Annotated in this window: 45 protein-coding genes and 1 riboswitch (1 of these 46 only partly in view); of the genes, 16 read left to right on the top strand and 29 right to left on the bottom strand. The window is 68.8% G+C overall.

Features of this window, described 5'->3' with window-relative positions; all coding sequences use genetic code 11:
• The 3 genes from fliS to ABQJ56_RS14620 all read right to left on the bottom strand — a co-directional run.
• A protein-coding gene (fliS, locus tag ABQJ56_RS14630) for a flagellar export chaperone FliS (protein WP_367845756.1) crosses the window boundary here: on the bottom strand, positions 1-244 show its 5' portion. It extends 179 nt beyond the left edge of the window; only the first 244 of its 423 coding nucleotides appear in the window; it begins with the start codon at positions 242-244; its stop codon lies off the left edge, out of view.
• 13 nt (positions 245-257) lie between these two features.
• On the bottom strand, positions 258-1,715 hold the full coding sequence (gene fliD / locus ABQJ56_RS14625) for a flagellar filament capping protein FliD (RefSeq protein WP_367845755.1): 1,458 nt from the start codon (positions 1,713-1,715) through the stop codon (positions 258-260).
• A gap of 172 nt (positions 1,716-1,887) precedes the next feature.
• Positions 1,888-3,078 carry a flagellin N-terminal helical domain-containing protein gene (locus ABQJ56_RS14620; protein ID WP_367845754.1) on the bottom strand — a complete coding sequence of 397 codons (1,191 nt, stop codon included), beginning with the start codon at positions 3,076-3,078 and terminating at the stop codon, positions 1,888-1,890.
• Between the two features lie 374 nt (positions 3,079-3,452).
• Between ABQJ56_RS14620 and ABQJ56_RS14615 the strand changes: the two genes are divergently transcribed.
• The 3 genes from ABQJ56_RS14615 to ABQJ56_RS14605 all read left to right on the top strand — a co-directional run bounded on the left by ABQJ56_RS14615 (position 3,453) and on the right by ABQJ56_RS14605 (position 9,610).
• Positions 3,453-7,592 (top strand): glycosyltransferase, encoded by a 4,140-nt coding sequence (locus ABQJ56_RS14615; protein WP_367845753.1) that lies wholly within the window; start codon positions 3,453-3,455, stop codon positions 7,590-7,592.
• 67 nt (positions 7,593-7,659) lie between these two features.
• Positions 7,660-8,883 (top strand): dTDP-4-amino-4,6-dideoxygalactose transaminase, encoded by a 1,224-nt coding sequence (rffA, locus tag ABQJ56_RS14610; RefSeq protein WP_367845752.1) that lies wholly within the window; start codon positions 7,660-7,662, stop codon positions 8,881-8,883.
• Positions 8,873-9,610: a GNAT family N-acetyltransferase gene (locus tag ABQJ56_RS14605; RefSeq protein ID WP_367845751.1), complete on the top strand. Its 738-nt coding sequence runs from the start codon at positions 8,873-8,875 to the stop codon at positions 9,608-9,610. The genes rffA and ABQJ56_RS14605 overlap by 11 nt, the downstream gene beginning before the upstream one ends.
• Positions 9,611-9,671: 61 nt before the next feature.
• Here ABQJ56_RS14605 and flgL read toward each other — a convergent pair whose 3' ends face one another.
• The 12 genes from flgL to ABQJ56_RS14545 all read right to left on the bottom strand — a co-directional run bounded on the left by flgL (position 9,672) and on the right by ABQJ56_RS14545 (position 21,363).
• Complete coding sequence (gene flgL, locus ABQJ56_RS14600) at positions 9,672-10,889, bottom strand: flagellar hook-associated protein FlgL (protein WP_367845750.1); 1,218 nt, start codon at positions 10,887-10,889, stop codon at positions 9,672-9,674.
• A gap of 13 nt (positions 10,890-10,902) precedes the next feature.
• A complete protein-coding gene (gene flgK, locus ABQJ56_RS14595; protein WP_367845749.1) occupies positions 10,903-12,795 on the bottom strand; it encodes a flagellar hook-associated protein FlgK in 1,893 nt (630 codons plus the stop codon).
• Between the two features lie 22 nt (positions 12,796-12,817).
• Positions 12,818-13,858 carry a flagellar assembly peptidoglycan hydrolase FlgJ gene (gene flgJ, locus ABQJ56_RS14590; RefSeq protein WP_367845748.1) on the bottom strand — a complete coding sequence of 347 codons (1,041 nt, stop codon included), beginning with the start codon at positions 13,856-13,858 and terminating at the stop codon, positions 12,818-12,820.
• 12 nt (positions 13,859-13,870) lie between these two features.
• Positions 13,871-15,001, bottom strand: coding sequence for a flagellar basal body P-ring protein FlgI (locus tag ABQJ56_RS14585; protein WP_367845747.1), 1,131 nt, complete (start codon positions 14,999-15,001; stop codon positions 13,871-13,873).
• 227 nt (positions 15,002-15,228) lie between these two features.
• The gene (gene flgH / locus ABQJ56_RS14580; protein WP_367845746.1) at positions 15,229-15,894 is read right to left on the bottom strand and encodes a flagellar basal body L-ring protein FlgH; all 666 of its coding nucleotides are present in this window, start codon (positions 15,892-15,894) and stop codon (positions 15,229-15,231) included.
• An 11-nt stretch (positions 15,895-15,905) separates the two neighbouring features.
• Positions 15,906-16,691 carry a flagellar basal-body rod protein FlgG gene (flgG, locus tag ABQJ56_RS14575; protein WP_367845745.1) on the bottom strand — a complete coding sequence of 262 codons (786 nt, stop codon included), beginning with the start codon at positions 16,689-16,691 and terminating at the stop codon, positions 15,906-15,908.
• Between the two features lie 27 nt (positions 16,692-16,718).
• Complete coding sequence (gene flgF / locus ABQJ56_RS14570) at positions 16,719-17,459, bottom strand: flagellar basal-body rod protein FlgF (RefSeq protein WP_367845744.1); 741 nt, start codon at positions 17,457-17,459, stop codon at positions 16,719-16,721.
• 13 nt (positions 17,460-17,472) lie between these two features.
• The gene (gene flgE / locus ABQJ56_RS14565; RefSeq protein ID WP_367845743.1) at positions 17,473-18,693 is read right to left on the bottom strand and encodes a flagellar hook protein FlgE; all 1,221 of its coding nucleotides are present in this window, start codon (positions 18,691-18,693) and stop codon (positions 17,473-17,475) included.
• Positions 18,694-18,729: 36 nt separating this feature from the next.
• On the bottom strand, positions 18,730-19,416 hold the full coding sequence (locus tag ABQJ56_RS14560; RefSeq protein WP_367845742.1) for a flagellar hook assembly protein FlgD: 687 nt from the start codon (positions 19,414-19,416) through the stop codon (positions 18,730-18,732).
• Positions 19,417-19,426: 10 nt separating this feature from the next.
• Positions 19,427-19,849 (bottom strand): flagellar basal body rod protein FlgC, encoded by a 423-nt coding sequence (gene flgC, locus ABQJ56_RS14555; protein WP_367845741.1) that lies wholly within the window; start codon positions 19,847-19,849, stop codon positions 19,427-19,429.
• Complete coding sequence (flgB, locus tag ABQJ56_RS14550) at positions 19,849-20,262, bottom strand: flagellar basal body rod protein FlgB (protein WP_367845740.1); 414 nt, start codon at positions 20,260-20,262, stop codon at positions 19,849-19,851. The genes flgC and flgB overlap by 1 nt, the downstream gene beginning before the upstream one ends.
• 168 nt (positions 20,263-20,430) lie before the next feature.
• Positions 20,431-21,363: a chemotaxis protein gene (locus tag ABQJ56_RS14545; protein ID WP_367845739.1), complete on the bottom strand. Its 933-nt coding sequence runs from the start codon at positions 21,361-21,363 to the stop codon at positions 20,431-20,433.
• Between the two features lie 194 nt (positions 21,364-21,557).
• Between ABQJ56_RS14545 and ABQJ56_RS14540 the strand changes: the two genes are divergently transcribed.
• From ABQJ56_RS14540 to ABQJ56_RS14510, 7 genes are all read left to right on the top strand, one after another.
• Complete coding sequence (locus tag ABQJ56_RS14540; protein ID WP_367845738.1) at positions 21,558-22,862, top strand: methyl-accepting chemotaxis protein; 1,305 nt, start codon at positions 21,558-21,560, stop codon at positions 22,860-22,862.
• Positions 22,859-23,566, top strand: coding sequence for a flagellar basal body P-ring formation chaperone FlgA (flgA, locus tag ABQJ56_RS14535; RefSeq protein ID WP_367845737.1), 708 nt, complete (start codon positions 22,859-22,861; stop codon positions 23,564-23,566). The genes ABQJ56_RS14540 and flgA overlap by 4 nt, the downstream gene beginning before the upstream one ends.
• A 101-nt stretch (positions 23,567-23,667) precedes the next feature.
• Positions 23,668-23,994: a flagellar biosynthesis anti-sigma factor FlgM gene (flgM, locus tag ABQJ56_RS14530; protein WP_367845736.1), complete on the top strand. Its 327-nt coding sequence runs from the start codon at positions 23,668-23,670 to the stop codon at positions 23,992-23,994.
• Positions 23,991-24,437, top strand: a complete 447-nt coding sequence (locus ABQJ56_RS14525; protein WP_367845735.1) for a flagella synthesis protein FlgN — start codon at positions 23,991-23,993, stop codon at positions 24,435-24,437. The genes flgM and ABQJ56_RS14525 overlap by 4 nt, the downstream gene beginning before the upstream one ends.
• A 99-nt stretch (positions 24,438-24,536) precedes the next feature.
• A complete protein-coding gene (locus tag ABQJ56_RS14520) occupies positions 24,537-25,808 on the top strand; it encodes an EAL and HDOD domain-containing protein (RefSeq protein WP_367845734.1) in 1,272 nt (423 codons plus the stop codon).
• 308 nt (positions 25,809-26,116) lie between these two features.
• A complete protein-coding gene (locus ABQJ56_RS14515) occupies positions 26,117-27,493 on the top strand; it encodes an FAD-binding oxidoreductase (protein ID WP_437343435.1) in 1,377 nt (458 codons plus the stop codon).
• Positions 27,490-28,083: a uracil-DNA glycosylase family protein gene (locus ABQJ56_RS14510; RefSeq protein WP_367845732.1), complete on the top strand. Its 594-nt coding sequence runs from the start codon at positions 27,490-27,492 to the stop codon at positions 28,081-28,083. Before ABQJ56_RS14515 ends, ABQJ56_RS14510 begins: the two co-directional genes overlap by 4 nt.
• On the opposite strand, the gene ABQJ56_RS14505 is transcribed toward ABQJ56_RS14510, so the two are convergent.
• Positions 28,080-28,709 carry a homoserine/threonine efflux transporter gene (locus tag ABQJ56_RS14505; protein ID WP_367845731.1) on the bottom strand — a complete coding sequence of 210 codons (630 nt, stop codon included), beginning with the start codon at positions 28,707-28,709 and terminating at the stop codon, positions 28,080-28,082. The two genes, ABQJ56_RS14510 and ABQJ56_RS14505, sit on opposite strands and share 4 nt — an antisense overlap.
• Positions 28,710-28,865: 156 nt before the next feature.
• Here ABQJ56_RS14505 and ABQJ56_RS14500 point away from each other — a divergent pair, with 156 nt between their 5' ends.
• Positions 28,866-30,146 carry a nucleoside permease gene (locus ABQJ56_RS14500; protein ID WP_367845730.1) on the top strand — a complete coding sequence of 427 codons (1,281 nt, stop codon included), beginning with the start codon at positions 28,866-28,868 and terminating at the stop codon, positions 30,144-30,146.
• Position 30,147: 1 nt separating this feature from the next.
• Here the strand turns inward: ABQJ56_RS14500 and ABQJ56_RS14495 are convergent, their stop codons facing one another.
• Positions 30,148-31,896, bottom strand: coding sequence for a diguanylate cyclase (locus tag ABQJ56_RS14495; protein ID WP_367845729.1), 1,749 nt, complete (start codon positions 31,894-31,896; stop codon positions 30,148-30,150).
• Positions 31,897-32,113: 217 nt separating this feature from the next.
• On the opposite strand from ABQJ56_RS14495, the gene dusB reads away from it, so the two are divergent.
• Positions 32,114-33,100 (top strand): tRNA dihydrouridine synthase DusB, encoded by a 987-nt coding sequence (dusB, locus tag ABQJ56_RS14490; protein WP_367845728.1) that lies wholly within the window; start codon positions 32,114-32,116, stop codon positions 33,098-33,100.
• A 7-nt stretch (positions 33,101-33,107) separates the two neighbouring features.
• Here the strand turns inward: dusB and ABQJ56_RS14485 are convergent, their stop codons facing one another.
• The 3 genes from ABQJ56_RS14485 to ABQJ56_RS14475 form a co-directional block, all read right to left on the bottom strand.
• Positions 33,108-33,935 (bottom strand): UDP-2,3-diacylglucosamine diphosphatase, encoded by an 828-nt coding sequence (locus ABQJ56_RS14485; protein WP_367845727.1) that lies wholly within the window; start codon positions 33,933-33,935, stop codon positions 33,108-33,110.
• The gene (olsF, locus tag ABQJ56_RS14480; protein ID WP_367845726.1) at positions 33,932-35,638 is read right to left on the bottom strand and encodes a bifunctional ornithine lipid synthase OlsF; all 1,707 of its coding nucleotides are present in this window, start codon (positions 35,636-35,638) and stop codon (positions 33,932-33,934) included. Before olsF ends, ABQJ56_RS14485 begins: the two co-directional genes overlap by 4 nt.
• 118 nt (positions 35,639-35,756) lie before the next feature.
• A complete protein-coding gene (locus ABQJ56_RS14475; RefSeq protein WP_367845725.1) occupies positions 35,757-36,491 on the bottom strand; it encodes an SGNH/GDSL hydrolase family protein in 735 nt (244 codons plus the stop codon).
• A gap of 79 nt (positions 36,492-36,570) precedes the next feature.
• Positions 36,571-36,782, top strand: a riboswitch (cobalamin riboswitch).
• A gap of 185 nt (positions 36,783-36,967) precedes the next feature.
• Between ABQJ56_RS14475 and metE the strand changes: the two genes are divergently transcribed.
• Positions 36,968-39,268, top strand: coding sequence for a 5-methyltetrahydropteroyltriglutamate--homocysteine S-methyltransferase (gene metE, locus ABQJ56_RS14470; protein WP_367845724.1), 2,301 nt, complete (start codon positions 36,968-36,970; stop codon positions 39,266-39,268).
• Between the two features lie 202 nt (positions 39,269-39,470).
• Positions 39,471-40,670: a methionine adenosyltransferase gene (metK, locus tag ABQJ56_RS14465; protein ID WP_367845723.1), complete on the top strand. Its 1,200-nt coding sequence runs from the start codon at positions 39,471-39,473 to the stop codon at positions 40,668-40,670.
• A 272-nt stretch (positions 40,671-40,942) separates the two neighbouring features.
• Here the strand turns inward: metK and ABQJ56_RS14460 are convergent, their stop codons facing one another.
• The 5 genes from ABQJ56_RS14460 to ABQJ56_RS14440 all read right to left on the bottom strand — a co-directional run bounded on the left by ABQJ56_RS14460 (position 40,943) and on the right by ABQJ56_RS14440 (position 50,748).
• Positions 40,943-43,615, bottom strand: coding sequence for a DEAD/DEAH box helicase (locus ABQJ56_RS14460; RefSeq protein ID WP_367845722.1), 2,673 nt, complete (start codon positions 43,613-43,615; stop codon positions 40,943-40,945).
• 1 nt (position 43,616) lies between these two features.
• Positions 43,617-45,209, bottom strand: coding sequence for a site-specific DNA-methyltransferase (locus ABQJ56_RS14455; protein WP_367845721.1), 1,593 nt, complete (start codon positions 45,207-45,209; stop codon positions 43,617-43,619).
• A 30-nt stretch (positions 45,210-45,239) separates the two neighbouring features.
• The gene (locus tag ABQJ56_RS14450; RefSeq protein ID WP_367845720.1) at positions 45,240-46,358 is read right to left on the bottom strand and encodes a Fic family protein; all 1,119 of its coding nucleotides are present in this window, start codon (positions 46,356-46,358) and stop codon (positions 45,240-45,242) included.
• Positions 46,359-46,529: 171 nt separating this feature from the next.
• Entirely contained in the window at positions 46,530-49,430 is a 2,901-nt protein-coding gene (locus ABQJ56_RS14445; protein WP_367845719.1) for a serine/threonine-protein kinase, read from the bottom strand.
• A 166-nt stretch (positions 49,431-49,596) separates the two neighbouring features.
• Positions 49,597-50,748, bottom strand: coding sequence for a D-alanyl-D-alanine carboxypeptidase family protein (locus tag ABQJ56_RS14440; protein ID WP_367845718.1), 1,152 nt, complete (start codon positions 50,746-50,748; stop codon positions 49,597-49,599).
• A 191-nt stretch (positions 50,749-50,939) separates the two neighbouring features.
• Here ABQJ56_RS14440 and ABQJ56_RS14435 point away from each other — a divergent pair, with 191 nt between their 5' ends.
• A complete protein-coding gene (locus tag ABQJ56_RS14435; RefSeq protein ID WP_367845717.1) occupies positions 50,940-52,835 on the top strand; it encodes an ATP-binding cassette domain-containing protein in 1,896 nt (631 codons plus the stop codon).
• Positions 52,836-52,853: 18 nt separating this feature from the next.
• On the opposite strand, the gene ABQJ56_RS14430 is transcribed toward ABQJ56_RS14435, so the two are convergent.
• The 4 genes from ABQJ56_RS14430 to ABQJ56_RS14415 are packed head-to-tail and all read right to left on the bottom strand — an operon-like array spanning position 52,854 to position 56,378.
• Positions 52,854-53,348 carry a TA system VapC family ribonuclease toxin gene (locus ABQJ56_RS14430; protein ID WP_367845716.1) on the bottom strand — a complete coding sequence of 165 codons (495 nt, stop codon included), beginning with the start codon at positions 53,346-53,348 and terminating at the stop codon, positions 52,854-52,856.
• Positions 53,345-53,575, bottom strand: coding sequence for a hypothetical protein (locus ABQJ56_RS14425; protein WP_367845715.1), 231 nt, complete (start codon positions 53,573-53,575; stop codon positions 53,345-53,347). Before ABQJ56_RS14425 ends, ABQJ56_RS14430 begins: the two co-directional genes overlap by 4 nt.
• A 51-nt stretch (positions 53,576-53,626) precedes the next feature.
• Positions 53,627-54,997: a sensor histidine kinase gene (locus ABQJ56_RS14420; protein WP_367845714.1), complete on the bottom strand. Its 1,371-nt coding sequence runs from the start codon at positions 54,995-54,997 to the stop codon at positions 53,627-53,629.
• Positions 54,987-56,378, bottom strand: coding sequence for a sigma-54-dependent transcriptional regulator (locus ABQJ56_RS14415; protein WP_367845713.1), 1,392 nt, complete (start codon positions 56,376-56,378; stop codon positions 54,987-54,989). The genes ABQJ56_RS14420 and ABQJ56_RS14415 overlap by 11 nt, the downstream gene beginning before the upstream one ends.
• Positions 56,379-56,489: 111 nt before the next feature.
• Between ABQJ56_RS14415 and ABQJ56_RS14410 the strand changes: the two genes are divergently transcribed.
• On the top strand, positions 56,490-56,780 hold the full coding sequence (locus ABQJ56_RS14410) for a nucleotidyltransferase family protein (protein WP_367845712.1): 291 nt from the start codon (positions 56,490-56,492) through the stop codon (positions 56,778-56,780).
• The last annotated feature ends 223 nt before the right edge of the window (positions 56,781-57,003 follow it).

Raw genomic sequence — 57,003 nt, 5'->3', positions numbered from 1 at the left:
TGCCGCCGGCCTCGTGGTTCAGGCTGGCACGCAGCTCGCCCACGATCGCCACCGCCTTGGTGACCGCGGCGCCCTTGGCGGGCACGTTGCCGTGCCGCAGGCAGGCGCGCGCCTGCGTGATGCGTTCGATCGCGCCATCCAGCAGCATGGCGATCAACTGGTGCGGATCGGCTCCTTCCACGCGCCCCTCGGCACGGGTTTGCTGGTACATCGCACTGGCCTGGCGCATGTAGGCGTTCGTCATGAACCGGCCTCCGTCAGCTGCCCGATTTGGTATAGGTGCTCAACAGCGTCTGCAGCGAACTGGTGAGGTAGCTGCTGGTGTTGTTGAGCGAGGACATCAGCGTGTCCAGCGCGGTGTACTGCTGGCGCAGCTGGGTCGCGTACACGTTCATGCGCGCGGTGAGCGCGGTCGATTCCTGGCTCAGGTTGCTGAGCTGGTTCTGGATGCTGCTGGTGCGCGTGGCGATGATGCCGTTGCTGGCGGTGAAACCGTCCAGCATGCCGTTGAGGCGGGTGGCATAACCGTTCGAGCCGGCGAACAGATCCTGCACCGCGTCCGGACTGCTCTGCAGGGCGCTGGACAGCTTGCCGCTGTCGAGGGACAGCGTGCCGTCGGCGTTGTGCGTGATGCCCAGCGCCGCCAGCGAGCCGATGCTGTTGCCGGGCACGCTGCCGCTCAGCACGCTGTTGACCTGGCGCTGCACCGACATCAGCGTGGTGTCGCCCAGCAGCACGCCGGCCTGCTGCGAGCTCGCGTCGTAGCTGCTGAGCGTGCCCACGGTGGAGACGTAGCTGTTGTAGGCGCTGACGAAGTCGTTCACCGCGCTGGTCGCCGCACTGCTGTCCTGGCTCACCGTCAGCGTGGTGGAGCCGGTGGCGGCCAGGTTCAGGGTGACGCCGTTCAGCACGCCGCTCACCGTGTTGCTGGCGCTGCTCGCCGCGATGCCATCGACGCTCAGGCTGGCGTCGCTGGCTTCATTGGAGCCCGCCGTGTCCAGCGTCGTCGCCAGCGACGAAAGCCCCGCGCTGCTGCCGGCACCCGTGCTCACGCTGAAGGCATTGGCCACGCCGGTCTTGGTGGAGGTCAGCAGCAGCTGCGCGCCGTTCGCGCCGTTGACGATGGTGGCCTGCACGCCGGGGTTGCTGCTTGACTGGTTGATCGCCGTGGCGATGTTGCTGATCGAGTCGGTCGCCGCGACATTGATGTTCATCGACTGATTGCCGACGCTCACCGTCAAAGTTCCGGCGCCCACCGCAGTGCCCGGCGCATAGGCGCCGCTGGCCCGCTTCTGCGCAGTGGCCAGGTGATTCACCACCACGCTGTAGGTGCCCGGCTGCGCATTGGGCAGCGTCGTGGCGGTGCCCAGCGAGCTGTCGCCCAGCGTGGCCGCATAGGTGCTGAAGGTGAGGCTGCTGCCCAGCGTGCCCAGCGTGGACTGCAGGGAACTCAGCGCGCTGCCCAACGCGGTCAGCCCGGCCTCCTGCGCCTGCAATTGCGTGGTCTGGGTGCTGATCTGCTGCGCCGGGCCCGACTGCTTGGCGTTGACCAGGGCGGTGATGATGGAGTTGACGTCCAGCCCCGACCCGATGCCTGCCGAGCTGAGCAGGCCGCTGCCCGGGCTGTTGGTGCTGTCCAGGCCGCTGCCGCTGCCCGTGGCAGTGGTGGTGGTGGCGGTAGTCGTGGGATTGCCGACGCCGGAAATGGAAGTCATGGCCTGTTCCTGTGGTGATCCGATCCCGCTCGACGGGGAATTCAAGAATCACAGGCAAAACTCACGCCAGCCGCATGGGCTTTGCCTGGAACCCTCGGAATGATGGCGGCCCGTCGGGGCCGCCATCGAGGACGGAACCGCCCGCGCCAGGCGGGCGGTTCCGCAGTCGCCGTCACTGCAGCAGCTTCAGCGCCAGCTGCGGGTTGGAGTTGGCCTGGGCCAGCACCGAGATGCCCGCCTGCTGCAGCACCTGCGCCTTGCTCAGCGCCGCCGTCTCGGCCGCGAAGTCCGCATCCTGGATGGTGGACTGCGAGGCCTGCAGGTTGGTGCTCTGCGCCGCCACCGTGGCGATGGTGGACTGGAAGCGGTTCTGCACCGCGCCCAGCTGGGCGGCGAAATTGGCCACCGTCTTCAGCGCCGCGTCGACCTGGGTGATCAGGGCGTTGGAGCTGTTGACGCTCAGCACGTTGGCGCCCTGCAGCGAGCCAGCGGCGGTGATGCTGCCCGAGGCGTCGCTGGCCGTGGTGGAGCCGTTCACGAAGGCGCCGCTGGTGATCGCGCCCGAGGTCACCGCGCTGCCCGAGGCCGCGCCGCTGTCGGTCACCTGGAAGCTGCCGTCGGCAAACAGGCTGACGCCGCCCTTGCCGTCGACCGCCGCGCTGACACCGGTGACGCCGGCGGCGTTGATGGCGTCGGCCAGATCCTGCACGCTGCTGGCCGTGCCGGAAAGCGTGACCGAATTGCCGTCGGTGCCGGTGATGGAGATCTTGCTCAGGTCCAGCGTGGTGGCATTGCCGCTGGCGTCCTGGAACGCGCCGCTCAGGTTGCCGGTTTCCACCTGGGCGATCGAGCCCATCGCGGAAGCCTTCACGCTGGTCTGCAGGTTCACGCTGATGGTCTGGCCCACGTCGGCGCCGACCTGGAAGCTCTTGGTGCCCAGCGAGCCGTCCAGCACCTTGGAGCCGTTGAACGTGGTCTGGTTGGCGATGCGGGTGATTTCCGCCAGTCGCTGCTGCACTTCCTGGTCGATCGAGGAGCGGTCCGAGTCGGTGTAGGTGCCGTTGGCGGACTGCACGGCCAGGTCGCGGATCGCCTGCAGGTTGGCGGTGACCTGGTCCAGCGCGGAGCCGGCGGTCTGCGCCAGGTTGATCGCGTCCGAAGCGTTGGCGCTGGCCTGCGACAAGCCGCCGATCTGGGTGGTGTAGCGCTGCGCGATCGCGAAGCCCGCGGCGTTGTCGGCCGCGCTGTTGAGCTTGAGGCCCGAGGACAGGCGCTGCGTGGCGGTGGCCAGCGCACTCTGCGACTTGGTCAGGTTGTTCTGTGCGTTCAACGAAGAAACGTTGGTGTTGATGACCAGTGACATGGGATGTCTCCTAATTAGCGGTCTTGAAGCTGTCGGATACCTTCTCCGGCGGTGCTCCTAGACCGGAGTGCCAACCGCCTCAGGGGATGTTTCGGCGGCGGTACTGGCTTCTTGAGCCTTTTCCGGAAATTTCTCTGCGTTGGCACGGAATGTGCGACGGCGCCTGCCAGCTGCTGGTATCGGCCATGGGCCGGGCGGACGAAAGCCTGCCGGAGCAGTCCAGTCACTTGCTCCATGTGTCGCCGCGATGCCATTGACGCACCGATTCGACGGTTGGCACCAACCTTGCTCTCCCGCCCTTGGCCATCTCGTTCCGTCGAAAAGTCGACGAGGGCGTCTTTCCGCACATCCACCGAGCGCACCAGGGACCGTCGATGTCTGTAGTAGAGGAACGCCTCGCGCAAAACCACGCCGAATTCCAGGATCTGCTCGATTGCATGGAAAAGGCCATCGATGGCGACGATCCGGATGCCGCCATCGAACTCGCGCGAGCCGCCGCAACGATCGCGTGGCTCAAGGGTTGCGGCATTTTCGCTTCGCCCCGGCTGGAGGCCCTGATGGCACGCGTAGGCCGCGCGTTGCCGCAAGCTGGGCCCACCCAGCAACGTTCGTCCGGCCGTCGCCGCGTGCTCACCATCATGAGCGCGGGATACGCAGTCGGCGGTCACACACGGCTGGCCTGTCGCTGGATGGCGCTGGACACGTGTTCCAGCCACACGCTTGTGACCACCCGACAGGATGGCGCCTCGCTTCCGCGCGTGGTCGAGGAACTGGTCGAAAATGGAATCATTCGCCTAGAAACGCTGGACCACGGTTCTTCCATGGAGCGGGCCGCCAGCCTGCGCCGGCTGTTGAGCGACGCCGACCTGGCGGTGCTGCATACCCATCCGAACGACCCCCTGCCTGTGGTGGCGCTCGCCGGCATGGAATCGCCGCCACCGGTGCTGTTCGAGGATCACGCCAGCCACGTATTCTGGCTCGGCGCCAGCGTGAGCAACCTGATCGTCTCGCTATGCGAAAGCGCAACGCGTGTCACCGTGGCGCGTCGAGGGGTTCCGCAATCGCACATCGGCTGGACGCCCATCCCCCTCGATCTCACCAATCTCGGTCCGTCACCTGACATCGATACCCGCGCCCGATATGGCGTCCCGCATGATGCACCACTGCTGATGTCCTGCGGTTCGGCCTACAAGTTCGTGCCGATCGACGGTGTCTCGACGGCGGCCCTGCTGGCCCCCTTGCTAGATGAGCGGCCCGACGTGCACGTCCTGCTGGTCGGTCCCCCGTCCGATCCCGTCGGGACCAGCCTTGCCACGGACCACCCGGGCCGGGTCCACCTGGCAGGCAACATCGCCCGGCAAGACGAGTTGCATGCCGCCTATGCCGCGTGCGACATCTACCTCGATGTCGCGCCTTTCCCTTCAAACACCGCGCTGTGTGAAGCGGCGGCCCTGGGCAAACCCGTCCTGAAGTTCGCCCCGCAAGCGTGGACCGACTGCGGCTTCACCATCGATCTGGATGCGATCCCGTCGCCGCTCTACGTTTCGCACGATGCCGACGACTATCGACAAAAGCTGCGCGCGCTGATCGACTCGCCCGCATTGCGGGCCCGGCGCGGCCAGCTCGTGGGTGACATGCTGCGCCTGTGCCATGGCGACTCGCTGTTCCAGAACCAGATCGAAGCGCTTTACCAGCGGGCTGCGGAACTGCCGCGCATCGAGCTCGATGCTGTCGCCGCGGCACCCCGCGTGGAGCTGCTCGACGTACTGCTGGCCAAGCTTGCAGACAATCTGGCACTGGTCTCGCAACCGGCAACCGGCCAAGGGGAAATCGCGTTCCACCCCGTCTCTGCCGAGGAGCAATATCGACGCTGGCAGGCCCAGCAACGGCTGGGCGCCGGACATGCCGCACTGGCACGCAATCGCATCGCCGGATCAACCGACTTCCACATACTGATCGCCGACGACGGTGCTGATCCAGAGCAACTGGTGCGCACACTGCAGTCGCTGAACAGGCAATCGTTCCCGGCCAAGGCCGTGACCGTGCTTGGAAACGCCGAACTGGCCGTGTCCGAGGATGTCGTCATTCATCCGATGGCGGAAGGTTGGGCATCAGCATTCAACGAGGTCGCCGCGACAAGCCACGCCGACTGGCTGCTTCCACTGCGCGCGGGCGATGTGCTGGAAGACGATGCGTTGCTGCTCCTGGCCGACAAGGCGACCACGCATCCCGGCATGGCATGCTGCTACGCCGACGAGGACAGCTGGTCGCCCGGAGGTCCGGCGGCTCCGATCCTTAAGCCGGACATGAACCTGGATCTGCTGCGAAGCTACCCCTACACCGGGCATATGCTGGCCATGCGTCGCGAGCACCTGCTCGCCATTGGCGGACTGCAGGAGCAGGCCGGCGTGATGGCCACCTACGACCACGTGTTCCGCTGCATCGAGCAATTCGGGCTGGGCAGCATTGGCCACGTTGCCGAACCCATCCTGCACTCGGCAACCCCGTTTGGTACATGGCTGGCCGCATCCGACACCGGCACGCTGGGCAAACAGGTGCTGGCAAGTCATCTCGAACGCCTTGGCATTGCCCACGAAATCCTGCCAGGCGTGCTTGCCGGTTCCCATCGAGTCACCTACCGGCACCCGCGCCAGCCACCGGTCTCGATCATCATCCCCACCCGCGACCAGTTGCCGATGCTCAACGGCCTGATCGACAGCCTGCTCGCCAAGACCAGCTACCGGAACTACGAACTGCTGATCGTGGACAACGACAGCCGCGACCCGGCCGCCTGCGCCTACCTCGACGGCATCGAGCGCCTGGACAATCCGCAGCTGCGTGTGCTGCGCTGGCCGCATCCGTTCAACTACTCCGCGATCAACAACTTCGCCGCCGCCCAGGCGCGCGGCGAATACCTGATCCTGCTCAACAACGACACCGCGGTGCTGCACGAAGACTGGATCGAGGCGCTGCTCAACCATGCGCAGCGTCCGGAGGTGGGTATCGTCGGCGCCAAGCTGCATTACCCCGACGGGCGCATCCAGCATGCCGGCGTGGTGCTGGGCCTGCGCGGGCCGGCCGACCACCCCTTCATCGGCGAGGCGATGGACGCGCCCGGCTACATGCACCGCCTGCAGGTGGACCAGAACTACACCGCGGTCACCGCGGCCTGCCTGATGATCCGCAAGTCGGTGTACGAGGAAGTCGGCGGCCTCGACGAGCAGGACTTCAAGGTCTCCTACAACGACGTCGACCTCTGCCTGAAGGTGCACCAGGCCGGCTATCTCACGGTGTGGACGCCGCATGCGCGCCTGATGCACGAAGGCAGCGTCAGCCAGAACAAGGTGGACACCAGCGCCCGGGAAGCCAGGCACGCACGCTTCAAGGGCGAGCAGCAGGCGATGTACCGCAAGTGGCTGCCCCTGCTGGCACGCGACCCGGCCTACAACCGCAACCTCAGCCTGGCCGGCAACGGCTTCGACCTGGACCAGGCTCGCCGGCTGGCCTGGCAACCGTTCGAGCAACCGCTGCTGCCGCGCCTGTTCTGCGTGGCCGCCGACGCCAACGGCTGCGGCCACTACCGCATCCGGCAGCCCTTCCTCGCCATGCAGCGGGAGGGCCTGGCCGAAGGCATGGTCGCTCCGGTGCACCTGGAACCGGTTGCCATGGAGCGCTACGCGCCCTCCACCATCGTGCTGCAGCGCCAGCTCACCGACGCCCAGATCGAGACCATGCGCGGCTACCGCGACTTCAGCCGGGCCTTCAAGGTCTACGAGCTGGACGACTATCTGCCGAACCTGCCACTGAAGAGCGTGCATCGCGACGGCGTGCCCAGGGACATCCTGAAATCGCTGCGCAAGGCGGTGGCCCTGACCGACCGCTTCGTGGTTTCCACCGCGCCGCTGGCCGAGCAGTTCGCCGACCTGCACAGCGACATCCGCGTGGCGCCCAACCGCCTGCCCGTGGACTGGTGGGGCCAGCTGACCGCCCAGCGCCGCGAAGGCGGCAAACCCCGCGTGGGCTGGGCCGGCGGCAGCAGCCACCGCGGCGACCTGGAACTGATCGCCGACGTGGTGCGCGAGCTGGCCGGCGAGGTCGAATGGGTGTTCTTCGGCATGTGCCCGGAAAAGCTGCGTCCCCACGTGCACGAGCACCACGAGGGCGTGACTATCGACAAGTACCCGGCGGCACTGGCCGCACTCGACCTCGACCTCGCGCTGGCGCCGCTGGAGGACAACCTGTTCAACGCCTGCAAGAGCAACCTGCGCCTGCTCGAGTACGGCGCCTGCGGCTTCCCGGTAGTGTGCAGCGATATCGTCTGCTACCGCGGCGACCTGCCGGTGACGCGCGTGCGCAACCGTTTCAAGGAGTGGGTGGACGCGATCCGCATGCATGTCAGCGACCTCGACGCCAACGCGAAGATGGGTGACATGCTGCGCGAGACCGTGCGGCGCGACTGGATGCTTTCCGGCGACAACCTGGTCGCTTGGCGTGACGCCTGGCTACCGGACTGACGCCGCCATGAAACCGCGTTGCGGCACCCGCCATCACCGGCATCGAGCCCGTCCATAAGGGGCAAGCATGAGCATTCCGTTCAATCGTCCCTATCTCGTTGGCCGCGAACTGCACAACATCGCGCAAGCGCATGCCAACGGACACCTGTCCGGCGACGGCATGTTCACCCGCTCCTGCCATGCCTGGCTGGAGCAGCATGTCGGCGCACGCAAGGCCCTGCTCACCCACTCCTGCACCGCCGCGCTGGAAATGGCGGCGATCCTGCTGGATCTGCAGCCGGGCGACGAGGTCATCATGCCCTCGTTCACCTTCGTCTCGACCGCCAACGCATTCGTGCTGCGCGGTGCGGTGCCGGTGTTCGTGGACATCCGCCCCGACACGCTGAACATCGACGAGGCCTTGATCGAACCCGCCATCACGGCGCGCACCCGCGTCATCTGTGTGGTGCACTACGCGGGCGTAGCCTGCGAGATGGACACGATCATGGACATTGCGACCCGGCATGGCCTGAAGGTGGTGGAGGACGCCGCGCAAGCAATCTTCTCCAGCTACAAGGGACGCGCGCTGGGCAGCATCGGCGACCTGGCAGCCCTGAGCTTTCACGAGACCAAGAACGTGATCGCCGGCGAAGGCGGCGCACTGCTGGTGAACGATCCCACCCTGGTCGAGCGCGCCGAGATGATCCGCGAGAAAGGCACCAATCGCAGCAAGTACTTCCGCGGCCAGGTGGACAAGTACACCTGGGTCGACATCGGCTCGTCCTACCTACCCAGCGAACTGGTCGCGGCATTCCTGGCGGCGCAACTGGAACAGGGCGAAAGCATCACCGCCCGGCGCCTAGCCATCTGGTGGCGCTACCATGCGTGGGCCGAACCGCTGGAAGCACGTGGCATGTTGCGACGCCCGACGATCCCCGCCGGATGCACGCACAATGCCCACATGTACTACATCCTGCTGGACGGGCTGGCGCAACGCAGCGCCTTCATCGAGCGCATGAAAGCCGCCGGCATCAGCACCGTGTTTCATTACGTGCCGTTGCACAGTTCACCCGCCGGGCTTCGTTGCGCGCGCACGTACGGCCCGATGCCACATACGGACCACATCAGCGATTGCCTGGTTCGCATGCCGCTGTGGATAGGCCTCGAAGCCCATCAGGACCAGGTCATGCAAGCCGCTGAGAAGATCCTCTCGACCCGGGGTGTTTTCGGTGCGCATGGCTGGGGCGGTTGTTTCAGCACCGCAGGCAAGACACGGAACCCGCGAAATGCGCAGCTCTCGAATGCTGGCTGATTCCGCGCCCGACTCCGCCCGCTTCGGCATCAAGGTGGTCCGCGGCCATCTTCCGGCGGGCACTCCCGTCAAGGACATCATCGACGAAGTCACGGCCAGCAACGCCACGCTGATCATCCTGCGCGCCACTGCCGGCGACTCTGACGCCATTGTCCAGTTGCAACGTCGGGGATGGCCGGTGATCCACGCGGACACGCTCGTCTACTACGGCATCGACCTGACGATCTTGCCGCGCGAGCCCTTGCCCGAGGGAGTCCGGCTGGCCACCGGCGCTGACCGGGATGCCATCCACGAGACAGCTGAAAGCAGCTTCGCCGGCTACCGCTCCCACTACGGCGCGAACCCGCTGCTGCCACGGGACAAGATCGTCGCTGGCTATATCGAATGGGCAAAGAGCCGCCTGGCGCCGGAAAACGCCGGGAGCTGCACTTGGGTGGTGACCGCCGAAGATCATGTCGCGGGATTCGCCACCTGCGATCTCCGTCCGGACGAAAGCACTGTCGAGATCGTGCTCAACGCGGTTCACCCCCGGTTCTCCCGCCGGGGTCTGTATGGACAGTTGCTCAAGGGGATCCTCCAGCACTACGCCACGCTCTCATACCGGCAGCTCGTCGTCTCGACCCAGCTGTGGAACTACACCGTGCAGCGCCAATGGCTACGCGCGGGACTGTCCCTGAAACTGGCCTACGACACCTATCACATCGATCGCAGGCTGCGCCTGCCATGACACCTGCAACACCGAGTCCCGCTCCGCCTGCGCGTACGGTTGCCGCGACTCGACCGGCGCATCACTTCAAGTAATCGAACAGGCTCATCCCCTGCACCTTCGCGAACGTCTGCTGCGAGGCCTGCAGCGCGGTGGATTGCAGCATCAGCTGGCTGATGGCGCTGGCCATGTCGGTGTCCTGCACGCCGGAGAGGGTGGTCTGGTAGGTCAGCGTGAGGCCGCTGTAGGTGCTCTGCTGCTGGGTGAGCCGGTTCAGGCGGCCGCCCACGTCGGTCTGGGTGGAGGAGAGCTGGTCCTGCGCGCGATCGATCGATTCGATCTGCCGGCTCATCGTGTTGTTGAGCTGCGTGTCGCCGACGCTGCCGTCGTTCAGCGCATTGATCATGTTGGTCAGCGTGGCGAACACGTCCTGGGTCTGGCCGGAATTCACGCTCACCGTGTCGCCGGCGGCCGGGGTGCCGCTCAGCGCGATGGTCATGCCGTTGAAGCCGATGCTGCCGCCGTCCTGGTAGCTGCCGCTGGCCACCACCGCGTTGCCGTTGTTGGCGTCGGTGGCGGTCCAGTTGCCCGCGGCGTCGAAGCTGATCTGGTAGTTCACCGGGCCGGCGGCGGTGGCCGCCTTCCAGGCGCTGGCGTCGGTGACGCTGGTGGCGCCCACCAGCAGGCTGCCGGTGTTGCCGGCCGCCGCGCTGGCGACGAACGAGCCGTTGCCAGCAGGGATGTTCATGAACAGCCCCGCGCCCTCGTCGCTGTTGGGAATGCGCAGGCCGCTGCCGATCGTCGTCATCTGGTTGTCGCTGTTGCCGACGTAGCTCACCGAGCCGTCGCTGTTGAGCGCGAACGGCGTGCTGGTGGTGCTGGTGCCGGCGAACAGCGCGTCGCCGCTGGCGTCGGTGGTGTTGGCCAGCTGCACCAGCTGCGCGCGGATCTGCGTGAGCTGGGTGGCCATGTCCTGGCGGTCGGAAGACGACAGGGTGCCGTTGATGCCCTGCACCGCCATCGAGCGCGCCTGGTCGAGCAGCGAGTTGAAGGAGCTGAGCGTGTTGCTCTCGGTGGAGAGCCGCGCGTTGGCGGCGTCGATGTTGGAGGAGTATTGCGCGGTGCTGGCCAGGATGTGGTTGAGCGACACCACCTGCGTGGCGCCGGCCGGATCGTCGGAGGCCAGGTTGATGCGCTGGCCGCTGCTCACCTGGTTCTGCGTGGCGCTGAGCTCGCCCTGCTGGTTGAGCATGGTGGTCAGCGACTGCTGGTACATCCAGCTGGTGGAAAGGCGGATCATCGGGCGCTCCCGCTCAGGACTGGATGGCGGAAATCAGGCTGGTGAACAGCGTCTGCGCGGTGGAGATCACCTGCGCCGATGCCTGGTAGGCCTGCTGGTACTTGATGAGGCCGGCCGCCTCCTCGTCCAGGTTGACGCCGGCCACGCTCTGCTGGGCGCTGGCCGCCTGGTTGTACAGGCCGGTCTGGGTGGTCAGGTCGTTGGCCGCCATGCTGCCGGCCACGCCGATCTGGTTGGTGAGGTTCGCATAGGCGCCCACCGTCGAGGTCTTGCCGCCGTCGAGCACGCCGGCATCGGCCAGCCCGGCGAGATCCAGCGCATTGCCGTTGTCGTTCAGGCCGTCGCTGTTCATCGCCACGGTGAAGCTGTCGCCGCTGGCCGGGGTGCCGCCGAGGCTCAGGCTCCAGCCGTCGAACTGGATCGCCGTGCCGGCCGCGTACGTGCCGGTGGTGCTGTTGCCCGCGCCGTCGGTGACGGTGTAGCTGCCACCCGCGCCGAACGTCACCGTGGCGCCGGCGAACAGGTTCGCGTTGCTGCCGTCGCTCACGTCCACCGAACCCACCGTGGCGCCGCCGGTGTTGGTGCCGGCGGCCGTGCCCTTCAACGCCGTCGCCGCGGCGATGGCGGAAGGATCGCTGGTGGCCAGCGCGAGGCCGCTGGCCGCGTCGCGGGTGGGCCGCACCTGGAAGCTGTCGCCGACCTGGGCGCCGGCGGACACGGTGAAGGTGAGGCCCTCGGCCGACAGCGTGCCGTCGGGGTTCGCGGTCATCGGTACCGGGCGGCCACTGCTGCTGGCCAGTGCCCAGCCGTTGACCGAGGGGGCGGTGCCGCTGCCGGTGTAGGTGAGCACGTAGTTGTCGGTGGTGAGCTGGGAGATGTCGCTCACGCTGGCGCCCACCGTGGCGCTGCCCTGGTTGCCGCTCGCGGCCGCCACGACCGGGCCGGGCACGCTGAACAGCGCGCCGCCCTGGTTGCCGTTCAAGTCCAGGCCCTTGGCCTGCTGCGCGTTGACGCTCTGCGCCAGCGCCAGCGCGGTGCGGCCCAGCTGGTTCTGCGCCGGGTCGAGCGTATTGCTGCGGTAGGCCAGCAGCGCGCCCAGCGTGCCGCCGGAAAGGCGCGAGCTGATGTCGTGGCCGCTGGCGTCCAGCACGCTGGTGCTGCCGGCGTCGTAGGCGTCGCTGCCGAGCTGGAAGCCGTACGAATAGCTGCCGCTCACCAGTGCCTGGCCGGACGTGCTGTAGACGCTCAGCGTGCCGTCGGGCTGCGCGGCGACGGAGATGCCGGTGATGCCGGCCAGTTGCTTGACCAGGCTGTCGCGCTGGTCGAGCAGGTCGTTCGGCTGGGTGTTGCCGGCTTGGCTGATGCTGGTGTTGAGCGCGGCGATCTGCTTGACCAGCGAGTTGACGTTGCCGACCGCGTCGGAGACCTGCGTGTTGATCTGCGCGCGCTGCTGGTCGAGCTGCTGGCCGAAGGTGTTGAAGGCCGTCGCCAGGGCCGACGCGTTGCCCAGCAGCGCCTGGCGTGCGGAAGGGTCGCCCGGGGCGTTGGCCACCGCATTGAAGCCGCCGTAGAAGCTGTCCAGCGCGGACTGCAGGTTGCCGCTGTTCTGCAGCAACCCGTTCAGCGTGGTGGCGAGGTCGTTGGTGGTGGTGGCGCCCTGCAGCGCGCTGTTGCTGCTCCACAGCGACTGCGTGAGGAACTGGCTGTAGGCGCGCTGCACCGCGATCACGTCCACGCCGCTGCCCATGGTGTAGCGGCCGTTGTTCTGGCCCACCTGGTCCACCTGCACGGTGCTCTGCCGGCTGTAGCCGTCGGTGCCGGCATTGGCGATGTTGTTGCCGGTGACCTTCAGGCCGAGCTGGGCGGCGTTGAGGCCGGAGACACCGATGTTGAGCAGGCTGGACATGGGCCGGGATTCCTGGAATCGCTTAATCGTTCGGCACGCCGGCCGGATTCTTGAGTGCGGCCAGCGCCGCGCGCATCTGCGGACTGCCGGCGATCGCGCTGATCTTCTCGGCGTAGGAGGGATCGCTGGCATAGCCGCCGCGCACCAGCGCGCTGGCGAAGCCGCGCACGTCGTCGCCATGCCCGCGCGCGGCGGCGTAGCGCGGGTCGGAGGCAATCAGGTTGGCGTAGTCCTTGAACGACTGCGCCGGCGAATCGTAGGCGCGGAACTGCGCGCGCCGACGCACCGCCACGCCACCCTCGTACTCCAGCGTGGGCACGCCGACCTTGCGGCCGCTCCAGCTTTCGCCGGCCTTGATGCCGAACAGGTTGAAGCTGCTGGAACCGTCCGCACCGCGCGGCATGCGCTTGCCCCACTGGGTTTCCAGCGCGGCCTGGGCCAGCACGGTGCGCACCGAAAGGCCCAGTTTCTGCGCCGCGGCCTCGGCGTACGGCGCCAGCGCGCGCACGAATTCCTGCGCGTCCTGCGGCAGCCATTTCATCGCGCTGCGGCCGACTTTGCGCCCGGCCTCCACCACGCTGGCAAGGCGGCGCTGGAACTGGTCGGCGGTGGCCGGCAACTGGCCGGGATCGCCGATGCCGTCGGCATCGTCCGCAGTGTCGTCCGCACCGGCTGCCACCGCGGCGCCGCTGCCCCCGGTCGTGCCGATCGCGGCGCCGCTGCCGTCCGGCGCCGGCGTGGCCGCGCCGCCCAGCTGGCGGACCAGCATCTGCGCGATGCCGATCCCCTTGCCGCCCTGGGCCAGGCTCACCGAGAGCTGCTGGTCGAACAGGTCGCGATAGGCCTTGCCGGCGTCGCTGTCGCCCAGCGCGTCGCCGAAGCTGTCGCTGGCCTCGCGCATGGACTTCAGCATCATCTGGGTGAACAGCGCCTCGAACTGCTTCGCCACCGCCGGCAGCGCCGCCTTGCCGTCCTGCTGCGCCTGCGCGCGCAGCTGGTCGAACCCGGACAGGTCGGTCCAGGTGCTCAGCGAGGCGTTGGCGGACAGCGCTGCGTCGGTCACATCGGCAGCCCGCTAGATGACCACCAGGTCGGCATGCAACGCGCCGGCCTGCTTCAGCGCCTGCAGGATGGAGATCAGGTCGCTGGGCGAGGCGCCGACCTGGTTCACCGCGCGCACGATCGCGTCCAGGCTCACGCCCGGGCCGAACTTGAACATGTGCCCACCCTCCTCGCTGACCTGCACGCTGCTGGAAGGCACCACCGCGGTCTGGCCGTTGCTGAACGGCGCCGGCTGGCTGACCAGCGGCTGCTCGCCGATGGTCACCTGGATCGCGCCATGCGCCACCGCCGCCGCGGAAACGCGCACGTCCGAACCGATCACCACGGTGCCGGTGCGCGAGTTCACCACCACGCGGGCCGGCGGCGCACCCGGCGTCACGTCCAGGTCCTGGATCGTGCCCAGCCAGGCCACCTTCTGGGTGGGGTCCTGCGGCACGCGCACGTCCACCGTGCCGCCATCCACCGCGCGCGCGGTGCCCGCGCCATAGGTGCGGTTGATCGTGCTGACGATGCGCGAGACGGTGGTGAAGTCCGGCGCGTTGAGGTTCAGGCGCAAATCGTCGCTGGCGGCGAATGCGGACGCCACGCTGCGCTCCACCGTGGCACCGTTGGGTATGCGCCCGCTGGCGGAGATGTTCTTCTGCACGCTGGAGCCGCTCTTGCCCGACGCGCTGATGCCGCCCACCACCACGCTGCCCTGGGCCACCGCGTAGACGGCGCCGTCGGCGCCGCGCAACGGCGACATCAGCAGCTCGCCGCCGCGGATGCTCTTGGCGTTGCCGATCGAGGCCACGGTGACGTCGATGGTCTGGCCCGGCTTGGCGAACGGCGGCAGCTCGGCGGTGATCGTCACCGCGGCCGCGTTCTTCAGCTGCGGGCGCACGTTGGTCGGCACGTTGATGCCGAACTGCTGCAGCATGTTCTCCAGGCTTTGCGTGGTGAACGGCGCCTGCGTGGTCTGGTCGCCCGAACCGTCCAGGCCCACCACCAGGCCGTAGCCGATCAACTGGTTGGAGCGCACGCCGCCGACCGAGGCGAGGTCGCGGATCTTGTCGGCGTGGGCAGGGGTGGCGAGCAGGGCGAGCAGCGCGATGGCGACGCATTTGGCTCCCTCTCCCCTTCGGGGCACGCGGGGAGCGGCCATGGATGGCCGCAGCTTTGAGGAGCGAGGAGAGGGCTGGGGTGAGGGGCGGGGCTTGCGGAAGAGGTTGGAGAAGCGACGCTTGATGGAAGCAAAAGCGGCACCTCGCGAGCGTGTCCCCTCTCCCCAACCCTCTCCCCGGTGGGGAGAGGGGGCGAACGCGCCATGCGGGTTCGCAATGCCGGACTTCGGCGCAACCGTCATCGTCATGGCCACATGGATGTTCATTTTTAGAAGGGCATCCACTTGGAGTTGAAGAAGCGCGACAGCCAGCCCTGGGTGTTCGCATCCGCGAGGGTGCCGCGGCCGGTGTAGGCGATCTTGGCGTCGGCGACGCGGGTGGACGGCACGGTGTTGTCCTGGCCGATGTCCTGCGGGCGCACGATGCCGGTGATGCGGATCAGTTCCTGGCCCTGGTTGATGGTGAGCCACTTCTCGCCGCGCACCAGCAGGTTGCCGTTGCCCAGGCGCTGGGCCACGGTGACGGTGATGTTGCCGGTAAGCTGGTTGCTCTGGCTGCTGGAGCCGCCGCCGTCGAAGCTGTGGTCGCTGTCGATGCCGACACTGGCCTTGTTGAACGTGTGGCCGAGCAGCGAGGGCGCGCCAATGGTGTCCTTGTTGGTCTTGCTGGTGCTGGTGTTGGCCTTCTTCACGGCCTGGGTGTTCTCCACCAGCACGATGGTGAGGATGTCGCCGGTGCGGTGCGCGCGCGGATCGGCGAACAGCTCCATGCCCTGCTCATCGTGGTAGATCGAGCCGTCGGCCGCCGGCGCGACGGCGGGCGCCACCGGCGCGGTGGCGGCCCATTGCGCGTCGTCGCGCTGCTGTTGCTGCATGACGCAGCCCGCCAGCGCGAGCGCGGCGGCAAGACACGGGAGAACGGCGGTGATGCGCACGACGATAGGCCTCAGGTCTTGTTGGTGATGGTCTGCAGCATGTCGTCCGCGGCGCTGATCGCCTTGGAGTTCATCTCGTAGGTGCGCTGGGTCTGGATCATGTCCACCATCGCCTCCACCACGTTGACGTTGGAGGATTCCAGCGAGCCCTGCAGCAGCGTGCCCATGCCGTTCAGGCCCGCCTGGCCGGCCTGCGGCGTGCCGCTGGACGCGGTTTCGAGGTACAGGTTCTGGCCCATCGACTGCAGGCCCGCGGGATTCACGAAGTCGGCGAGCTGGATGCTGCCGACCTGCTGCGGCGCCGCCTGTCCCGCCAGCGTCGCGCTGACCGTGCCATCGGTGCCGATGGTGATGCTCTGCGCGCCCTGCGGCAGGGTGATGGCCGGCTCGATCGGATAGCCGTCGGCGGTGACGATCTGGCCGTTGGCATCGGTATGCAGCGAGCCGTCGCGGGTATACGCGGTGCTGCCGTCGGGCATGGTCACCTGGATGAAGCCGCGGCCCTGGATCGCCACGTCCAGCGCGTTGCCGGTCTGGCTGACCGCGCCCTGGGTGAACAATTTCTCGTTGGCCACCACGCGCACGCCGGTGCCCATCAGCAGGCCTGCGGGCGACTGCGTCTGCTCGGTGGTCTGCGCGCCGGGCTGGCCCAGGTTCTGGTACATCAGGTCCTGGAACGCCGGGCGCGAGGCCTTGAAGCCGGTGGTGCTGGCGTTGGCCAGGTTGTTGGAGATGGCATCCAGGCTCGTCTGCTGCGCATCGAGGCCGGTCTTGGCGATCCAGAGGGAGGAGAACATGGCGTGGCTCCGCTAGAGGTGTCGGGTTCAGCTCGCCTGCAGCAGCTTGAGGCTGGCGTCGGCGTTGTCTTCGCTGGTCTTGATCGAGCGCACCTGCATTTCGTACTGGCGCGACAGGGAAATCATCCGCACCAGTTCGGCGGAAGGATTGACGTTGCTGCCCTCCAGCATCTGCGGTGCCAGCTGCACGTTCGGATCGGCGTCGGCACTGGCGCCGCCGGCCAGGTGCAGCAGGCCGTCCGCACCCTTGGCAAGCTGTGCGGGATCGGGGTTGACCAGCTTGATGCGGTCGATCTGGGTGAGCGTGTTCGGCCCCTGCCCCAGCGGCACGCTGGAGATGCTGCCGTCGTCGCCGATCACGACCTGCGCGCTGTCGGGAATGCTGATCGGGCCGCCGTTGCCGATCACCGGGTTGCCGGCGGCGTCGGTGAGGATGCCGTCGGCGGTGAGCTGCAGGTTGCCGGCACGCGTGTAGGCCTCGCTGCCGTCCGGCGCCTGCACCGCGATCCAGCCCGAGCCGCGCACCGCCACGTCCAGCGCACGGCCGGTCTGCTGCAGCGTGCCCTGGCTGTCGTCGCGGCCGAGGCCCTGCGCCACCGCGTTGATCCGGGTGGGGCTGCCCGGCCCCTGCACCGGCAGGCTGCGGAACGCGTCCAGCTCGCTCTTGAAGCCGGTGGTGTTGGCGTTGGCGAGGTTGTGGCTCACCACGTCCTGGGCCCGCATGATCTGCGTGGCCCCGGTCATGGCGAGATAGACGGAACGGTCCATGGCGGCCTACCGCTCAGCGCGACACGGCGTTGAACAGCGTGCTGGCCAGCGTGTTGTCGGTGGACAGCACCTGCGCGTTGGCCTGGTAGTTGCGCTGCGCCTGGATCATGTCGACCAGCTGCTGGGTGGTATCGCTGGTGTTGGACTCCTCCAGCGCGCCGGACTGGATGGTGCCGTACTGGCCGCTGGCGGCCGTGCCCATCACCGCGGTGCCCGAGTCGGTGCTGGACATCCAGCTGGCGCTGCCGAGCTGGCGCAGGCCCTGCAGGTTCTGGAAATTCGCCATCGCCAACTGGCCGATCTTGCTGCTCTGGCCGTTCGAGTAGTTCGCGGTGACGATGCCCGTGCTGTCGATGTCGATCGAGGACAGCGCGCCGGCGGTGAAGCCGTCCTGGCTGATGGTGCCGGCGGCGTAGTCGGTGCCGTACTGCGTGGTCTTGCCGAAGTTGATCGAGAGCGTCTGCGGATTGGCGCCGTTGGCATAGGTCACCGGATTGAAGGCGACGGTGCCGTTGGCCGGCGTGGCCAGTGCACCGGTGCTGTCGAAGGTCAGCGCCTGGGTGCCGGCGCTGTTGCCGTCCACGTACAGGTTCACGTTCCAGGTGTTGGTACCGGTCTTCACGTAGTAGGCAGTGGCCTGGTGCGAGGAGCCCAGGCTGTCGTACACGGTGAAGGTGGATGACTGGTTGAAGGTGGCGGGATTGCCGGGGTCGAAGGCCAGCGTCGGCGCGGTGGCGTCCGCCGGCAGGTTGGACGACACCACCGCCGTGGTGGTGGGCTTGGCCGAACTCTGCGCGGTGACCAGGTTCAGGTTGGTAAGCGTGCTGGTGTCGAAGCTGTTGCTGGCGGTGCTGTAGGGGTAGACCTGCAGCGCGTTGTTGTCCTCGGTGACCACGTTGCCCGCCGGATCCTGGTGGAACGCGCCGGCACGCGTGTAGGCGTAGCCGTTGCCGGTGTTGACCACGAAGAAACCGTTGCCGCTGATCGCCAGGTCCAGGCTGTTGCCGGTGGTCTGGATGTCGCCCTGGGCGAACTGCTGCGCCACGTCGGTGAGGCGCGTGCCGCTGCCCACCGCGGTGGCGCTGAGGTTGATGCCGGTCACCGCGTAGATGTCCGCGAACTCCGCACGCGAGCCCTTGAAGCCGGTGGTGTTGGCGTTGGCGATGTTGTTCGCGATCACGTTGAGGTCGGACTGCGCGCCGTTGATGCCGCTGAGTGCCTGATTGAGAGCCATGGATGGTTCCTCGCTGGAAGAGTTGGTTGCCGGCGGTCAGTTGATCTGCGCGATCGCGCTGAGCGGCACGCCACCCACGCCGCTTACCTGCACATACGTACCCACGTCGCTGCCGCCGTAGCCCACGCCGCTGACCGTGCCGTCGGCATAGGTGGAGAGCGCGTTGCCGCCCTGGTCGGCGGCCGTGATGCTGTAGTCACCCGCCGGCACCGGGTTGCCGTCGTCGTCCGTGCCGTCCCAGCTGAAGTTGGCCAGGCCGGACTGCTGGGCGCCCAGGTCGAGCGTGCGCACCACCTTGCCGCTGCCGTCCTTGATGACGAGCTGCACGTCCGATGCGGTGTTAGTGATGCCCACCGCGCCACTCAGCGCGCTGCCGGCGTAGCTCAGGCTGGCCGACGGCACCAGCACGTGGCGCCCCACCAGGCCGACCGAACCGAGCACCTGCGAGGTCTGCAGCGCACCGGTGATCTGGCTGGAGAGGCTGTTGAGGCTGGTGTTGAGGTCCTGGGTGGAAGCCAGCTGGCTGAACTGCGCCAGCTGCGAGACGAACTGGGAGTTGTCCGTCGGATTGGTCGGATCCTGGGCCTGCAACTGGGTGGTGAGCAGCTTCAGGAAGTCGGCCTGGTCCATCGTGTTGCCGAGCGCGGCGCTGGTCGCGCTGGCGGTGCTGGCGGTATTGCTGGTGCCGGTGTTGCCGACGTTGTTGTTCACACTGGTGGTCATGGCGACGGACTCACTGGCCGAGGGTCAAGGTTTTGAGCATCAGTTGCTTGGCGCTGTTCATCACCTCGACGTTGTTCTGGTACGAACGCGAGGCCGAGATCATGTTGACCAGCTCGTCCACCGGATTGACGTTGCTGCCGTAGACGTAGCCGTCGGCATTGGCCAGCGGGTTGCCCGGCTCGTAGCGCTGCGGAATCGCGGCCTGGCTCTCGGTGACGCCGAGCACCTGCACGCCCTGGCTGGCGTCGGTGTTGCCGCCGCCGGACTGCTGCGCGTGCGCGGCGGCGAACAGCGGCTCGCGCGAGCGATAGGCGCCCTCGGGCGTGCCGGACACGCTCTCGGCGTTGGCCAGGTTGCTGGCGACGGTGTTGAGCCGCAGCGATTGCGCGGCCATGCCGGAGCCGGCCACGTTGAAGATGGAATAGAGCGACATCAGCTCTGCCCTCCGGTGATGGCGGTGCGCAGCATGTGGATCTGCGCGGTGATGAAGGAAAGACTGGCCTGGTAGTGCACGCTGTTGGCGGCGAAGTCGGCCTGCTCGACCTGGGCGTCGACGGTGTTGCCGTCCATGCTGGGCTGTGTCGGCACGCGGTAGGCCAGCGCCGCCGCATCCGGGCCCGCGTTCGGCCCGGTGCCGATCTGCCCGGGCGTGGGCGCCTGCAGCGGCAGGTTGCCGTCGCCATTGCCGCCGGCCGCAGACAACGCCTTGCGGAAGTCGACGTCGCGGGCGAGGTAGCCGGGGGTGTCGGCATTGGCGAGGTTGTTGGCCAGCACGTCGGCACGGCGCTGCCACAGGTCGAGCGCCTGGGTGTGGATGCCGAACAGGTTTTGCGGGATGGGGCTCATCGGTCTGCTCCGCGTGCGGTTGCCGCATGGAGCCGGAGGCAAGTTGCATGCCACCACGCCGGAACCCTTGCCACGACTGGCCTGGCAAGGTTCGCGCCCGGGCGCCGCGAGGGCCGCGCCGGGGAAGAGTCGGTTTGTTGACGCCCCGCCGGCGCCCTTCGCCGGGCGTCAGCCGGCCAGCGGTTCCGCCGGCAGCAGTTCCAGCACGGCCTGCGCCAGCAGATCCGGCTGGAACTTGGCGACGAAGCGGTCGGCCTTGACCTCCTTCACCATCGCCTCGTTGAAGATGCCGCTGAGCGAACTGTGCAGCACCACCTTCAGCCGGCGCAGCTCCGGCGCCTCGCGGATCGCGCGGGTCAGCGCATAGCCGTCCAGGCGCGGCATCTCGATGTCGGAAACCACCAGTTTGACGCCCTCGGCCGGGTCGGCGGCGGCCAGTTCGAGCAGGCGCTCGAGCGCCTCGCGGCCGTCCTGCGCCACCACGCACTCGATGTCCATCTGCCGGAACAGGTCGACCAGGCGATGGCGGGCGATCAGCGAGTCGTCCACCACCATCACCCGCCGCGGCGCCAGCGTACGTGCGCCGGCAAGCCGTTGCATCTGCATGGACAACCCGGTCGGCGCGGCATCGATGCCGGCCAGTACCTGCTCCACGTCCACCACCGCCAGCAGCGCACCGTCGACGCGGGTCACCGCGTTGACCCTTGCGCCGAAGCCCAGCGAGGCGGACGGCGCCTCCAGCTTGTCGCCGTCGCACTGCACCATGCGCTGCAGGTCGGCAACCAGGAAGCCCTGCACCGAACGGCTGAACTCGGTGACCATCAGGTGCGCCGACGCCTCGTCGCGCAGTGGCGGATAGCCGAGCGCGGCGGCCAGGTCGATCACCGGGATGGTCTGCCCGCGGTAATCGCAGCTGCCCGCCAGCAAGGCATGCGTGCCTGGCATGCGTTCCAGCGGCGGCCGGCGCATCACCTCGCGCACCTTGAACACGTTGATGCCGAACAGCTGCGCGTCGCCGAGCCGGAACAACAGCATGGCTACCCGGTTGTGGCCGGCCAGCCGGGTATGTTGCTCCACCTTTTCCAGCAGCGTGCCGCCCATGCGGACTCCTCGCGAATGACCCGCCGCCGCGGCGGCCGTACGCGCAGGCTATCGACCGCGTCGCCATGTGCTTGAGCACGACCGCTGTCCGCGGAGGTGGCATGCCGCTTGCTTCCTCAAGTCGCGCCGGTTTTGGACGATGCAGTCCCCTGCGACGGCCCTGCCGCACATTCGACAAAGGTGATGCCCACCCCATGAGCCTGATCTGGAATCAGCACCTCGCCCCCCTGGTGCAAGCCGCCGCCGCCGGCGACGAGGCGCGGCTGGCCGCGCTGCGGCAGCAGCATCCGCGCGCCGCGCAAGCACTGGCGCCGCTGCTGGCGCGCCTCGCCCATCGACCGCCAGCGGCGGTGGCGCTGCAGGCGGTGGAGCAGCAGAGCCTGGTGCTGGCCGCGGTGCAGCAGCTGGCGCGCGAACAGGCGGCGCTGGACCAGGCCGCCACCGACGGCCGTGGCAGCGTCGATCGCTTGACGGATGGCAGCGCCGGTATCTCGACGGCCCTGCGGCAGGTAAGCGCCGAGCTGGACCGGGCCAGCCAGGCCAGCCAGGCGGGCAGCGGCAACGTCAGCGAACTCGACGGCCAGCTGCGCCTGCTGCGCAGCGCGCTGGCGGCGATGAACCGGAACCAGAGCAAGCTGGCCGAGCAGGTGGAGCAGATCCGCAAGCTCACCGCGACCGTGCAGGAAATCGCCCACCAGACCAACCTGGTGGCGCTGAACGCGGCGATCGAGGCCGCCCGCGCCGGCGAGGCCGGCCGCGGCTTCGCCGTGGTCGCCGACGAGGTCAAGCAACTGGCGGAGAAGACCGCCCTCACCACCGCCGAGATCGAGAACGTCACTGGTTCGATCGGCGACTTCTCCACGCAATTGAACGGCGACGTACAGCACAGCCTGCAGCAACTGGAGCGCGCCCAGGCCGGCGCGGCGCAGTCGGGCACCACCCTGGATGCCGGCAGCCAGGCGCTGCGCGCGGCCGGCGATCGCGTCCACAAGTTGCAGCAGAGCCACGATGCGCAGCATGCGCGTGCCACCAGCGTCCAGGCCGCGCTCGGTGCGTTGCAGCGCCGCGCCGGCGAGGCACGGCGCCAATCCGACTCGCTGCAGCGCGCCGCGCTGCTCTCCCACCGGCTGGGCCTGGACTGGCTGGAAGGCATCAGCGGCAAGGATCCGGGCAGCCTCAGCCTGACCGTGCGCGAGGCCGCCCTCAACCTGCGCCAGGCCGCCGAACTGGCGTTGCTCGAACCTGCCGCGCTGGATCGCCGCTGGTTCGATACCCATGCGATCCGGCGCAGCGTCGAGCGACTGGGCGCGCTGCGTCCGGACCACCCTGCCACGGCCAGCCTGGCCGAAACCGGCGCGCGGCTGTGTGAACAGGGCAGCCGCTTCGTCGCGCTGCTGTGCGATGGCGAGGCGGAGCAGGCCGCCGCACTCGCGCGGCAGATCGAATTCGGCCGCGATGCCCTGCTCGGACAACTCGACAGCTTGCTGGCGGACGCGTGAGCGGGCATCGGGCCAGCGCCGGCCGACTGCTTGTACTGGCATGGCTGGGCCTGCCGGGCATCAGCCTTGCCGCCGTGCCCTCGCCGGACACCGTGCGGGCCGTTGCCGAACAGGCTGTTCGCGCCCATTTCGAACTGCCCGGCGGCCGCGTGGTGGCCCTGGCCGTGCCGCTCGATCCACGCGTGCGGCTGGCATCGTGCAGCGTACCGCTGCGTGCCACGCTGGCCGATGCCGTCCGCGCCGCGCCGCGCCTGAGCGTGCCCGTGCATTGCCCGCAGGCCGAAGGCTGGACGGTGCGCGTGCAGGTGCAGTTGCAGTTGTTCCGCCCCGTGCTGGTGACCAATCGCGCCCTGCTGCGCGGCGATGGCCTGCGCCCGGAGGACGTGCATGCCGAGGAACGCGATGTGACCCGGCTCGGCTATGGCTACGTCGGCAACCTCGATCAGGTGGCCGGACGCACCCTTGCCCGCGCCTTGCCCAGCGGCAGCGTGCTCACCCCCTCCGCGCTCGGCGGCCGGCGCATGGTGCGGGCGGGTGATCACGTGCAGGTGGTGGCCAGTCTCGACGGCATCGTGGTGCGCACCGACGGCGTGGCGCTGGGCAGCGGCGACAATGGCGCCCGCCTGCGCGTGCGCAACGAAAGCTCGGGCAAGGTGGTCGACGCGATGGTGCATGCCCCCGGCGTGGTGCTCGCCCTGCCCTGACCACCCGCCATGCCTTCCCCGCCCCTCTTCCCGCCCCTAAAGTTCCCGTGCCCCCTGCCGATGCTGTATTCACAGGGCCACTCCGCAGCGAGAACGGACGCATGAACACGACCATTTCCAACAACGGTTTGCCGAAACTCCCGCAGGCCGCCAGCCAGCCGGGTAGCAGCGCGACGGCGGAATCCTCGGCCACGGCTGCCGGATCCGGTGCGCCTGCTGCCAAGGCCGACGACCAGCTCAAGCTGACCGACTCGGCCAAGGCGCTGCAGCAGGCGGCACGTGCCGACAACACCACCCCCATCGATTCGCAACGGGTGGAACGCGTGCGCCAGGCACTGGCCAACGGCAGCTACAAGATCGACGCCGGCCGCGTCGCCGATCGCATGATCTCCATGGAACGGCAGCTCGGCGGCACGGACAAGGCATGAGCCCGCAACTGCGGCAGGAGTTCAACGAAGCCCTGGCGGCCGTGCAGGGCGAGATGCACCAGGCGCTTGACCAACTGGTGCAGGTGCTCCGGACCGAGCGCGACGCGCTCGACACCGGCAACACCGAAGCACTTGGCGTTGCCGGCACGCGCAAGCAGGCATTGATGCAACAGCTGGAGCAACTGGACGCGGAGCGCCGCCTGCTGGCGCGCGAACAACCGCAGACCGAGGCCGCGACGGATCCGGCCTGGACGGCCATCGTGGAGTCGCTGCAGCACTGCCACCGGCTCAACCAGCGCAACGGCAGCATCGCCATCCAGCGCCTGCAACTGGTTCGCCAGGCCCTGGCGGTGCTGACCGGTGCAGACAGCGGCAGCGGGCTTTATGACCGCAGTGGCGAGTTGCACGCCGGCGCACGTTCGCGCTCGTTGGCCGCCGCATGATGTCGAGATGAGCACATCGCCGCCCGCATCCGCGTGCGCGTCTCCCGCGCGCCGCCGGCCGCGGAACGCTTCACCACCCAACGCGATGCCGGATCAACCATGAGTCCCGCCCCCACTTCCGCCGCCAACGCCACTGGCACTCCCCCCGCCTACGAAAGCACCTCCCCAGCGCTTCCGGTGATGCGCGTGCCGCTGCTCAATCGCGAGCGCGAGCTGTTCGCCTACGAGATCCTGTTCCACCGAGAAGGCGGCGACGCACAGGCGCTGTTGCAGAGCGCGCTGGGAATGATCACCGACGGCGCCCTGACTCGCCTGGTGCGCGGCAATCGCACGTTCCTGAACCTGCCGGCCGAGCTGCTGCCGGAAGACGCCGACGTGTTGCTGCATCAGCCGCGCCTTGGCGTGGTGCTGCAACCGCACGTGGCCAACGACGCGCCGCTGGTGAAGCGCCTGCAACAGATGGCGCAGCGCGGCTGCCAGTTCATGCTGGACGTCGGGGAGGAGGATCTCGACAACAGCCTGCCGTTCGAAGCCCTGCTGCAGATGGTGCAACTGGTCCGGCTGGATGCCAGCCAGCTGTCGCCGGAACTGCTGGCGCAGCGCGCCAGGCATCTGCATGCGCGTGGCCTGCACGTGGTCGCCGGGCAGGTGAACGATCACGCCACTTACGAGCGCTGCATGGAGCTGCCGCTGGGAGCAGTGCAGGGGCGCTACCTGCTGGTGCCGCAACCCATGGCCGTTCCCGTGCTCACCGCCAACCGTTTGAGCATGCTGCGCCTGATGGGCGTGCTGCACGAAAGCAACCCGGGCCCGGTCGAGCTGGGCAACATCATCCGCGACGATGCGGTGCTCAGCTACAAGCTGCTGAGCTGCGTCAATTCAGCCTACTTCGCACTGCCGCGGCAACTGAAGTCGGTACAGCAAGCGGCAATCTTCTTCGGCGTCACCCGCATGCGCAACTGGGTCGACACCATGGCGATGTGCAGCATGGACGACCGTCCACCCGAGCTGCTGCGCGCCGCACTGATCCGCGCCCACATGTGCGAGGAACTGGCCCAGGGCATGCCGCACGGACACGCCGAAATGGCGTTCACCGTCGGCCTGTTCTCGTTGCTGGACACCCTGATGTGCGCGCCGATGGAGTTCCTGCTGCCCCAGCTGCGCCTGGCGCCCGAGATCAGCGATGCGCTGACCGGCCGCGGCGGGCCGTTTGCCTCGATCCTGCAGCAGATTCTCGCCTGGGAGGCCAATGAGCTGACCAGCGCGCAGATCCCGCCGCAGCGCATCCAGCGTCTGGCAACGATCTACCTCAATGCCACCCAGTGGGCCGATCAGGTCTACGCCAGCGCCAACGAGAAGAGCGTCCAGTAAACGGCCCGGCCAATGGGCTCCAAAGGCAGCCGCGAGAAATCCGGCCACCGCGATCGCACCGGATACCCGGTGCACTCCCGTGTCCCATGCGCATCGGTTGATGAAGCGGGCTTATGCGGCGTCTCGCCGTCACGGACCGGCCAATCTCGGGGGCAGGCCGGCCTGGCACCCGGCATGTGACGTGCCGCGGCACCGGATCGCCGGGTGAACCGGCATGGGGCCGAAGATCGGATCGACTTGCGCGACTGCCAGGCCCGGCGCTTCGCATGCCCCACGAACTGGTGGCGTGCCGGCATTAAACTGATGCGATGCCACTGATGCCCACCGACTTTCTGGATTTGCTGCACGCAAGCCTTCCACCCGGCGCCGTGTCCACGACCGAAGCCGATCGGCGTGCCCATGCCTGCGACAACTCCCGGCTCAACGCGCTGCCGGATGCCGTGGTTTTCCCGACGGAACATGCGCAGGTGGAGGCGCTGGTGCGCGCCTGCCGCGCGCACCGCGTGCCGCTTACCGCGCGTGGAGGCGGCACCAGTTCCACCGGCGCCTCGGTGCCGATGGCTGGCGGCGTGGTGGCGAACTTCATGCGCATGGACCGCATCCTGCGCATCGATCCCGACAACCGCCTCGCCGTGGTGGAGCCGGGCGTGACGAACGAGGCGCTGCAGCAGGCGCTGGCGCCGCACGGTTTCTTCTGGGCGCCCGATCCGGGCTCGGCGCCGTGGTGCACGGTGGGCGGCAACCTCGCCTGCAACGCCTCCGGGCCGCACGCGGTGAAATACGGTTCCACGCGCGACAACGTGCTGGGCCTGCGCGCCGTGGCCGGCAACGGCGAAGGTTTCCGCTGCGGCACGCAGACCACCAAGAGTGCGATCGGCTATGACCTCACCCGCCTGCTGGTCGGCTCGGAAGGCACGCTGGCGCTGATCACCGAGGCCACGCTCAAGCTCACGCCGAAACCCCTGGCGGTGCGCACGCTGCGCGCCACGTATCGCGATACCGCGGCGGCGGTGCGGGCGGTGGCGCGCATCATGGCGCAGCCGGCCACGCCCTGCGCGCTGGAGTTCATGGATGCGCTGGCGCTGAAGCTGGCCCGCGAGCACCAGCCCGAAGCCGGCGTGCCCGCGGCCGAGGCGCTGCTGATGATCGAGCTGGACGGCGCACCGGATGCGCTGGACGGCGCGGTCGCCGCCGTCGAGTCCGCCGCCCGCGTGGAGGGACTGGTGCAGCTGGAGGTGGCCCGCGACGAGGCCCAGACCCGCGCCCTGTGGGCGGCGCGCAAGGCGCTTTCCTTCGCCCAGCGCGCCGCCACCCAGCACAAGATCAACGAGGACGTGGTGGTGCCGGTAAGCCGCCTGCCCGAGCTGGTGGATGGCGTGCGCCAGCTGGCGGCACGGCACGCCGTGCCCATCGTGAGCTTCGGCCACGCCGGCAACGGCAACCTGCACGTGAACCTGTTGCCGCGCGACGTGGACGAGATCGAGCGCGCCCATGCCGCCCTGCCCGAGCTGTTCGCGCTGGTGATCGCGCTGGACGGCACGATCTCGGGCGAGCACGGCATCGGCGTGGTCAAGCGCGAGTTCATGCCGCTGGCGCTGCCGGCCACCACGCTGGACCTGATGCGCGGCATCAAGGCGGCGTTCGACCCGGACGGCATCCTCAACCCGGGCAAGCTGCTGCCGTGAGCGAACCGGAAGCCTTCGACCGACTGGTGGCGCGCGTCCGTGCCTGCCGCCTGTGCGAGGCCCACCTGCCGCTGGGGCCGCGCCCGGTGCTGCAGGCGTCGCCGCGGTCGCGGCTGCTGATCGTGAGCCAGGCGCCGGGGCGCAAGGTGCACGACACCGGCATCCCGTTCAACGACGTCAGCGGCGACCGCCTGCGCGAATGGCTGGGCGTCGACAAGGCCACGTTCTACGACGCCGGCAGGATCGCCATCGTGCCGATGGGTTTCTGCTTCCCCGGCACCGGCAAGGACGGCGACCTGCCGCCACGACCGGAATGCGCGCCCACCTGGCATCCGCTGCTGTTGCCATGCCTCACGCAGGTGCGGCTGACGCTGGCGATCGGCCAGTACGCCCAGGCCGGCCTGCTCGGCGAGCGGCGCGGCCGCACGCTCACCGACACCGTGCTGGCCTGGCGCGAACACCTCGCGCGCGGCGTGCTGCCGCTGCCGCACCCGAGCCCGCGCAACCGGCTGTGGCTAACGCGCAATCCGTGGTTCGAAGCGGAGCTGCTGCCGGAACTGCGCCGGCAGACGGGGCTTGCGCTGCGTTAGGACACGCGGCGCGCGAAGATCAGGTGCACTCCGAACAGCACGAACACCGCGCCGGCGCAGCCGTCGATCCAGCGCGCCAGGCGCAGGTAGCCGCGGCGCATCGCGGGCAGGGCGAACACGCCGGCCACCAGGGCGAACCACAGCAGCGTCTCGGCCACCACCATCAGCCACAACCCCCAGCGCGCCCAGGCGCCCTGCCCGTCGCCCAGGAAGGCGGAGAAGATGCTGCCGAAATACACCACCACCTTGGGATTGGAGAGATTGGTGAACAGGCCGTTGCGCATGGCGCGCCATGCGCCGTCCGCCAGTTTCACCGCGTGCGCCGGCGCGCCGCCGGCGGGCACAGCCAGCGCGCCACGCAGCATCTTCAGCCCCATCCAGCACAGGTAGGCGCCGCCGCACACCGCGATCGCGCGTTCCAGCCACAGCAGCCGGTGCAGCAGCAACTGCAGGCCGAGCAGCGCCAGCGCGGCCCACACCGCCACGCCCAGCGTGATGCCCGCCACGCCGGCCAGCGCCTCGCGGCGCGAGTGGCTCACCGCGGTCTGCGAGACGTAGAAGAAATCCGGGCCCGGGCTCATCAGGGCGATCAGCTGCACGATGGCGATGGTCAGGAACAGGCTCATGCGGCACGCTGCGGGCGGGATGGCGGAAGCGCAGTGTAGCCGCAGCCGGACGATGCACCGCGCCTTGCCGCTCGGTCGAAGCTTCATCTAATCTGCCCCGGTCCAAGCAGCATGGCCACGGGACCGTCCCCGGCCCAAGCAGGGGAATCCGCATCCATGAGCCTCAAGCTCCGCCTCGTCGTCCTGAATTTCCTCCAGTACTACATCTGGGGCGCCTGGCTGCTGACCGTCGGCACGTGGTGGTTCCAGACCCAGCACTGGTCGGGCACCAGCTTCGGCGCGATCTTCTCGACCATGGGCATCGCCGCGCTGTTCATGCCCTCGCTGGCCGGTATCGTGGCGGACAAGTGGATCAACGCCGAGCGGCTGTACGGACTGTTCCAGATCGCCGGCGCGGTGGTGCTGTTCGCGATACCCCACGTCGCCGACCCGCAGCAGATGTTCTGGGTGATGCTGCTGAACATGTGCTTCTACATGCCCACCATCTCGCTGGCGATCACGGTGGCGTACAACGCGCTGAAGCAGGAAGGCCTCGACGTGGTGGGAACCTTCCCGCCGATCCGCGTGTGGGGCACGATCGGCTTCATCGCCGCCACCTGGACCACCAGCCTGCTGGGCTTCAAGGCCTCCGCCGCGCAGTTCCACGTGGCCGCGGGCGCCTCGCTGCTGCTGGGCCTGTACGCCTTCACCCTGCCGAAGTGCCCGCCCAAGCTGGATGCCGAGCACAGCCACAGCGTGGCCGACCGGCTGGGGCTGACCTCGTTCGTGCTGTTCCGCAACCGCAACATGGCTGTGTTCTTCGTCTTCGCGATGCTGCTGGGCGCGGCGCTGCAGCTCACCAACGCCTACGGCGACGCCTTCCTCAGCGACTTCGTCAAGGTGCCGGCCTACGCCAACCTGCTGACGGTGAAGTACTCCACCATCATCATCTCGATCTCGCAGTTCTCCGAAACCGCGTTCATCCTCACCATCCCGTTCTTCCTGAAGCGCTTCGGCATCAAGGCGGTGATGACGATGAGCATGCTGGCCTGGGTGCTGCGCTTCGGCCTGTTCGCGTTCGGCAACCCGGCGGGCGGGCTGTGGATGATCGTGCTGTCGTGCATCGTCTACGGCATGGCGTTCGACTTCTTCAACATCTCCGGCTCGCTGTTCGTGGAAGGCCAGGCCGACCCGAAGATCCGCGCCAGCGCGCAGGGCCTGTTCATGCTGATGACCAACGGCGTGGGCGCGGTGCTGGGCAGCCTGATCGCCGGCTTCGTGATCGACCACTTCTTCACCAACCACCAGTGCAACGACGCCGTGCTGATCTGCAAGGACTGGCGCGGCATCTGGCTGGCCTTCGCCGGCTATGCGCTGGTGATGGCGGTGCTGTTCGTGCCGCTGTTCAAGCATCGGCACGCCCCCGCCGCAGCCGGCCGCGTCGTGCCCACGCACTGAGTCAGCCGACCAGCTTGCTCGCCACCACCTGGTCGCGGCCGCCGGACTTGGCCGCGTACAGGGCCAGATCGGCGGCGCGCATCCAGCTCGACAGGTCGTGGCAGCGCACGCCGTCGAACTGCGCCACGCCGATGCTGATCGTCAGCCTGGCCACCTGCAGGTCTTTCGGCAGCATCAATGCAGCCACCCCTGCGCGCAGGATCTCGGCCAGCCGCAAGCCTGCGGCCAAGCCGGCCTGGGGACACAGCACGGCGAATTCCTCGCCGCCGATGCGCGCCACGAAGCAGGAACCCACCGCGATGCGCAGGTAGTCGGTCAGCAGCCGCAGCACCCGGTCGCCCTGCGGATGGCCGATGCTGTCGTTGATGCTCTTGAAATGGTCGATGTCGATCAGCAGCAGCACGTGCGGCAGCGCATGCGCCTCGCGCGGTCGACCCAGCAACTCGGTGGCGCGCTGCTGGAACGCCCGCCGGTTCGCGATGCCGGTAAGCGGATCGCGCAAGGCCTGCGCCTGCAGTTCGGCGGCATGCCGGCGCTGCGCACGCAGCAGCAGCACGAGCAGGCCGACGATCAGCAGCAAGGCCGCCGCCAGCAGCGCGATCGTCAGGTTGACCAGCCGCTGGCGGCGCTGCTCCTCGCGCCGGCGCGCCGCATCGGCCTGCGCCGCCTTGAGCTGCAGGTCCTTCAGCTCGTTGGCGTGCTCCAGCTCGCTGATGCGCAGTTCCTTCTCGCGCACGGCATAGCGCTGCTCCAGCTCGACCTCGATGGCGCGCAGCGCCGGCGTGTCGACGGTGCTGCCGAGCCGTGCCGCCTCGCGCTCGTCGGCCAGCGCATGGCGCAGGTCGCCGGCCTGCTCGGCAAGCCGGCTTTCCACCCTCAGCATGTCGATCAGCTGGCCGTTGATGCCGGCCTTGCGCGCCCGCGCCACGGCCTCCCGCATCTGCGCATAGGCCTGGCGATGATGCCCCAATGCCGCCTGCGCCTGGGCGATGTCGGTGCGGGAGTCCAGCGAGTCGCTGATGCGACCGGCGGCCAGCTCCTGCTTCAGCGATGCCTGGGACAGGGCCAGCGCCTCGCGCGCGCGGCCCTGCTTCAGATACATCTTCGACAGGTTGTCGCCCACCATCACCACCAGCTGCTCCGCGTCGACCTTCGCGTAGTAGCGGCGGGAACGCTCGTAAGCCGTCGCCGCGTCGCCGACCCGGTTCAGCGTGGCCAGGGCGATGCCCACGTCGTTCTCGGCGTCGCCGATGCCGAAGTCGTCGTTCAGTGCGCGATAGGCCTCGATCGACTGGTGGCACAGCGGCAGCGCCTTGGCCGCCTTCTCGTCCAGCGCATAGGCGTCGCACAACTGGAAGCGCGCCCAGGCCACGATTTCGGGATCGGCCTCCCCCAGCACCTTGTCCGCCGCCTTCAGGGCCTCGCCCAGTCCGTCGCCGAGGCCGTTGGCGATGTCGTGCCGCGCCCGCAGGAAACCCGCGGCGGCGGCGGCCACCGGATCGTGCCCCATCGTGGCGAGGCCATCGAGCCGCAGCGTGGCCTCGGCCAGCGCGGCATCGTCGTTGCTGTTGATCGCGGCCGTGCCCATGCCCCACAGCAGCTCGCGTTCGCGCGTGGGCGTCAGCGTCGTGCCGGCCTGGTCGAGCTGCTGGCGCACGAAGATGATCAGGCCGTGCGGATTGGTCACCGCGCTTTCGCGGAACGCGTTCATCGGCGCCGCGACGGCAGGCATCACCGTCAACAGCAGCAACAGACCCAGCCACGCCCCCCGGAACATCCGAAGCCCATTCCCTGTCAAGTGCCTCTCGTTGCGATCATAGCCTCTCCGGACGGCCTTCACACCCTCCGGGTGGTGTGCCAGCGTTGCGGTCGGCAACGGCAGCAGCAACGACAAAAGCAGCCATGCGTGCCTGCGCCAGATCGTGCCCATACGCGGGTCCAAAGGGTCGGCCGGGTACAATACCGGCATGCAGATCGGCCCCTACCGCATCGACCCGCCGCTGGCGCTGGCCCCCATGGCCGGCGTCACCGACAAGCCGTTCCGCCTGCTGTGCAAGCGGCTGGGCGCGGGCCTGGCCGTGTCCGAGATGACAACGGCCGACCCGCGCCTGTGGCATACACGCAAATCCCTGCGCCGCATGGACCACGCGGGCGAGCCCGAACCGGTGAGCGTGCAGATCGCCGGCTACGACCCGGCGATGCTGGCCGAGGCCGCGCGCTTCAACGTGGCCAACGGCGCGCAGATCGTCGACATCAACATGGGCTGCCCGGCGAAGAAGGTGTGCAACGTGTGGTCGGGCTCCGCCCTGCTGCAGGACGAACCGCTGGTGGCGCGCATCTGCAAGGCAGTCGTCGATGCAGTGGACGTGCCGGTGACGCTGAAGATCCGCACCGGCTGGGATCGCCAGAACCGGAACGCGCTCAACGTCGCGCGCATCGCCGAGGACGCCGGCATCGCCGCGCTGGCCGTGCACGGCCGCACCCGCGCCGACAGGTACGAGGGCGAGGCCGAATACGAGACCATCGCCGCGGTGAAGGCCAGCGTGCGCATCCCGGTGTTCGCCAACGGCGACGTGGCGACGCCGCAGCAGGCCCGGCACGTGCTGGCCGCCACCGGCGCGGATGCGCTGATGATCGGCCGCGGCGCGCAGGGCCGGCCGTGGATCTTCCGCGAGATCGCCCACTACCTCGCCACCGGCGAGCTGCCGCCCGAGCCCGCGCCCGCCGAGGTGGCAACCATCCTGCTCGGCCACCTGGAACACCTCTACGCCTTCTACGGCGAGCAGGCCGGCGTGCGCATCGCGCGCAAGCACCTGGGCTGGTACGCCAAGGATCGGCCGGAGAATGCCGCGTTCCGCGGGGTGGTCAACCGCGCGGAAACCGCGGCCGAGCAGCTCCGGCTGACCCGCGACTATTTCGCCGCGCTGTCGGCCGGCGAGCGCCTGGCCGCCTGACGCGGCTTCAAGCCGCCAGCTCGCGCGGCAGCTCCACCATCGTCAGGCGCAGGCGTGGCGGCAGCTCGGCCTGCACCTCGCCACGATGTCCGAGCAGGCGCAGCGTGCCGTCCATCTCCTCGGTCAGCACGGTGAGGCTTTCCACCCAGTCGCCGTCGTTGGCGTAGACCAGGCCGTCGCGCTGGACCAGCCCGGCGCGGTGGATGTGGCCGCAGACGATGCCGTCGAGCCGTCGCCGCGCCACATCGTCCAGCCCCGCCTGCACGAAGCGCTCGATGTAGCGCTCGGCGGCGTTGCTGCGGCGCTTCACGAACTCCGACAGCGACCAGTAGCGCAGGCCCAGCCGCCGCCGCGCGCGGTTGAGCCAGCGGTTGCAGGTGAGGATGCGGTAGTACAGCCAGTCGCCCAGGCGTTCCTGCAGGCCGCCGAACTGGGTGACGTTGTCGTAGTCGTCGCCGTGCGTCACCAGCAGGCGGCGACCGTCGGCGGTGACGTGCACCGCGCGCCGCCGCACCCGCATGCCGGGCAGCATCAATCCGCACACCCGCCGCAGCGGGCGGTCGTGGTTGCCCGGCACGTAGACGATCGCCGTGCCGCGGGCATGCAGCGCGTGCAGCGCCTCGATCACGCGGGTATGCGCGCCGCTCCATTGCGAGCGGCGCTGCGCCATCCACCACAGGTCGACGATGTCGCCCACCAGGTACAACTGCCGGCAGTGCAGGCCGTCGAGGAAGTCCGCCAGCTCCGCCGCATGGCAATGCCGCGTGCCCAGGTGCACGTCGGACAGGAACACCGTGCGCAACCGCCGCTCGAACGGGGCGGTCGTGCGGCTCATGCCATGGCGTCCTGCCGGCGCTCCAGGTAGCGCTGGCGTTTGCGCGGCCGCAGCTGCTCCAGGTCCACCTCGATCAGGCCGTCGATGGAGCCGCTGAAGCCCGGGTCCACGCCGAAGGCGAGGAAGCGCGCGCCGCCGGGTTCGCACAGCTCGGTGTACTGCTTGTACAGCATCGGCACCGAGGCGCCGAGCCGGTCCAGCGCCAGCTTCAGCGCCTCGTGCGCGGCCGCGCCGTCGAGCCCGTCGAACGATGGCGCCGAGGAATCGAGGACGAACGGCTGGCGGGCGCTGGCCAGTGGCTGCGCGCTGCCGTGGTAGCGCTGGTAATAGGCCACGATCTGCTCGCTGGCCGCGCGCGGCAGCGCGGCGCTGATCGACACCGCGCCATAGAGATAGCGCACGCCCGGGTAGCGCTGCAGGTAGGCGCCGATGCCCTGCCACAGGTAGTCGAGGCTGCGGCTGCCCCAGTAGTCGGGCACCACGAAGCTGCGGCCCAGTTCCAATCCCGCCGCCAGCCGCGGCACGGCCGCGTCCGCGTAGCGGAACAGCGAGGCCGTGTACAGGCCGGCCAGCCCGGTGCGCGCCAGCGCCTCGGCGCCGCGCATCACGCGATAGGCACCGGCGATGCGCACGGCCTGCGCGTCCCATACCAGGATGTGGTCGTAGTGCGCGTCGTAGGCGTCGAGGTCGCGGCTGCGGCCGGTGCCCTCGCCCACCTCGCGGAAAGTCAGTTCGCGCAGCCGGCCGATCTCCTGCAGCAGCGGCGAGCCGCCGATGGCGCGGGCGAGACGGATCTGCTTGCCGTCGCTGGTGGCGCCTAGCAGTTCGGCGGCCGCCACTTCCGACGCCACCAGCTGCGCGTCGACGGGAGGCGCCAGCGGCGCGGGCCCCGCCATGGCCACCGTTTCGCCGCGGCCGGCGGCATGCAGCGCGCGGCGGATGCGCCGGAGCGCATCACGTTCGCGTTCGTCGTCCGCGACCACCATGGGCTCGCCCACGTGCAGACGCACCGGCCGCCGCCGCCGGGCCAGCATCTCCCGCGCCAGCAGCGCCGTCGAGGCCGGGCGGCACAGCGCGGAAATCCCGTAGAACAGCGCCGAATTGCGCGCCTCGATGCGCACCGGCAACACCGGCGCCGGCGCGCGGCGCGCGAAACGCAGGAAGCCGGGGCGCCAACGTATATCGCGCACGCCGCGCAGGCCCAGCCGCGAGACCTCGCCGGCCGGGAACACGATCACGCACTGCCCGTCGCGCAGCGCGCGCTCGACCCGGCGCAGGCTGGCCGCTCCGGCGCTGCCGCCGAACACGCGCACCGGCAGCAGCAGTTCCGCCAGCGGCTCCACCAGCGTCAGCACCTCGTTGGCGACGATGCGCACGTCACGCCGCACCCGCCCCACCATGTCCAGCAGTGTCAGTGCGTCGAGCGCGCCGCACGGATGGTTGGCCACGACCAGCAGCGGCCCCCGCGCGGGGATGCGCGCCAGCGCGTCCGTGTCGACGTCGTAACGCATCTCCAGCCACCGCATGGCCGCCTCGACGAAGGCGAAGCCGCGCAGGTGGCCGTGTTCGGTACAGAAGGTGTCGATGCCGTCGAACCCCGACCAGCGGGCCAGCCCGTGCAGCAGCGGTACGGCGAAGCGCCCGCGGCGGCCACGGAACCAGTGCGGATAGCGTTGCTGCAGACGCTGCTCGATCGCTTGCATGGCGACGACCTCGGCTTGGCCCGTCGCAAGATTGCGCGGCCACCGGGACGCCGGCGTTGCGCTTGCGCGTCAGCAGCGTGACAACGCCGTCCGGCATGCGGGACGGACGGCGCGGCGCCTATTTCGGCGCGTGTGCCGCCGGCGCAACGACGTGGAAGCCGTAGTCCGCCAGCACCGGCTTCAGTGCCGCGATCCAGATCGCGTAACCCGCCGGGCTCATGTGCAGGCCATCCGCCCGGAACAGCCGCGGCTGCGGCCTGCCCCGCGCGTCGAGCATCCGTGGCGCGACGTCCACGAAGCGCACGTCGCGCTGCGTCGACGCCCACCGCCGGATGAGCCCGTTCGCCTCGCGCATCCGCGGCCACAGCGGCCAGCGCGCCAGGCTGGGCTTGATCGAGACGTAGGCCACCGGCACGCCCGGCAGGCCGCGCCGCACGCGCGCCACGAAGGCGCGGAAGTCGTCCGCCACCTGCTGCGGCGACAAGCCCTCGTCGATGTCGTTGTCGCCGGCGTACATCACGATCAGCGCGGGGTGGTACGGCACCACGATGCGATCGGCGTACCAGGTCGAATCGGCGATCGCCGAACCGCCGAAGCCGCGGTCGATCACCGGCACGCCGGGAAAGTCCTGCGCCAGCGTGGGCGTCCAGAAACGGATCGACGAGCTGCCGATGAACAGCACGGCGTGCTGCGGCGGTGGGTTGGCGCGGTCGTGCGCCACCAGGGCATCGATCTCGGCGCGCCACTGCGCGGGCGCGGGCGGATGGCCGTCGGCCGCCATCGCCGCCGACGCGACGAGCAGCCAGGCCGCGCCCAGCAGCCAGCGGGCAGCCATGCACGGGAAATGCTTCATGGCGAGGCTCCGTGGGGGTGAACCGGCATTATGCACACGCCCCTTGCCTCGTCCGTTGACGGATGCCCCGTCACCAGCGTAACTTGCGCGGCGCCGAGGTTTCCATCCTTTCATCCGAATGAAAGGATGGAATGAAAAGGGAAGCCGGTGCGAATCCGGCGCTGCCCCGCAGCGGTATGTGGAAACGACCTCCGTCACCAGCACTGGGCGTGATGCGCCTGGGAAGCGACGGACAGTAGGTAGAGCGCGACGTCCACGAGCCCGAATACCTGCCCCGGCCGGTAGCGGCATTGCCGCATCCGTACGACCTGGCGTCTCCGCGGGGAGATACCGGAGCCGTGCACCGCCCCCCGGGGCGTGCCGGTTCCACCTGCCCGCGGCCGCGCCGGTTCGCCCGCGGGGGCGAAGGTCACCGGCGGCCGCCAGGCCGACCACCCTTCGTTCCTCTTTGCCCATCCATGCAAGAGGAATCATCCATGTCACTCGTTACCTGTCTCGGCTTTCCGCGCATCGGCCTGAAGCGCGAACTGAAGCGCGCGCTGGAAGCCCACTGGCAAGGCGACACGCCGGCGGAGGCCCTGCTCGACGCCGCCCGTGCGCTGCGGGCGCGGCACTGGCAGCTGGCCCGCGACGCCGGCGCCGACGTCGTGCCCTGCAACGACTTCAGCCTGTACGACCACGTGCTCGACACCGCCGTGCTGTTCGACGCGATTCCCGGGCGCTATCGCCCGGTGTTCGCAGAAAGCCGTCTGGACGGCTATTTCGCGATGGCCCGCGGCCACAAGCGCGGCGGCCACGACCTGCACGCGCTGGAAATGACCAAGTGGTTCGACACCAACTACCACTACCTGGTGCCCGAATTGCACGCCGGCCAGCGCTTCGCCCTCGCCGGCGACAAGCCGCTGGCCGAATTCCGCGAAGCCCGGGCGCTGGGCCACCGCGCGCGACCGGTCCTGCTGGGACCGGTGTCCTTCCTGCTGCTGTCCAAGACCGTGGACGGCAGCGACCGGCTCGCCCTGCTCGACGCCCTGCTGCCCGCCTATGCCGAACTGTTGCGCAAGCTGGCCGAAGCCGGCGCGGACTGGGTGCAACTGGACGAGCCCTGCCTCGCACTCGACCAGGACGCCGAGGACCACGCGGCCTACCGCCGCGCCTACGCGACACTTGCCGAAGCCGGCGGCCCGAAGATCCTGCTCGCCAGCTACTTCGGCGCGCTGGGCGACAACCTCGCGCTCGTCGCCGACCTGCCGGCGGCGGGCCTGCACGTCGACCTGGCGCGCGCGCCGCAACAGCTCGACGCCGTGCTCGATGCCCTGCCCGATGGCCGTGTGCTGAGCGCCGGCGTGGTCGACGGCCGCAACGTGTGGCGCAGCCGTCCCGGGCGCACGCTGCCGTTGCTGCGCAAGGCACGCGCGCGCCTCGGCGACGCGCGGCTGTGGCTGGCGCCGTCCTGCTCGCTGCTGCACGTGCCCATCGATCTCGAGGCGGAGACCGCGCTCGATCCGGCGCGCCGTGCCGGCATGGCGTTCGCGCGACAGAAGATCGAGGAACTGCGCGTCTACGCCGATGCGTTGGGCGGCCAAGCGGAAGCCGAAGCCGCGCTGCAGGCGCAGCAGGCCCTGCTCGACCGACAGGCGCAGCAAGCCGGCGTGCGCAACCCCGCCGTGCGCGCCCGGCTGCACGAACTCAGCCCGCAGATGACGCTGCGCCGCTCGCCCTACGCCACGCGCCGCACCGCGCAGGCAGAAGCCCTGGCGCTGCCGCCGCTGCCCACCACCACGATCGGCTCGTTCCCGCAGACCGACGAACTGCGCAAGGCACGCGCCGCGCACCGCGGCGGCAAGCTCGACGACGCCACCTACGGGCAGCGGCTGGAAGCCGAGATCGAACGCGTGGTGCGCTTCCAGGAGGAGATCGGCCTGGACGTGCTGGTGCACGGCGAGCCCGAGCGCAACGACATGGTGGAGTACTTCGGCGAACAGCTCGACGGCTACCTGTTCACCCGGCTGGGCTGGGTGCAGAGCTACGGCTCGCGCTGCGTGAAGCCGCCGGTGATCTGGGGCGACGTGGCGCGGCCCGCGCCGATGACGGTGCGCTGGTCGACGTTCGCCCAGTCGCTCACCGACAAGCCGATGAAGGGCATGCTCACCGGCCCGGTCACCATGCTGCAGTGGTCCTTCGTGCGCGACGACCTGCCGCGCGAGACCGTATGCCGGCAGATCGCGCTGGCGCTGCGCGACGAGGTGCACGACCTGGAGGCCGTCGGCATCAAGGTGATCCAGATCGACGAGCCCGCGCTGCGCGAGGGCCTGCCGCTGCGTCGCGCCGACTGGCCGGGCTATCTGGCCTGGGCGGTGGAAAGCTTCCGCATCGCCGCCGGCGGCGTGCGCGACGCCACCCAGATCCACACCCACATGTGCTACTCGGAGTTCAACGACATCATCGAGGCGGTGGCCGCGATGGACGCCGACGTGATCTCGATCGAGACCAGCCGCTCGCGGATGGAGCTGCTGGACGCCTTCGTGCGCTTCCGCTACCCCAACGGCATCGGCCCCGGCGTGTACGACATCCACTCGCCGCGCGTGCCGGCGCAGGAGGAGATGCTGGCCCTGCTGCACAAGGCGCTGCACGTGCTGCAGCCCGGCCAGCTGTGGATCAACCCCGACTGCGGCCTGAAGACCCGCGGCTGGCCCGAGACGGAAGCCGCCTTGCGCAGCATGCTGGCCTGCGCCCGCCAGCTGCGCGCCGAACTGGCCGCGGCGGCCTCCACCGCCTGAGCCGGAGCAGCCCGGGCGGCGCACATCGGCCGGCTGCAAGTCGGCCGGCGGCCACGCACCGTGGCCGCCGGCCATCCAGACGTCTGAACACGCAGCTAACCGGCGCCCCGCCAGAATTTCCGCGGGCTGCAAAACCGGGGGCGGCGTTGTATCATGCCGCCCTCTTTTATCTCTTTATCCGTACACGAGGATATAAAACGCGATGTCCAGCCATCTGTTCACTTCCGAATCGGTCTCCGAAGGCCATCCGGACAAGGTCGCCGACCAGATCTCCGACGCCGTGCTCGACGCGATCCTCGCGCAGGATCCGCGTGCCCGCGTGGCCTGCGAAACCATGGTCAAGACCGGCGTGGCCATCGTCGCCGGCGAGATCACCACCAGCGCCTGGATCGACCTGGAAGCGATCACTCGCAAGGTGATCCTCGACATCGGCTACAACTCCTCCGAGGTGGGCTTCGACGGCGCCACCTGCGGCGTGCTGAACCTGATCGGCAAGCAGTCGCCCGACATCAACCAGGGCGTGGACCGCAAGAAGCCCGAGGAACAGGGCGCCGGCGACCAGGGCCTGATGTTCGGCTACGCCACCAACGAGACCAAGGACTACATGCCGGCGGCGATCCACTACTCGCACCGCCTGGTCGAGCAGCAGGCCAAGGTCCGCAAGAAGAAGAACTCGCCGCTGCCGTGGCTGCGCCCGGACGCGAAGAGCCAGGTCACCCTGCGCTACGACAACGGCGTGGCCACCGCGATCGACGCCGTGGTGCTCAGCACCCAGCACGACCCGGGCGTGAAGCAGAAGGACCTGATCGAGGCCGTGCGCGAGCACATCATCAAGCCCGTGCTGCCGTCCAAGCTGCTGCACAAGGGCACCAAGTTCCACATCAACCCGACCGGCAGGTTCGAGATCGGCGGCCCGGTGGGCGACTGCGGCCTCACCGGCCGCAAGATCATCGTCGACACCTACGGCGGCTGGGCCCGCCACGGCGGCGGCGCGTTCTCCGGCAAGGACCCGTCCAAGGTGGACCGCTCGGCCGCCTACGCCGCGCGCTACGTGGCGAAGAACATCGTGGCCGCCGGCATCGCCGACCGCTGCGAGGTGCAGGTGAGCTACGCGATCGGCGTGGCGCACCCCACCTCGATCTCGGTCACCACGTTCGGCACCGGCAGGATCAGCGACGACAAGATCGAGAAGCTGATCCGCGCGCACTTCGACCTGCGCCCGTACGGCATCCTGCAGATGCTCGACCTGATCCACCCGATGTACCAGCAGACCGCCAGCTACGGCCACTTCGGCCGCAGCCCGGTCGAGGTCAAGGACAAGAACGGCAAAGGCTACACCGCGTTCTCGTGGGAAAAGACCGACAAGGCCGAAGCGCTGCGCAAGGCCGCCAAGCTGAAGTAAGCAATCCTGTCGCTCGTCCTGAACCTTTAGTCTGTCTCAAGACAGGCTTCGCGCAGCAGGCGAAGCCGAGGGTCAGCAACCCAAACGGGCCGCCTTGCGCGGCCCGTTTCATTTCAGGCCGCCGTCAAGAGGCTCCACGGCGTTACCCCACCGGCGATGGAGTCGGTGGTATAACGCGCCGCGCAACGCAAACCCACCGTCATCTATGCGACGCATGGAGCGATTCGGCCGTCTGTTTGCCGAGCCGGTCAATCGCTAACCGGTGGTTCGTCTCAAAGGCCGATCGCTTGCCGCAACTGCGTCGCCATCGACATGCCGGCGGTCTTCGCATCGGTCACCATCGCGAACACGCAACGCCCCTTGCTAGCCGCAGCCCAGACTTTACCGATGTCGCGCTTCTCGCGTGAGTCATCGTTGCTCTCCAGATAGCCGCCCTTGTACTCCACCGCCAGCAGGCGACCGTCGGTCAGTTCGGCGACGAAATCCGGGTAGAACCGGTCGCTCGAGGTCGGCAGCCAGAACGACGCCTCGGGCTGGCGCTCCAGGTTGCGCACCCAGTGTTTCACCGCGTCGAGCCGGTCGAGTTCGATCGCGCAGGCGGTCTCCTCGGCGTCGATGTCCTCCTTCAGCTCGCCGGGCAGCGGATAGTAGTGCTTGCGGAAGCGGTAGCGCGCCGTCGCCGGATAGAGCCAGCGCGCCGGATAGACCTGCGGATCGAAGTGGAACTGGATGTGCCGGTCGATCCGGACCTGCTGCGATCCTGCCAGCAGCGATTGCTGAAAGACGACGCGCTTCTCGCCCTTGAGCAGCTTGGCCAGTTGCGCGGCCGCGGCATCGGCCAGATCGTTGAGGTGGCGAGCCAGGTAGGTCAGCTCGAAGCCGCGTGCCGCCAGCCCGTCCAGCATCCGTCCCAGCCACGCGATCATGTCCGGTTGCAGGATCGCGTCGCGGCGCAGGCGTCGATCGAGCACACGCAATACATCCTCGCGGCGAATGCCTTCGGTACCGCTGTCGAGGCCAAGGTCGTACTGCGCCTCGTCCTCGCGTACCTGCATGTGGCCGCGCTCGACATCGATCAGGTACGGGCGAACCGTTTCCTGCCGCTGAAAGTCCGGCAGCTCGGCGCCCAGGCCGGCCAGCGAGAAATCGGCGAATTCGGCCAGCAGCTCCGGCTCGTACAGGGTCAACCTGCCCTGCAACGGCACCGCCAGCTGCGGCAGCGGCGCGAACAGCTCACCGCGTTCGCTGGCCGCAGCGGCCATCAAGGCGCGGGTCTGGTGCCGCTCCAGTTCGCGGCCCAGATGCTCGCGCTCGCGCTTCGGCGCGGCGGCAACGACCTGTACCATGACCTCGGCGTCGATCAGGCCGCTCACGGTGAGCTGGCCCGCACCGTCCACCTCGGCGACCTTCACCTGTGCCGGCAAGATCGCCGCCACCGCATGCGCCACCGCCAGCGGCAGGTCGAACACCGATTCCGCCGGTGCCGATGTCGCGGGCCGCTCGGCAAACAGGTCGGCATCCAGCGACGGCTGCACGAACTGCGCCACCTCCATTTCCTCGAAACCCATCGTCACCAGCCGGTCGGCCAGCTGGTTGGCCACCTGCGCCGTGCCGGCACCGCAGACATGGGCGTAGGCGCGATTCAATTTCTCCGATGTGCGCCGCTGCGCGTACGGCATGCGCAGCACGCGTCCGAGCAACTGCTCCATGTCCTTGGCCGAGCGGATGTTCTGCACCGTGCAGAACACGTAGGCAAAGGAACAGTCCCAGCCTTCCTTCAACGCCTCCACCGTGATCACGAAATCCACCGGGCAGGCGCGGTCGAGCAGGTTCACGCCGTCCAGCTCGCGCTGGTTGCCGGTGGCGACGGCAATGCGCCGCTCCTCCACGTGCAGCGTGTCGAGCAGGAACGCCTTGAGCACCTCGACGGTCGCCTCGCTGCCGCGCTGGTCGGCCTGGAACAGCACGATCGGTCGCACGTAGTCAGGCTCGCTGGTCGCCTCGCGCGCCAGCACGTCGCGGGTCAGCACGGCGTCGCGCACCGACTCCTGCCAGTTCGGATGCGGTGCCAGCACGATCGGCAGCTTGATCATGTGCGCCGCTTTCAGCTCCTGCGCGGAGACGTGGTACAGCAGGTTCTGGTCTTTCGCCGGCGTGGCGGTCCACTCGATCACGCAGGCCGGGCGGATGCGCTTGAGCACCTCCAGCGACAGGCTCGACTGCGCATTGTGGGCCTCGTCCATGATCACGATCGGCCGGTGCCAGGCCAGCAGGTTGGCGAAGCTGCGCTTGATCTTGCCCAGATCACCACGCCCCAGGTACGGCTGCGCCTCAAGATCGCGCTCGCTCACGCGCTCGAAGAAATCGGCGTCCGGCGCCGCGGCAAAATGCGGCTCGAAGTTTTCCTTGTACGCATACACCTCGCGGCCGGTGGTGTTTTCCACCCGCAGCGTCTGCAAGGTGCCGACCACCACGATCGCGCGGCTGCCGAAATCCTGCGCGCGCAACTGCTCGCAGTCGGCAATGTCGATCACCGTGAGCCGGTCGTCCGGCCAGTAACCGAGCAGGGCCTCGCGATATGGATGGCCGGGCGTCTTCAGCGCCTCCAGCGTCTGCGTGCGGATCGCGTTGCTCGGTACCAGCCACAGCGCCAGCGGCGCACTGGTGCCTACGTACAACCGTGCCGCACGTTCGATCGCATGCGCCGCCATCAGCGTCTTGCCGCCGCCGGTGGGTATGCGCAGGCAGGCGATCGGCAGCTCCGGCGATTCCGCGGTGAACGGGTGGTACGGCAAGGTCGGCGCGCTCTCGCCCAGCGCCGCGCGGCGTGCATCGCTGAAAGCCGACTGCATGTCGTCCGCGCTGCGCTGGCCGCGGGCGGCGGTGAAAAACGCCTCCAGCGCCGCCAGTGCGTTCTCCTGGTATTTCTTCAGCCTCAGCGCCATCTCAACGCACCCGGATGTCGTAGGGAATCTGCTTGAACTCGATGTTCAAGTGCTTGCGCGTGGCCGGCTGCAGCCGGCTGGCCTCGCCGTACACCAGCCACGAACCGGTGTGCTCGGGCAACAGCGCGTGGATGTGTTCCCACACCGCATGCGTCAGCACGTTGCCACCCTGCGGCCGACGGTCGCCGAGGATGCCGTTGTACAGCAGCACGATCGCTGTCTCGCCATGCACGCCCAGCAGCGGCGACAGTTCAACTCCCTCTCCCCTTCGGGGAGCGGGTTGGGGTGAGGGGCCGGGCTTGCCGGAACCTCCGGTACCGAGGCCTTCCCACGGCACCCGCGTCTCCACAAACCACAGATAGGCGGCCAGCGGCGCGAACCGCACGCTGGGCGAAATGCGCCCGTCCTCCTCGAACACCGGCTCGCCCAGCTGCATGAAGCGGAAGCCGCCGCCGCCCTGCCAGCTCACTGCCTGGGAAATGCCGCCCTGCTCGCCCTCCACCACTTTCGTCAGCCGTGGCAGGCAATGCGTGCGCGCATGCTCGCCCATCTCGATGCCGATCCAGCGCCGGCCCATCTTGTGCGCGACGGCGGCGGTGGTACCGGAGCCGAGGAAGGAGTCGAGGACGAGGTCGTTGGGATTGGTGGCGATTTCGATGATGCGTTGAAGTAACCGCTCTGCTTTGGGCGTACCAAAGCCCTTGCCATAAAGCGCCTTTGATTCGTTCATTGCTTCCTGAGTGTGACCGACATCGTCGTAGTGCCAAACGCTACGCGGTATCACCGGCTTTGCCTCATCTAGGAAACGCTTGATTCGAGGCGATTTAGACTTGCCATCCTTACCCCAGTAGATAAGGTCCTCTGACAAAAGAGCACTACACCGCTCCTTACTTGCTCTCCACGTGAGATTCGCGGGCGGCCAAACCTCTTCGCCAGTATTCGGATTAACTACTGCGTAGTAGAGATTCGGGCGTTCTTCGCGTGTCTTGTTTCCAGTTAAGGTGACTGAGTTCCACAGACCCCGAAGGTCATTGTCTGGGTTCGTGTATGCCTTATTGTGACTTTCTTGGCGCGGCAGTCTGTTGAGCATCAAGGATTCGGAACTCTTCCCATACACAAGTACGTAGTCATGGTCATTACTGAAATTCGTGGCATCATTCGCTGGTGAAACCTTTCGGAACCAGATTACCGTCTGAAGAAAATTCCCCCGCCCGAACACCTCATCCATCAACACCTTGAGGTAGTGCGCTTCGTTGTCGTCGATCGTCACCCAGATCGAACCATCCTCCGCCAGCAACTCGCGCAGCAACTCCAGCCGCGGATACATCATCGACAGCCACTGGCTGTGCTCCAGATTGTCGTCGTACTGCTCGAACGCGCTCCTGGTGTTGTACGGCGGGTCGATGAAGATGCACTTGACCCGGCCGGCGTACAGCGGCAGCAGGCTTTTCAGCGCGTCGAGGTTGTCGCCCTGGATCAGCAAGTTGTCCGACGACGGGTCGCCCACCTGCTCGACCGGTTGCAGCAGGCGGTACGGCACTTGGCGCGCGGCCTGGCGCGCCTTGCGGTCGCCGAGCCAGTTCAGTTCGGGCATGCGCTGTTCTCTCGGTAAGTCATGGGTCGGTTATTCATGGTCGCCTTCGTCAGCGGGATTCTCGATCGCCTTGAGCACGCCACGCGCCAGATACTGGCGACCCCACTGGCGGCCAGTGGTCTCGGCGATCAGGCCGGCCTGCTCCAGCTCGGCCAGCGCCGCACGCGCGGTGGGATCGGAGACGCCGAGCAGACTCTTTACCCGTGCGGCGTTGATGTGCGGGTTGGCAAACAGTTCGTCGACCAACGCCAATGCCTTGGGCGACTCGGCCACCTTGCGGCGCATGCTTTCGCGCAGATCCATCAGCTCGCGCGCCTGTCGTGCCGCGCGGTGCGCGCTCCAGTGCACGCCGGCCAGGAAGTAGTGCAGCCAGCCGTTCCAGTCGCCATGGGTGCGGATGCGTTGCAGGCTTTCGTAGTAGCCACGCCGCTCGCGCTCGATGTATTCGGACAGGTACAGCAAAGGCTGGGTAAGCCGCTCGCGCTCGATCAGGAACAAGGTGATCAGCAACCGGCCGACGCGGCCATTGCCATCGAGAAACGGATGGATCGCCTCGAAGTGTTCGTGCACCAGCGCGCACTGGATCAGGTCGGGCAACTCGTCGCGGCGATGCATGAAACGCTCCCAGTCGCTGAGCGCCTGCTTCATCTCCTCCACCGGCGGCGGCACGTAGAACGCGCTGGCCAGCGTGCTGCCCGGGGGACCGATCCAGTTCTGGCTGCGGCGGAACCGGCCGGGCGTGGCGGTTTCGCCGCGCACGCCATGCAGCAGCTTTTCGTGCAGCTCGCGCACCAGCCGCAGCGACAACGGCAACGAACCCAGCCGCTGCACGCCGTACTCCAGTGCGGTGACGTAGTTGCGTACTTCCAGCACGTCGTCGGCCGGTGCCTGCGGCGATTGCCCGGCCTCGTCGGCAAGCAGGTCGGTGATGCTGGCCTGGGTGCCTTCGATGCGCGACGACAGCACGGCTTCGCGGCGCAGATAGGGCGCGATCAGCAGATGCGGGTTGGGCAACTGGCGACCAAGCCCGGACAACTCGCTTAGCGCGGCGTCGGCGCGCGACAGGGCCAGCACCAGCGCGTGATCAAAGACGATTTTCGGCGGCAGCGGTACCGGCACGAAGGCCAGCGGCCCTTGCGGCGTGCGCACGAGCCGACCTGTCTGTGGCGACTGGAAATTCGCTGCGTCCACGCCTTCCCCCGCTCCGCCGCAACGACGGCGGCACTGCGGCACTCTAGCCACCTTTGAAAGGAAAGACAATTTTTCTTTCAAAAGAGCCGCGGTTTGAAAAGCGGGCTTTCAAAGCGCCGTCCGCGCCCCTCACGGCTTCAGCATGCGGATCGCCTCGTCGCGCACGCTGCGCATGGCGGCGTTGAGCGTCTTCGGGTCCATCGCGATCACCGGGTCCATGTAGCGCTGGCGTACCTTGGTCGCTGCGTCGGTGTCGTGCAGTTCCATCAACACGGAATACAGGCGCGAGGCGCTTTCGATGGTGTGCGCGTCGCGCAAGCCCAGCAGTTGTTCGCGTTGCTCCAGCGCCTGCCGATAGGCGCCGCGCGAGGCTTCCCAATGGTGGGCATCGTCCTCGATGTCGCCGATCAGGGTGCGCGTGGCGGAAATCAGGGGATGCTGCGGCCCCAGCACGCGCAGCTGGCCGGCAAGGCACAGCTTGGCCTCGGCGAGCGCCGGCCCGTACTGGCCGGCCTCGTCCAGCAGGCTGGCGAGGCTGCCCAGCGCCATCAGGGTCTTGGGATGGTCGGGGCCGAGCTGGCGTTCGTGCGCAGCGAGGATCTGCCGCTCCAGCGCAGTCGCCTGCACGTAATACGCGTGCCGTTCGGCCGGCGCCTTGGCATAACTGCCCTGCTTGGCCAGCAGCCGCACCATCACGGTCTCGGCGGCGATGGTGTCGGGGTGGTCGCCGCCCAGTTCGCGCCGACGCTCGTCGATCACTCGCTGCAAATCCGTCGCCGCCACGGCAAAGGCGTTCGGGTCCTGCGCGAGATAGACCTCGTCGGTTGCCACCATGTCTGCGGCGGCCAGTGCATCCGGATGGTTCGCACCCAGGCGCCGCGCACGGATGGCGGCGACCTGGCGGGCGAGTGCGAGCGAACGCTCGTACTCATAGCGGTAGTTCAACAGCCGGGCCTGCACCAGCATGGCGTCGAGGGTCTGCGGGTTCTCCACACCCAGCGTGCGCTGTTCCAGCGCCACCAGCGGCCCGGTCAGCTGCAGCGCGCGGTCGCGCTGGCCCAGTCCGATCAGCGTCATCACCAGATCGCGCTGCAGCTGCATCAGGCCGGGATCGGTGGCGGGAAGGCGCGGTTTCAGCGCGGCATAGAGCGCATCCTGCTTCTGCAACGCCTGCTGCAGGTGCCCCTGTTCGACCAGCATCCGGGCCACACCGGATTCGGCGGCGACACGCAGTTCGTCGGTTGGCGGTTCGGCCTGCGCCAGCTTTTCTGCCTGGGCATACATGCCCGCGGCGGCCGCGATCTGGCCCTGCTTCTCCAGCGCCTGCGCCAGGTCCAGGCGCACCGAAAGATGGGCGCGGCTGTCCGCAGGCAGCAGCTTCGCGCGCACGGCCAGCACCTTGCGCAGCTCGATGGCGGCGTGTGCGTAGCTGCCGATGCCGAGCAGCGCCCGCGCCAGCGATTGGCGCAGGTCGGCATCCAGCAGCGGCGCGTCGGGAAAGGCACGGTCGAGGCCATTCAAGGTGTGGCCGATCACGTACTCGTCCATCGCCTCGCGCGTGATGTCGGTGGCCTGCACGCTGGCGAAGGCCTTGGTCAGCGTGTCGTGTGTGGGTGGGGCGGCGCTCGACGCGGCCGGCGCCAGCGCCGCATCGACCTGCCGCTGCGTGGCGGCGACGACGGCATGCCCCATCGCGCCGATGTCCACGCTGTCGTACATCGACTGCTGGAACTGCACGATGCGTTCCAGTTGTTGCCGGCGCTGTTCGGCCAGGCGCTGCTGGACGCGTGCCTGGTGCAGCGAATACAGCGAGGTGGCGAGGCCGGCCAGCACGCTGAGCAGCAGCGCGGCCGCAGCCGTCAGCGGCCAGCGGTTGCGCTGCAGGAAGCGGCGCAGGCGGTACAGGCGGCGTCCCCGCCGCGCCTGCACCGGCCGCTGTTCCAGCCAGTTGCGCAGATCGGCGGCGAGCGCACCGACGGTGGCGTAGCGCTCGCTGGCCTGGCGGCGCAACGCCTTCAGCGCGATCGCATCGATGTCGGCCGGCACCGTCCGGCACGGCGATGCGTCCCGGCCGCTCGCGCCATCCCGTCCGGCGCTGCGGCTGGGCGGCACGATCTCGCCGGTGACGATCGCCTGGCTCAGCTGGTGCGGCGTGGTGATGTGCTGCCACGGGCGCCGCCCCGCCACCAGCTGGTACAGCACCATGCCCAGCCCGTAGACGTCCACCGCGGTGGTCAGCGGCTGCTGCTCGATCTGCTCGGGGCTGGCGTAGGCCAGGGTCAGCGCATGCTGGCCGGTGACGGTGAGCGTGGCCTCGCTGGCCTCGGCATCGATCAGGCGGGCGATGCCGAAGTCCAGCAGCTTGGGCTGGCCCTGTGCGTCGACCAGGATGTTGGCGGGCTTCAGGTCGCGATGGATCACCAGGTTGCGGTGCGCGTACTCCACCGCGGCGCAGACCTTGAGGAACAGCGCGATGCGCTCGCGCAGGCCGAGCCCGTGGCGTTCGCACCACGCGTCGATGCGCTCGCCCTCGACGTATTCCATCGCCAGGAAGGGCTGGCCGTCGGACAGCACGCCACCGTCGAGCAGGCGCGCGATGCCGGGGTGTTCCAGCCGCGCCAGCAGCTGCCGCTCGCGCGCGAAGCGCTCCAGCAGCGTGGGCGAACCCAGCGCGCCGGCGCCCAACACTTTCAGCGCCACCTGCTGCACGAAGCCGGAGTCCTCGCGCTCGGCGAGGTAGACCACGCCCATGCCGCCCTCGCCCACGCGGCGCACCAGGCGATAGCGGTGCGGCGTGTCGGCCTGCGCATCGAGGCCGCTCAGGTCGACCGTGTCGCCCGGCAGCAGGGGCAGCGTGGCGGTGTGGCTGCGCTCGATCGCGGCCAGCATCCAGCGCACCTCGCGCGCCAGCGCCTCGTCATCGCCGCATTCGCGCGCGATCACGGCATCGCGGTCCGCCACGCCGATCTCCATCGCGCTCATGGCGATGTGCTTGGCCCGCAGATAGCGGTCGGTCAGCTGACCGGTCATGGATTCCCCTGTGGATGCGCCGTGCGCTCCCTGCACGCGCGTGCAGCGACCGTGCTGCGCGTTTCAGCACCACAGGATAAGCCATCCGACCGGCACCGGGCCAAGCCCGGGGGCCATGCCGCGGAAACCCGGCCGCGCGGCATGATGCGAAAAGGGAAGGAGGAGCCTAGCCGTCCGTGTCGCGACGCGAGGCGACCACGACCGGCGGCTTCCTGGTCCGGGGATGGTGGGCCGCCAGCTTGGGAGAGGCATGCCGGGCGCGATGCGTGCGGCTGGTACGGCAGGCGGTGCCGCGGGTCGTGCTGCAGCCGCGGTTGGCCACGACTGCACGCCTGCCATGGCGCGACTGGCGGGCTGCGGGGTGCCGCTGCGAGGCCGGCACGGTATCCGCGTCGGCGGTCTGGATCGGCGAGATCGCCTCCAGGATGCGGGCGGCCCGGCTGCCCGCACGCACGCCGGCGGCCTCGGCCACCAGGATCGGCGGGGTCTGCTGCCCCTCGAAGCCGTCGTCCAGCAGGCGCGCCATCAGGTTGTCGCGCACGGCGGCGGTGCGGCTGCCCAGCACCACGGCGAACAGGCGGTGGCCGCCGCGCACGGCGGTGGAAGCGAGGTTGAAGCCGGAGGCGTCGGTGTAGCCGGTCTTCAGTCCATCCATGCCCGCGTAGCGGTACATCAGGTGGTTGTGCCCGCGCACGATGTGGCCGCGGAACACGAACTCCTGGGTGGCGAAGAAGTGCGCGTATTGCGGGAAGTCGCGGTACAGCGCCATCGCCAGCTTCACCAGGTCATGCGCGGTGGAAGTGTTGTTCGGATCGGGCAGGCCGGAGGCATTGGCGAAATGGGTGTTGCTCATGCCGAGCAGGGCGGCCTGCGCGTTCATCATCTCGGCGAAGTGGCTCTCGCTGCCGCCGATGCCCTCGGCCATCACGGTGGCCGCATCGTTGGCCGATTTGGTGATCATGCCGAGGACACAGTCCTGCACCGAGACGGTCTGGCCGGCGCGCAGGCCCAGCTTGGTGGGCGACTTGCCGGCCGCCCAGGCCGAGACCGCCATCGGCTGGTCGAGGCGCAGCTTGCCGCTCTTCAGACCCTGGAAGGTGAGGTAGAGCGTCATCATCTTGGTCAGCGAGGCGGGGTAGTCGCGCTGGTCGGCGTTGACCTGCTGCAGCACCTGGCCGGTGTTGCCGTCGACCACGATGGCCGCGTAGCCGGCGCGCGCCATGCCGGCGAAACCGCCGAGGCTGCATAGCAGCACCAGCAGCAGGATCGCGCGCAGACGCCCCGGCACCCGCCCCAGCCCCGTCGATTCGATGGCCACCCGACTATTCCTCGCAAACAAGCCGCAATTCTAATTGCCCCGCGTGGTCGCGACCTTAACGCAAGGTCGCCGTGAAATCCAGAGGCAAGACTTGAAATGATTTCGTTAAATCCATGTTCCACAACGGATTGTTCAAGCCATCCGTAAACCCATGCAGCGGCTTCGGCATGGACGCCCGCTAGAATGGCCGGATGTCCCTGATCCAACTCCATCGCGTCGATTTCAGCATCGGCGGCCCCCTCCTGCTCGAACACGTCGACCTGTCCATCGACCGCAACGAGCGCGTGTGCATCGTCGGCCGCAACGGCGAAGGCAAATCCACCCTGATGAAGCTGATCGCCGGCGAGCTGAAGCCCGACGACGGCGAGGTGCGCGTGCAGAACGGCATCGTCATCGCGCGCATGGCGCAGGAGGTGCCGCACCGCACCGCCGGCAGCGTGTTCGACGTGGTCGCCGACGGGCTGGGCGATCTCGGCCACCTGCTCGCCCGCTACCACCACCTGCTGCACGAAGGCGACTTCGACGCACTGGGCGACGTGCAGCACCAGATCGAGGCCCGCCACGGCTGGGATCTCGACCGCCGCGTCACCGAAGTGCTGACCCGGCTGGAACTGCCCGCCGACACCGATTTCGCCGCGCTTTCCGGCGGCATGAAGCGCCGCGTGCTGCTGGCGCAGGCGCTGGTGCGCAAGCCCGACGTGCTGCTGCTGGACGAGCCGACCAACCACCTCGACATCGAGGCGATCGGCTGGCTGGAAGGTTTTTTGAAATCCTTCGACGGCAGCCTGCTGTTCGTCACCCACGACCGCAGTTTCCTGCAGGCGCTGGCCACGCGCATCGTGGAGATCGACCGCGGCCAGCTCACCGACTGGCCCGGCGACTACGCCAACTACCTGCGCCGCCGCGAGGAACGCCTGCACGCCGAGGCGCAGGCCAACGCGTTGTTCGACAAGAAGCTGGCGCAGGAAGAAGTGTGGATCCGCCAGGGCATCAAGGCCCGCCGCACGCGCAACGAGGGCCGCGTGCGCGCGCTGAAGGCGCTGCGCGTGGAGCGCGCGCAGCGGCGCGAGCTGGGCGGCAACGTGAAGATGACCGCGGCCAACGCGCAGGCTTCGGGCAAGAAGGTGATCGACCTCGAACACGTGCACCAGGCCTACGGCGGCCGCGTGCTGATCGACGACCTCACCACCACGGTGATGCGCGGCGACCGCATCGGCATCATCGGCCCCAACGGCGCGGGCAAGAGCACCCTGCTCAAGATCATGCTGGGCGAACTCAAGCCCGCGCGCGGCAGCGCCACGCTGGGCACCGGCATCCAGACCGCCTACTTCGACCAGCACCGGCTGCAGCTCGACGACACGCAGAACGCGCTGGACAACGTGGCCGAAGGCCGCGAATACATCGAGCTCAACGGCCAGCGCAAGCACATCATCGGCTACCTGCAGGACTTCCTGTTCTCGCCCGAGCGCGCCCGCGCGCCGATCACCCGCCTCTCCGGCGGCGAGCGCAACCGCCTGCTGCTGGCCAAGCTGTTCGCGCAGCCGTCGAACCTGCTGGTGATGGACGAGCCCACCAACGACCTCGACGTGGAAACGCTGGAGTTGCTGGAGGAACTGCTCACCGACTACCAGGGCACCCTGCTGCTGGTCTCGCACGACCGCGCCTTCCTCGACAACGTGGTGTCCAGCACGCTGGTGCTGGAAGGCGACGGGCAGGTCGGGGAATACGTGGGTGGTTACAGCGACTGGTTGCGGCAGCGGCCGGCTGGCAACCGTCGCGCCGGCGAAGGCGGGGGCCCGGCAGCGGCAACGCAAGCCCATGCCGGACCGCCACTGGATTCCGGCGACCTGCGCCGGAATGACGAAAAGAAGCCCAGGCTCAGCTACAAGGACGCGCGCGAACTCGAACAGCTACCCGCACGCATCGAGCAGCTCGAAGCCGACATCGCCGCACGCGGCGCGGCGATGAACGATCCGGCCTTCTTCCAGCAGGACAGCGCCGCCATCGTCAAGGCGAACGAGGCGCTGGCGAAGCTGCAGCAGGAGCTGGAAAACGCCTACGCGCGCTGGGCCGAGCTGGACGGCTGAACGAAGCCGCCCTCGCGCTCAGGCAATCACGTGGCGCGCGGCATCGCCACCCTTCACCGCGCCGGTGACCAGGCGCTTGTCGAAGGTGGCCAGCCGGCCGCCCTGTTGCACGGCCAGCGCCAGCAGCCAGGTGTCGGTGACCTGGCCGGAAGCGAGCAGCCGCTGGCGGTCGATCAGCGGCGAATCCAGCAGGCTGAGGTCGCCCGGCCAGAACACGTGGCCAGGCTGGCTGCAAAGGTCTTCCAGCAGTTCGGCAGCGATGGCCGTGGAAGCCACCGCGTTGCCGTAGCGCGGATGCGACATGATGCGCAACGCGCCGTTCTGGGTGAGGCTGCAACTGGCCCACGATGCGCCCGCGCTGGCGAACCACTCGTGCGCCAACGCGTGATGCGCGTGCGTGGGATCGAGCAGGGCAAGCAGCACGTTGACGTCCAGCAGCCAGGTGGTTGCGCCTGGCGACGGCCGCGGCGGCCGGGCATCGCGTACGCCCGCGCCGCGCGGCTTGCGGCTCACGGCGCCTCGTCCCGCAGTTCGTTGATCTCGTCCAGCGTCATCGGCCGCGCATCGGGACGCACCGGCATCAGGCGTATGCCGTTGCGGTACTGCGGCGCAGCCGCCACCGGCGCCAGGCCCTTGCGCGCCAGCTCCGACACCACCTCACCCAACGTGCGGCCTTGCCGCTCGGCCAGCGCGCGCGCCGCGGCCAGCACGTCTTCATCCAGTTGCAGGGTCGTGCGCATGGCGGGAACTCCCGGCAGCCAAGGCATGCCGCCGCCATCAAGCATCACGCATCACGCATCACGCGTCAAGGACGCCAGGGGCGCGGCCGCCTGCGGCAGCGGCAGCCACAACCGCGCCAGCGCGCCGCGCGCACCCTCGCGCGCGGCCAGCGTCACGCCGCCCTGGTGCGCTTCGGCGATCTGCTGCGCCAGCGCCAGCCCGATGCCGGAGCCGCCGGGCTTGGTGGTGAAGAACGGCACGAACAGGTTCTCGCTGGGCGGCGGGCCGGGGCCGTCGTCCTCCACTTCGATCACGGCGCGCTCGCCTTCGCGGCGCCAGCGCAGGCGCACGCTGCCATCCGGCAGCGAGGCTTCCACCGCGTTGCGCAGCAGGTTGATCAAGGCCTGTTCGAGCTGGTCGGGGTCGGCCTCGACGGCCATGGATGCCCCCGCCTCCACGATCACTGGCAAGCGCTGCTCCAGCTTCGCCAGCTTGGCCACCAGCGCCGACAGCTCCACCACGCGCGGCTGCGGCGGCGGCAGTCGCGCCAGCTTGCTGTAGCTGGAGAGGAAGCGCCCCAGCGCCTCGGCGCGGTGGCCGATCAGCTCCAGGCCGCCGCGGAAATCCTCACGCCAGTCCGCCGGCAACGGATCGCGCGCGGCCAGCGTGGCCAGCGTGCCGGCCATCGACTGGATCGGCGCCAGCGAGTTGTTGACCTCGTGGCCCAGCACGCGCAGCAGGCGCTGCCAGGCCGCGCGTTCCTCCTCGCGCAGCACGCGGCCCACGTCGTTGACCACCAGCAGTTGGCCGCCGCGGCCGCCGCTGCGCAGCGCCGCGTGGCGGATATCGAAGCGCCCGCTGCGCCCCGGGAACACGTGCGTGAGCAGGCGCGCGGACGGCCCTTCCAGCAACGGCGCCAGGCCCAGCTCCGCGGCGCCCAGGCCGAACAGGCGGTGGCGCTCGGCATCCAGCAGCCGCTGCGCCGCCGGGTTGAGCAGGCGCAGCCGCCGGCCCTCGTCGAACACGAACACCGCGCTGTCCAGCGCCGCCAGCGTCTTGCCGAGCAGGTAGGAGGATTCCTCGAACTCCAGCCGCTCGCGCTGCAGCCGCTCGGCCAGCGCATTGATGTCGTAGATCGCGTCGCCGAGCACGCCGCCCTGCACGCCGCGCAGGCTGTAGTCGCCCTGGCGCAGCGCCTCCAGCAGGCCGGACAAGGTGTACAGCGGGAACACCACGCGCCGGTATTGCCAGCGCGCCAGCAGCAGCGTGGCGACCGCGGCGGCCACGAGGAAGGCCCAGCGCAGCGACGCCTCCCACGGCAGCCAGGCCAGCGCGCAGGCAGCGAACAGGCCAGGCAGCGCCACCACGAAGCTGCCGAGCAGCACGCGCCGCTCGAAGCGCGGCATGCGGCCGGCGCGCGACGCGGAGGGTTCAGTCGGCATCGCCGGCGACGCCGCGCAGGTCGTGCTTCTCCAGCCGCCGGTACAGCGACTGGCGGGTGATGCCCAGCGCGTCGGCGGCGCGCTGCAGGTTGCCGTCGAAACGTTCCAGCGCGCGCTGCACCAGCTGCGCCTCGGCCTGCTCCAGCGTCATGCCGTCGAGATCGACGGCCGGCGTCGCGGCCGGCTCGCCGAACGCCAGCACGGCCGCGCCCACCTCGTCGCGTTCGGCCAGCAGCGCGGCGCGTTCCATCAGGTGCTGCAGCTCGCGCACGTTGCCGGGCCAGCGCCACGCCAGCAATGCACGTTCGGCCGACGGCGCCAGCCGCAGGCCCACGCGACCGTAGCGTTGCGCGCTGCGCGCGAGGAAGCTGCGCGCCAGCGGCAGGATGTCTTCCACGCGCTCGCGCAGCGGCGGCAGGCGCACTTCCAGCGTGTTGAGGCGATAGAGCAGATCCTTGCGGAAACGGCCCGCAACCACCTCGGCCTGCAGGTCGGCATTGGTGGCCGAGACCAGCCGCACGTCGACCTTCTGCGTGCGCGAGGAACCCAGCCGCTCGAACTCGCCATCCTCCAGCACGCGCAGCAGCTTCGGTTGCTGCGACGGCGGCACGTTGCCCACCTCGTCGAGGAACAGCGTGCCGCCGTCGGCCAGCTCGAAGCGGCCGATGCGCTCGCTCTTGGCGTCGGTGTAGGCGCCGCGCACGTGGCCGAACATCTCCGACTCGAACACGCTCTCGGCGATGCCGCCCATGTTCACCTTGACCAGCGAATGCGCCGCGCGCGGCGAGCGCCGGTGCAGCAGCTGCGCGACCACGCCCTTGCCGGTGCCGTTCTCGCCCAGCACCAGCACGTTGGCGTCGCTGCCCGCGACACGCTCGACCAGCGCCAGCACCCGGCGCATCGCCGGGGACTCGGCGACGAAATCCTCGCCGGCCTCGCCGCGCAGCAAGGCGTTTTCCGCCGCCAGCCGGCGCTCGCGGCGGGCGCCCTCGGCCAGCGCGATCTGCGCGCGCAGCACGCTGACCAGGCGCGCGTTGTCCCACGGCTTCTCGATGAAATCGGCGGCGCCGCGGCGCATCGCCTCCACCGTGAGCGGCACGTTGCCCCACGCCGTCATCGCCACCACCGGCAGCTCGGGCGCGAGCTGGCGCAGGTGCTCCAGCAGGCTCAGCCCTTCTTCGCCCGAGGTGGTGTCGCGCGAGTAGTTGCAGTCGATCAACGCACAGGCGAACTCGCGCTTGCGCACCGCCTCCAGCGCCGCCGCCGGATCGGCCACGCCCACGCTGGCGATGCCTTCGGCCTTCAGCAGCAGGCGCAAGGCCTCGCGCACGTCGGCCTGGTCGTCGGCGATCAGGATGGTGGGGAGGGAATCAGCAGGCATGCGCTATCCAGAATCAGGGCAGTGATAGTATCCATTCGCTGCTGCGCAGCAGCGTACGCCGCATCACGCATGCGTTGCGCGCCGATGCCAGCCATTCCACGCGATCCTGCCATGAAACCCTCCATCGCCCTCGAAACGAAGCGAACCGCCATCCGCGATGCAGTCGGACGCTTCCGCTCGACCAACGTGCGTGTGTTCGGCTCGACGCGGTTCGGCACGGATCGCGAAGACAGCGACCTCGACCTGCTGGTCGACCCGCTGCCAGGCGCCACCTTGTTCGACCTGGGTGGGCTGCAAGTGGAACTGGAGGAAATGCTGGGCGTTCTGGTGGATCTGCTCACGCCGGGCGACCTGCCCGCCTCCTTTCGTGCGCGCGTGCTCGCCGATGCCGTACCGCTATGAGCGGAAGCCGCCTGATCGATTACCTGGATCACATCGCGCAAGCCGCACGGCAAGCATGCAGCTACGTCGAAGGCATGGACAAGCAAGCCTTCTTCGCTGAGTAAGTATCCCCCGGCAAAGCCGGGGGCTTTAGTTGTGTGAGCCGCTCAAAGCGGCTGAATCGGGGGCGCTAACGCGACCCCAGTCTTTGGCGCCACCGTTCGGTGGCGGGCTTCATCGCAAT

The sequence above is a fragment of the Rhodanobacter geophilus genome (genome assembly GCF_040812275.1).
In the GTDB taxonomy this organism is placed as follows: domain Bacteria; phylum Pseudomonadota; class Gammaproteobacteria; order Xanthomonadales; family Rhodanobacteraceae; genus Rhodanobacter_A; species Rhodanobacter_A geophilus.
The sequence above is the reverse complement of the archived record's forward strand: the minus strand, read 5'-3'. Positions and strand labels throughout refer to the sequence as shown.

Bases quoted from the DNA above. Each gene is read 5' to 3' on its own strand.
- flgF (WP_367845744.1), bottom strand. From the start codon at position 17,459: ATGGACCGTTCCGTCTATCTCGCCATGACCGGGGCCACGCAGATCATG.
- flgK (WP_367845749.1), bottom strand. From the start codon at position 12,795: ATGTCCAGCCTGCTCAACATCGGTGTCTCCGGCCTCAACGCCGCCCAG.
- olsF (WP_367845726.1), bottom strand. From the start codon at position 35,638: ATGCAAGCGATCGAGCAGCGTCTGCAGCAACGCTATCCGCACTGGTTC.
- ABQJ56_RS14485 (WP_367845727.1), bottom strand. From the start codon at position 33,935: ATGAGCCGCACGACCGCCCCGTTCGAGCGGCGGTTGCGCACGGTGTTC.
- ABQJ56_RS14455 (WP_367845721.1), bottom strand. From the start codon at position 45,209: ATGCCCGAACTGAACTGGCTCGGCGACCGCAAGGCGCGCCAGGCCGCG.
- fliD (WP_367845755.1), bottom strand. From the start codon at position 1,715: ATGACTTCCATTTCCGGCGTCGGCAATCCCACGACTACCGCCACCACC.
- ABQJ56_RS14515 (WP_437343435.1), top strand. From the start codon at position 26,117: ATGCCACTGATGCCCACCGACTTTCTGGATTTGCTGCACGCAAGCCTT.
- ABQJ56_RS14620 (WP_367845754.1), bottom strand. From the start codon at position 3,078: ATGTCACTGGTCATCAACACCAACGTTTCTTCGTTGAACGCACAGAAC.
- ABQJ56_RS14560 (WP_367845742.1), bottom strand. From the start codon at position 19,416: ATGACCACCAGTGTGAACAACAACGTCGGCAACACCGGCACCAGCAAT.
- ABQJ56_RS14505 (WP_367845731.1), bottom strand. From the start codon at position 28,709: ATGAGCCTGTTCCTGACCATCGCCATCGTGCAGCTGATCGCCCTGATG.
- ABQJ56_RS14615 (WP_367845753.1), top strand. From the start codon at position 3,453: ATGTCTGTAGTAGAGGAACGCCTCGCGCAAAACCACGCCGAATTCCAG.
- ABQJ56_RS14585 (WP_367845747.1), bottom strand. From the start codon at position 15,001: ATGGCCGCTCCCCGCGTGCCCCGAAGGGGAGAGGGAGCCAAATGCGTC.
- flgM (WP_367845736.1), top strand. From the start codon at position 23,668: ATGAACACGACCATTTCCAACAACGGTTTGCCGAAACTCCCGCAGGCC.
- ABQJ56_RS14460 (WP_367845722.1), bottom strand. From the start codon at position 43,615: ATGGCGCTGAGGCTGAAGAAATACCAGGAGAACGCACTGGCGGCGCTG.
- ABQJ56_RS14525 (WP_367845735.1), top strand. From the start codon at position 23,991: ATGAGCCCGCAACTGCGGCAGGAGTTCAACGAAGCCCTGGCGGCCGTG.
- flgB (WP_367845740.1), bottom strand. From the start codon at position 20,262: ATGAGCCCCATCCCGCAAAACCTGTTCGGCATCCACACCCAGGCGCTC.
- ABQJ56_RS14410 (WP_367845712.1), top strand. From the start codon at position 56,490: ATGAAACCCTCCATCGCCCTCGAAACGAAGCGAACCGCCATCCGCGAT.
- dusB (WP_367845728.1), top strand. From the start codon at position 32,114: ATGCAGATCGGCCCCTACCGCATCGACCCGCCGCTGGCGCTGGCCCCC.
- ABQJ56_RS14545 (WP_367845739.1), bottom strand. From the start codon at position 21,363: ATGGGCGGCACGCTGCTGGAAAAGGTGGAGCAACATACCCGGCTGGCC.
- ABQJ56_RS14420 (WP_367845714.1), bottom strand. From the start codon at position 54,997: ATGCCGACTGAACCCTCCGCGTCGCGCGCCGGCCGCATGCCGCGCTTC.
- ABQJ56_RS14520 (WP_367845734.1), top strand. From the start codon at position 24,537: ATGAGTCCCGCCCCCACTTCCGCCGCCAACGCCACTGGCACTCCCCCC.
- ABQJ56_RS14500 (WP_367845730.1), top strand. From the start codon at position 28,866: ATGAGCCTCAAGCTCCGCCTCGTCGTCCTGAATTTCCTCCAGTACTAC.
- ABQJ56_RS14415 (WP_367845713.1), bottom strand. From the start codon at position 56,378: ATGCCTGCTGATTCCCTCCCCACCATCCTGATCGCCGACGACCAGGCC.
- flgE (WP_367845743.1), bottom strand. From the start codon at position 18,693: ATGGCTCTCAATCAGGCACTCAGCGGCATCAACGGCGCGCAGTCCGAC.
- ABQJ56_RS14435 (WP_367845717.1), top strand. From the start codon at position 50,940: ATGTCCCTGATCCAACTCCATCGCGTCGATTTCAGCATCGGCGGCCCC.
- rffA (WP_367845752.1), top strand. From the start codon at position 7,660: ATGAGCATTCCGTTCAATCGTCCCTATCTCGTTGGCCGCGAACTGCAC.
- ABQJ56_RS14425 (WP_367845715.1), bottom strand. From the start codon at position 53,575: ATGCGCACGACCCTGCAACTGGATGAAGACGTGCTGGCCGCGGCGCGC.
- flgG (WP_367845745.1), bottom strand. From the start codon at position 16,691: ATGTTCTCCTCCCTCTGGATCGCCAAGACCGGCCTCGATGCGCAGCAG.
- flgL (WP_367845750.1), bottom strand. From the start codon at position 10,889: ATGATCCGCCTTTCCACCAGCTGGATGTACCAGCAGTCGCTGACCACC.
- ABQJ56_RS14605 (WP_367845751.1), top strand. From the start codon at position 8,873: ATGCTGGCTGATTCCGCGCCCGACTCCGCCCGCTTCGGCATCAAGGTG.
- metK (WP_367845723.1), top strand. From the start codon at position 39,471: ATGTCCAGCCATCTGTTCACTTCCGAATCGGTCTCCGAAGGCCATCCG.
- ABQJ56_RS14540 (WP_367845738.1), top strand. From the start codon at position 21,558: ATGAGCCTGATCTGGAATCAGCACCTCGCCCCCCTGGTGCAAGCCGCC.
- metE (WP_367845724.1), top strand. From the start codon at position 36,968: ATGTCACTCGTTACCTGTCTCGGCTTTCCGCGCATCGGCCTGAAGCGC.
- ABQJ56_RS14445 (WP_367845719.1), bottom strand. From the start codon at position 49,430: ATGACCGGTCAGCTGACCGACCGCTATCTGCGGGCCAAGCACATCGCC.
- flgC (WP_367845741.1), bottom strand. From the start codon at position 19,849: ATGTCGCTCTATTCCATCTTCAACGTGGCCGGCTCCGGCATGGCCGCG.
- ABQJ56_RS14475 (WP_367845725.1), bottom strand. From the start codon at position 36,491: ATGAAGCATTTCCCGTGCATGGCTGCCCGCTGGCTGCTGGGCGCGGCC.